The 57,671-nt window shown below is 64.3% G+C and carries 47 protein-coding genes and 2 pseudogenes (2 of these 49 cut by a window edge); 31 read left to right on the top strand and 18 right to left on the bottom strand.

All coding sequences use genetic code 11. From position 1 onward, the window contains the following. Positions 1–1,130, top strand: the 3' portion of a protein-coding gene (locus tag ACVWY3_RS38665) for a malonyl-CoA decarboxylase (RefSeq protein WP_456843137.1). Its footprint begins 223 nt before the window's first position; the window shows 1,130 of its 1,353 coding nt (coding positions 224–1,353); the start codon falls outside the window, past its left edge; the stop codon is at positions 1,128–1,130. A 126-nt stretch (positions 1,131–1,256) separates the two neighbouring features. Here ACVWY3_RS38665 and ACVWY3_RS38660 read toward each other — a convergent pair. From ACVWY3_RS38660 to ACVWY3_RS38640, 5 genes and pseudogenes are all read right to left on the bottom strand, one after another. Next, a pseudogene (locus tag ACVWY3_RS38660) lies at positions 1,257–1,379 on the bottom strand (mandelate racemase); the annotation flags it as partial. A 129-nt stretch (positions 1,380–1,508) separates the two neighbouring features. Then, complete coding sequence (locus ACVWY3_RS38655; protein ID WP_035730878.1) at positions 1,509–1,751, bottom strand: DUF3297 family protein; 243 nt, start codon at positions 1,749–1,751, stop codon at positions 1,509–1,511. A gap of 11 nt (positions 1,752–1,762) precedes the next feature. Then, positions 1,763–2,239: a glutathione peroxidase gene (locus tag ACVWY3_RS38650; RefSeq protein ID WP_456843136.1), complete on the bottom strand. Its 477-nt coding sequence runs from the start codon at positions 2,237–2,239 to the stop codon at positions 1,763–1,765. Between the two features lie 2 nt (positions 2,240–2,241). After that, on the bottom strand, positions 2,242–3,642 hold the full coding sequence (locus tag ACVWY3_RS38645) for an amidase family protein (protein WP_456843135.1): 1,401 nt from the start codon (positions 3,640–3,642) through the stop codon (positions 2,242–2,244). A gap of 80 nt (positions 3,643–3,722) precedes the next feature. Further along, positions 3,723–3,980 (bottom strand): DUF6894 family protein, encoded by a 258-nt coding sequence (locus tag ACVWY3_RS38640; RefSeq protein WP_456843562.1) that lies wholly within the window; start codon positions 3,978–3,980, stop codon positions 3,723–3,725. Between the two features lie 248 nt (positions 3,981–4,228). Between ACVWY3_RS38640 and pqqA the strand changes: the two genes are divergently transcribed. The 10 genes and pseudogenes from pqqA (at position 4,229) to ACVWY3_RS38590 (ending at position 14,595) form a co-directional block, all read left to right on the top strand. Continuing rightward, positions 4,229–4,309 (top strand): pyrroloquinoline quinone precursor peptide PqqA, encoded by an 81-nt coding sequence (pqqA, locus tag ACVWY3_RS38635; RefSeq protein ID WP_007595659.1) that lies wholly within the window; start codon positions 4,229–4,231, stop codon positions 4,307–4,309. Between the two features lie 118 nt (positions 4,310–4,427). Beyond that, positions 4,428–5,357: a pyrroloquinoline quinone biosynthesis protein PqqB gene (gene pqqB / locus ACVWY3_RS38630; protein WP_456843134.1), complete on the top strand. Its 930-nt coding sequence runs from the start codon at positions 4,428–4,430 to the stop codon at positions 5,355–5,357. A gap of 20 nt (positions 5,358–5,377) precedes the next feature. Further along, the gene (pqqC, locus tag ACVWY3_RS38625) at positions 5,378–6,133 is read left to right on the top strand and encodes a pyrroloquinoline-quinone synthase PqqC (RefSeq protein ID WP_456843561.1); all 756 of its coding nucleotides are present in this window, start codon (positions 5,378–5,380) and stop codon (positions 6,131–6,133) included. Between the two features lie 11 nt (positions 6,134–6,144). Further along, on the top strand, positions 6,145–6,456 hold the full coding sequence (gene pqqD / locus ACVWY3_RS38620; RefSeq protein WP_456843133.1) for a pyrroloquinoline quinone biosynthesis peptide chaperone PqqD: 312 nt from the start codon (positions 6,145–6,147) through the stop codon (positions 6,454–6,456). Next, on the top strand, positions 6,453–7,652 hold the full coding sequence (gene pqqE / locus ACVWY3_RS38615) for a pyrroloquinoline quinone biosynthesis protein PqqE (protein ID WP_456843132.1): 1,200 nt from the start codon (positions 6,453–6,455) through the stop codon (positions 7,650–7,652). The genes pqqD and pqqE overlap by 4 nt, the downstream gene beginning before the upstream one ends. Then, a complete protein-coding gene (gene pip, locus ACVWY3_RS38610) occupies positions 7,642–8,628 on the top strand; it encodes a prolyl aminopeptidase (protein ID WP_456843131.1) in 987 nt (328 codons plus the stop codon). The genes pqqE and pip overlap by 11 nt, the downstream gene beginning before the upstream one ends. A 155-nt stretch (positions 8,629–8,783) precedes the next feature. After that, positions 8,784–9,461: pseudogene (locus ACVWY3_RS38605) on the top strand (hypothetical protein). A gap of 238 nt (positions 9,462–9,699) precedes the next feature. Beyond that, positions 9,700–11,499 carry an FAD-dependent oxidoreductase gene (locus ACVWY3_RS38600; RefSeq protein WP_456843130.1) on the top strand — a complete coding sequence of 600 codons (1,800 nt, stop codon included), beginning with the start codon at positions 9,700–9,702 and terminating at the stop codon, positions 11,497–11,499. Beyond that, positions 11,469–13,316 carry a 2-oxoacid:acceptor oxidoreductase subunit alpha gene (locus tag ACVWY3_RS38595; RefSeq protein WP_456843129.1) on the top strand — a complete coding sequence of 616 codons (1,848 nt, stop codon included), beginning with the start codon at positions 11,469–11,471 and terminating at the stop codon, positions 13,314–13,316. The genes ACVWY3_RS38600 and ACVWY3_RS38595 overlap by 31 nt, the downstream gene beginning before the upstream one ends. Positions 13,317–13,539: 223 nt before the next feature. Further along, positions 13,540–14,595, top strand: coding sequence for a 2-oxoacid:ferredoxin oxidoreductase subunit beta (locus ACVWY3_RS38590; protein ID WP_456843128.1), 1,056 nt, complete (start codon positions 13,540–13,542; stop codon positions 14,593–14,595). Here the strand turns inward: ACVWY3_RS38590 and ACVWY3_RS38585 are convergent, their stop codons facing one another. The 3 genes from ACVWY3_RS38585 to ACVWY3_RS38575 all read right to left on the bottom strand — a co-directional run bounded on the left by ACVWY3_RS38585 (position 14,596) and on the right by ACVWY3_RS38575 (position 17,466). Next, positions 14,596–15,039 carry a DUF4399 domain-containing protein gene (locus ACVWY3_RS38585; RefSeq protein ID WP_456843127.1) on the bottom strand — a complete coding sequence of 148 codons (444 nt, stop codon included), beginning with the start codon at positions 15,037–15,039 and terminating at the stop codon, positions 14,596–14,598. 17 nt (positions 15,040–15,056) lie between these two features. Beyond that, positions 15,057–16,586, bottom strand: coding sequence for an SUMF1/EgtB/PvdO family nonheme iron enzyme (locus tag ACVWY3_RS38580; protein ID WP_456843126.1), 1,530 nt, complete (start codon positions 16,584–16,586; stop codon positions 15,057–15,059). Positions 16,587–16,893: 307 nt separating this feature from the next. Next, entirely contained in the window at positions 16,894–17,466 is a 573-nt protein-coding gene (locus ACVWY3_RS38575) for an STM3941 family protein (RefSeq protein ID WP_456843125.1), read from the bottom strand. Positions 17,467–17,668: 202 nt separating this feature from the next. Between ACVWY3_RS38575 and ACVWY3_RS38570 the strand changes: the two genes are divergently transcribed. The 6 genes from ACVWY3_RS38570 (at position 17,669) to ACVWY3_RS38545 (ending at position 20,339) form a co-directional block, all read left to right on the top strand. Beyond that, entirely contained in the window at positions 17,669–18,289 is a 621-nt protein-coding gene (locus ACVWY3_RS38570; protein WP_456843124.1) for a hypothetical protein, read from the top strand. A 41-nt stretch (positions 18,290–18,330) separates the two neighbouring features. Then, positions 18,331–18,780, top strand: coding sequence for a DsrE family protein (locus ACVWY3_RS38565; RefSeq protein ID WP_456843123.1), 450 nt, complete (start codon positions 18,331–18,333; stop codon positions 18,778–18,780). 119 nt (positions 18,781–18,899) lie between these two features. Continuing rightward, complete coding sequence (locus tag ACVWY3_RS38560) at positions 18,900–19,223, top strand: ArsR/SmtB family transcription factor (RefSeq protein ID WP_456843122.1); 324 nt, start codon at positions 18,900–18,902, stop codon at positions 19,221–19,223. Next, positions 19,220–19,639 (top strand): SRPBCC family protein, encoded by a 420-nt coding sequence (locus ACVWY3_RS38555; RefSeq protein ID WP_456843121.1) that lies wholly within the window; start codon positions 19,220–19,222, stop codon positions 19,637–19,639. Before ACVWY3_RS38560 ends, ACVWY3_RS38555 begins: the two co-directional genes overlap by 4 nt. 42 nt (positions 19,640–19,681) lie before the next feature. Then, positions 19,682–19,885 (top strand): hypothetical protein, encoded by a 204-nt coding sequence (locus tag ACVWY3_RS38550; RefSeq protein ID WP_456843120.1) that lies wholly within the window; start codon positions 19,682–19,684, stop codon positions 19,883–19,885. A gap of 13 nt (positions 19,886–19,898) precedes the next feature. Continuing rightward, on the top strand, positions 19,899–20,339 hold the full coding sequence (locus ACVWY3_RS38545) for a DUF1801 domain-containing protein (RefSeq protein WP_456843560.1): 441 nt from the start codon (positions 19,899–19,901) through the stop codon (positions 20,337–20,339). A gap of 230 nt (positions 20,340–20,569) precedes the next feature. Here ACVWY3_RS38545 and ACVWY3_RS38540 read toward each other — a convergent pair whose 3' ends face one another. The 4 genes from ACVWY3_RS38540 to ACVWY3_RS38525 form a co-directional block, all read right to left on the bottom strand. Then, complete coding sequence (locus ACVWY3_RS38540; protein ID WP_456843119.1) at positions 20,570–22,108, bottom strand: SpoVR family protein; 1,539 nt, start codon at positions 22,106–22,108, stop codon at positions 20,570–20,572. Beyond that, positions 22,105–23,382, bottom strand: coding sequence for a YeaH/YhbH family protein (locus ACVWY3_RS38535; protein WP_456843559.1), 1,278 nt, complete (start codon positions 23,380–23,382; stop codon positions 22,105–22,107). Before ACVWY3_RS38535 ends, ACVWY3_RS38540 begins: the two co-directional genes overlap by 4 nt. A 19-nt stretch (positions 23,383–23,401) precedes the next feature. After that, positions 23,402–25,345, bottom strand: a complete 1,944-nt coding sequence (locus ACVWY3_RS38530; RefSeq protein ID WP_456843118.1) for a PrkA family serine protein kinase — start codon at positions 25,343–25,345, stop codon at positions 23,402–23,404. A gap of 308 nt (positions 25,346–25,653) precedes the next feature. After that, complete coding sequence (locus ACVWY3_RS38525) at positions 25,654–25,824, bottom strand: hypothetical protein (RefSeq protein ID WP_456843117.1); 171 nt, start codon at positions 25,822–25,824, stop codon at positions 25,654–25,656. A gap of 488 nt (positions 25,825–26,312) precedes the next feature. Here ACVWY3_RS38525 and ACVWY3_RS38520 point away from each other — a divergent pair, with 488 nt between their 5' ends. Genes ACVWY3_RS38520 through ACVWY3_RS38495 form a run of 6 tightly spaced genes read left to right on the top strand, consistent with a single transcriptional unit; the run spans position 26,313 to position 33,835 of the window. After that, entirely contained in the window at positions 26,313–29,162 is a 2,850-nt protein-coding gene (locus tag ACVWY3_RS38520; RefSeq protein ID WP_456843116.1) for a bifunctional transaldolase/phosoglucose isomerase, read from the top strand. Between the two features lie 13 nt (positions 29,163–29,175). Continuing rightward, a complete protein-coding gene (gene gnd, locus ACVWY3_RS38515) occupies positions 29,176–30,174 on the top strand; it encodes a phosphogluconate dehydrogenase (NAD(+)-dependent, decarboxylating) (RefSeq protein ID WP_456843115.1) in 999 nt (332 codons plus the stop codon). Between the two features lie 53 nt (positions 30,175–30,227). Further along, positions 30,228–31,739: a glucose-6-phosphate dehydrogenase gene (gene zwf, locus ACVWY3_RS38510; protein WP_456843114.1), complete on the top strand. Its 1,512-nt coding sequence runs from the start codon at positions 30,228–30,230 to the stop codon at positions 31,737–31,739. Continuing rightward, on the top strand, positions 31,736–32,485 hold the full coding sequence (pgl, locus tag ACVWY3_RS38505; protein WP_456843113.1) for a 6-phosphogluconolactonase: 750 nt from the start codon (positions 31,736–31,738) through the stop codon (positions 32,483–32,485). Before zwf ends, pgl begins: the two co-directional genes overlap by 4 nt. Further along, entirely contained in the window at positions 32,472–33,008 is a 537-nt protein-coding gene (locus ACVWY3_RS38500; RefSeq protein ID WP_456843112.1) for a gluconokinase, read from the top strand. The genes pgl and ACVWY3_RS38500 overlap by 14 nt, the downstream gene beginning before the upstream one ends. Positions 33,009–33,022: 14 nt before the next feature. Beyond that, positions 33,023–33,835, top strand: a complete 813-nt coding sequence (locus ACVWY3_RS38495; RefSeq protein WP_456843111.1) for an HAD family hydrolase — start codon at positions 33,023–33,025, stop codon at positions 33,833–33,835. Between the two features lie 139 nt (positions 33,836–33,974). Here the strand turns inward: ACVWY3_RS38495 and ACVWY3_RS38490 are convergent, their stop codons facing one another. Beyond that, positions 33,975–35,774, bottom strand: coding sequence for a glycoside hydrolase family 15 protein (locus tag ACVWY3_RS38490; protein WP_456843110.1), 1,800 nt, complete (start codon positions 35,772–35,774; stop codon positions 33,975–33,977). A 30-nt stretch (positions 35,775–35,804) separates the two neighbouring features. After that, the gene (malQ, locus tag ACVWY3_RS38485; protein WP_456843109.1) at positions 35,805–37,763 is read right to left on the bottom strand and encodes a 4-alpha-glucanotransferase; all 1,959 of its coding nucleotides are present in this window, start codon (positions 37,761–37,763) and stop codon (positions 35,805–35,807) included. A 204-nt stretch (positions 37,764–37,967) separates the two neighbouring features. Between malQ and ACVWY3_RS38480 the strand changes: the two genes are divergently transcribed. From ACVWY3_RS38480 to treY, 6 genes are read left to right on the top strand one after another with little or no spacing between them, the layout of a single operon-like run. Beyond that, a complete protein-coding gene (locus tag ACVWY3_RS38480; protein WP_456843108.1) occupies positions 37,968–39,914 on the top strand; it encodes a maltotransferase domain-containing protein in 1,947 nt (648 codons plus the stop codon). A gap of 11 nt (positions 39,915–39,925) precedes the next feature. Then, positions 39,926–43,219, top strand: a complete 3,294-nt coding sequence (treS, locus tag ACVWY3_RS38475; protein WP_456843107.1) for a maltose alpha-D-glucosyltransferase — start codon at positions 39,926–39,928, stop codon at positions 43,217–43,219. Then, positions 43,212–45,350 carry a 1,4-alpha-glucan branching protein GlgB gene (glgB, locus tag ACVWY3_RS38470; protein WP_456843106.1) on the top strand — a complete coding sequence of 713 codons (2,139 nt, stop codon included), beginning with the start codon at positions 43,212–43,214 and terminating at the stop codon, positions 45,348–45,350. Before treS ends, glgB begins: the two co-directional genes overlap by 8 nt. Before the next feature lie 3 nt (positions 45,351–45,353). Beyond that, positions 45,354–47,432: a glycogen debranching protein GlgX gene (gene glgX, locus ACVWY3_RS38465; RefSeq protein ID WP_456843105.1), complete on the top strand. Its 2,079-nt coding sequence runs from the start codon at positions 45,354–45,356 to the stop codon at positions 47,430–47,432. After that, entirely contained in the window at positions 47,429–49,183 is a 1,755-nt protein-coding gene (gene treZ / locus ACVWY3_RS38460; protein WP_456843104.1) for a malto-oligosyltrehalose trehalohydrolase, read from the top strand. The genes glgX and treZ overlap by 4 nt, the downstream gene beginning before the upstream one ends. 1 nt (position 49,184) lies before the next feature. Beyond that, positions 49,185–51,971 carry a malto-oligosyltrehalose synthase gene (treY, locus tag ACVWY3_RS38455; protein WP_456843103.1) on the top strand — a complete coding sequence of 929 codons (2,787 nt, stop codon included), beginning with the start codon at positions 49,185–49,187 and terminating at the stop codon, positions 51,969–51,971. Positions 51,972–51,974: 3 nt separating this feature from the next. Here the strand turns inward: treY and ACVWY3_RS38450 are convergent, their stop codons facing one another. Continuing rightward, entirely contained in the window at positions 51,975–52,292 is a 318-nt protein-coding gene (locus tag ACVWY3_RS38450) for a polyhydroxyalkanoic acid system family protein (RefSeq protein WP_200498563.1), read from the bottom strand. Positions 52,293–52,474: 182 nt separating this feature from the next. Between ACVWY3_RS38450 and ACVWY3_RS38445 the strand changes: the two genes are divergently transcribed. After that, positions 52,475–52,639 carry a DUF3309 family protein gene (locus ACVWY3_RS38445; RefSeq protein WP_084298933.1) on the top strand — a complete coding sequence of 55 codons (165 nt, stop codon included), beginning with the start codon at positions 52,475–52,477 and terminating at the stop codon, positions 52,637–52,639. 115 nt (positions 52,640–52,754) lie between these two features. Here the strand turns inward: ACVWY3_RS38445 and ligD are convergent, their stop codons facing one another. Next, positions 52,755–55,430 carry a DNA ligase D gene (gene ligD / locus ACVWY3_RS38440; protein ID WP_456843558.1) on the bottom strand — a complete coding sequence of 892 codons (2,676 nt, stop codon included), beginning with the start codon at positions 55,428–55,430 and terminating at the stop codon, positions 52,755–52,757. Between the two features lie 118 nt (positions 55,431–55,548). Between ligD and ku the strand changes: the two genes are divergently transcribed. Next, positions 55,549–56,433: a non-homologous end joining protein Ku gene (ku, locus tag ACVWY3_RS38435; protein WP_456843102.1), complete on the top strand. Its 885-nt coding sequence runs from the start codon at positions 55,549–55,551 to the stop codon at positions 56,431–56,433. Between the two features lie 170 nt (positions 56,434–56,603). On the opposite strand, the gene ACVWY3_RS38430 is transcribed toward ku, so the two are convergent. Together ACVWY3_RS38430 and ACVWY3_RS38425 are read right to left on the bottom strand one after the other, a co-directional pair. Then, positions 56,604–57,293 carry a response regulator gene (locus tag ACVWY3_RS38430; RefSeq protein WP_456843101.1) on the bottom strand — a complete coding sequence of 230 codons (690 nt, stop codon included), beginning with the start codon at positions 57,291–57,293 and terminating at the stop codon, positions 56,604–56,606. Next, on the bottom strand, positions 57,290–57,671 hold the 3' end of the coding sequence (locus ACVWY3_RS38425) for a DUF4118 domain-containing protein (protein ID WP_456843100.1). Its footprint extends 2,342 nt past the window's final position; the window shows 382 of its 2,724 coding nt (coding positions 2,343–2,724); its start codon lies beyond the right edge, outside the window; its stop codon occupies positions 57,290–57,292. Before ACVWY3_RS38425 ends, ACVWY3_RS38430 begins: the two co-directional genes overlap by 4 nt.

The following is a 57,671-nucleotide window of genomic DNA, read 5'->3' as shown; positions in this document are numbered from 1 at the left end:
TCGAAGCGCTGGTGCGCGATTTCGGCCCGGACCGGGAGCGCCTCGCCAAGGCGATCGAGACATGGCGGGCCAAGCCGACCGACGAGGACGCAAGCAGCCTGCATTTCGCCTCCGAGCCGCGGCGGCAGGAGCTGATCCGCCGCCTGAACCGTGCGCCCGGTGGGACCGGCGATCTCGTCGCCATGCGCGCCGATCTGCTTGGCATGATGAACGGACACACCGACCTCGCCGCGCTCGATCGCGACATCTCGCATCTTCTTTCTTCGTGGTTCAACAGGGGGTTTCTCGTGCTGCGCAGGATTGACTGGTCGACCCCGGCCAACATCCTCGAAAAGATCATCCGTTACGAAGCCGTGCACGAGATCTCCGACTGGGACGATCTGCGCCGCCGCATCGATCCGGTCGACCGCCGCTGCTACGCCTTCTTCCATCCCGCTATGGTTGACGAGCCCTTGATCTTCGTCGAGGTGGCGCTGACCGAGACGATGCCGGGTGCCATTGCGCCGCTGCTCGCGGTCGACCGCCAGCATCTGCCGAGCGAGCGCGCGCGCACCGCCGTGTTCTACTCGATCTCCAACACCCAGCGCGGCCTTGGCGGCATCTCGTTCGGCAGCTTCCTGATCAAGCAGGTGGTCGAGGAACTGCGCCGCGAGCTGCCGAAGCTCGACACCTTCGTGACGTTGTCGCCGGTGCCGGGCTTCATGCAGTGGATCAAGCAGGACAGGGACCTGCCGCTGTCGGACGAGGACCGCGAGCTCATAAAGCGCCTCGACGATCCCAAATGGTTCGAGAACCCTGAGACGACGACGCAGCTTCGCGCCTTGATCGAGCCGCTCGCCGCGCATTATTTCCTGAAGGCGCGTACGCCGAAGGGCAAGCTGATCGACTCGGTCGCCCGCTTCCATCTCGGCAACGGCGCCCGGCTCGAACGCATCAACTGGCTCGGAGACCTCTCGCCCAAGGGCGTGCGCGAATCCGCCGGCGTGATGGTCAACTATCTCTACCGCCTCGACGACATCGAGAAGAACCACGAGGCCTACGCCAATGACGGCGAGGTCGTGGCGTCGAGCGCGGTGAAGAAGCTGCTGAAGGGCGAGGGGCGCAGGTTGCTCGATATGCGGCTGTCGTAGCGGACGCTCCCGCCACATGGTCGTTGCGCGAAGCGCAGCGACGAAGCAATCCAGGTTGCCTCCGCGGAAAGATTCTGGATTGCTTCGCTGCGCTCGCAATGACGGAGGATGTTGCGTCAGCGGGACCTACTCCGCCAGGGCCTTCATCTCCTTGCACAGATCTGATTTGCCCTCGAAGCCGATGCCCGGCAGATCGGGCATGGTGATGTGGCCGTTCTCGACGCGGACGCCGTCGGGGAAGCCCCCGTAGGACGATGCGGACGGACATGGGGTCAAGCTTCCTGTTGGCGTCATTCCGGGGCGATGCGCAGCATCCAACCCGGAATCTCGAGATTCCGGGTTCGCGCTATCGCGCGCCCCGGAATGACGGCTTCGCCGTCACTTCTTGTCCCTGAAATACGGTTCTACCGGCCCGTGCACCTTGATGGTCAGCGGGTTGCCGTAGCGGTCCTTGGCGTTCCCTGCGGTGACGCGGACCCAGCCTTCGCTGATACAGTACTCCTCGACATTGGTCTTCTCGATGCCCTTGAAGCGGATGCCGACGTCGCGCGCCAGAATGTCCGCGTTGTAATAGGGGCTGTTCGGATCGACCGACAGGCGGTCGGGAAATTCGTCGCTCATGATTGTCTCGCTCACAACAGTGTTTCGATTTGATTGCGCAGCGCTTCAGGCCGCGCGGTCGGCGCATAGCGGGCGATCACCTTGCCGGCACGGTCCACCAGGAATTTGGTGAAATTCCATTTGATGGAGGCCCCTAGCAGGCCGGATTGCTGGCGTTTCAGGTATTCGTACAACGGATGCGCCTTCGGTCCGTTGACGTCGATCTTCTCGAACAGCGGAAAGGTGACGTCGTAGTTGGTCGAGCAGAACGCCTGGATCTCGCTCGCCTCTCCCGGCTCCTGCGCGCCGAACTGGTTGCAGGGAAAGCCGAGCACGGAGAAGCCGCGCGGGGAGAGATCGCGGTAGAGATCCTCGAGGCCCCGATATTGCGGCGTGAAACCGCATTTGCTCGCGGTATTGACGATCAGCAGCACCTGCCCCTCGAAGCGGCGCATCGGCACTTCTTCCCCGGCGAGCGAATTGGCCTTGAAGTCGTAGATCGCGGACATCGCTAACCCACGGGGTCGATCGGCGACGGCGGCACGCCGCCCGCCTCGATCGCTTCGCCCGCAAGGAGGCAAAGATCCTCGCGATAGCGGCCGGAGACGATGTGCACGCCGACCGGCGCCTTGCCGACGAGGCCGGTGGAGACCACGAGGCCCGGCATTCCCATGAAGGGAATGGCGATCTGCGGCAGCTGCGCTTCCCAGACGCGCTTGAAGGAGGCGTCGTCCTTGCGGTCGAGATGATCGGGGAACGGCAGCTCGCCGGAGACCGGCGTCAGCAGCACGGCGTAGCGTTCGAAGAACAGCATCCACTCGCGCGTCAGCGTGGCTCTTCGGGTCAGCGCCTTGGCGTAATTGGCCTGGTCCATCGGCGTGACCCGGGCGCGGTTGCCGCGAAGGCACGCCAGCGCGCCGGGATCGCCCTCGCGCTCGGCCATCTCCAGCTGCGCCTCATAGCCGTCGCCGAGCCAGAGTTTGATTTGCCACTCGACCGCCTCGCGCATCGGCGGGGTGTCCTCGATCACGTCCACGGTCCAGCCGGCACGTTCGAGGCGCTTTCCGGCATCGCTCACCGCCGCCTTCACTTCCGGCGCAGTCGCAAGGCCGTTCGGGTTGAGGCAGAGCGCGGCGCGCTTCGGCCGTGCCGGGCCTTCCAGCGGCACCGGTGCGAACCAGGGGTCGCGGATGTCGCGGGCGGACATCGCTTCGAGCGAGATGCGCAAATCATGGATGGTGCGCGCCAGCGGACCCGATACCGCCATGATCTGCGGGCCGATCGGACGCTCCGGCAGCGCGGGATTGAAGGCGGGGATACGGCCCAAGGTCGGGCGCAGGCCGTGCACGCCGCAGGCATAGGCGGGATAGCGGATCGAGCCGGCGATGTCGGTGCCGTGGGCGATGTGGCCGATGCCGGCCGCGACCGCCGAGCCGGCGCCACCGGACGAGCCGCCCGGCGTCAGCGAGGCATCGCGGGGGTTCTTGGTGTCGCCATGGACGAGGTTGGTGGTGAACCAGCGATAGGAGAACGCCGGGCAATTGGTGCGACCAAGCAGAATGGCGCCTGATTTGCGGAAATTGGCGACCACCGGATTGTCCTCGCGCGCAATCAGGTCGCGCTGGAGTTTCAGGCCGTTGGTGGTGGCAAAGCCTTCCTGGTCGACATTGGCCTTGATGGTGATGGGCACGCCGGCGAGCACGCCGGGGTCCTCCCCGCGGGCGATGGTGGCATCGACGGCGTCGGCCTGCTTGAGCACGTCCTCGGGCCGGTGGTCGATCACGGCGTTGAGTTTTGGATTGACGGCATCCAGGCGGTCGAGACCGGCCTTGGCCGCCTCCTTGGCGGATACCTTCTTGGACCTGACGAGGGCGGCGAGGTCGGCGGCCGACAGGCGCCAGAGATCTTGCATGATTTGCTCCGTGTAACCGGCGTCTTTTAGCGCCGGGAACGCGGCAAAGCCATGCGGATTTCGCAGGGAGGAAGAGCGGGTTAGTGCCGCGTCGCCGACTGGTCCGGCATGTCCAGCAGGGCCTCGGTGAAGGGAAACTCCAGCACGATCTCGCCGTCGCCGTCGGTGACCTCGATGACGGCCTCGAGCAGCGCCGGCTGCGCCCCCTCGGATTTCACCACTTCCAGGATCATCTGGCGGGCGACCTCCCAGGCGCGATCGGGGTTGCGCAGGTCCTCTCCGTCAGGATCCACGATCAGTTCGTCGCCGATGCGCGTGTTGAAGAAGTATTTGGGCATCACGAGGTCCACTTGGGTCGCCTGTACCGGATTGACAGCTGCAGTGCGCTCACAACTGCTTTATCAGGACAGGGTTCACGACCGAATGCGCCAAGCGCAAGGCAGCGCCACCGGAAGTGATGTTCCATTACCGTTTTTCGCGGCGCAACATGCGCGCGCTCGGGAAAATTTCACTGGCGAACTTTTGCGCGCGCATTACCTTAATCCACGGGCGGACACGTCCGAATTTCGCGAAATGGAGAGCCAAAATGGCCTGGAAAGCCCCGAAGATCGTCGAAGTGCCCTGCGGCATGGAAATCAACATGTATGTGAGCGCCACCCGCAAGTAATCGGTTGGTGCATTTGCGTTCTGCGCAGGTGGGTCTCTTGGTCACGATCGGTGTCCGAATGACGGAAACCGTGTCGGCCTGAGATCCACTTCGCGAATTTGCCTCCAGGAGACGGATCATGCTTCGCGTCGTCGTCCTGGGCGCCGGGGCCGGCGGCGGAGTCCCGCAATGGAATTGCGGCTGTGAGGGCTGCCGGGCGGCCCGTGCGAACGGGCATGACCTCCAGAGAACCCAGGCCTCGGTCGCCTTCAGCGGCGATGGCGAGCACTGGTTCCTGATCAACGCCTCCCCCGACCTTCGCCAGCAATTGAATGCCACGCAGCAGCTGCATCCGAGGCCCGGCGCGCTGCGCCATACGCCTGTTGCAGGCGTGATCCTGACCAACGGCGAAGTGGACGCGGTGGCCGGCCTGCTCTCGATGCGCGAGGGCTCGCCCTTCACGGTCTATGCCCACGAGAAGGTGCTGGCGATCCTTGCCAGCAACAGCATCTTCAACGTGCTGAACGAGAAGAACGTCAAGCGCCAGCCGATCGGGATCGGCGAGCCGTTCGAGCCGCGGCTGACCGACGGCACACGCTCGGGGCTGGAGGTGCTGCCCTTCGCCGTGCCGGGCAAGTCGGCCTGGTACCTCGAAGGCAAGGCGCATCCCGGCGGCGAGACCGGCGACGGTGATACGCTGGGGCTGAAGATCACCGACAAGTCGACCGGCAAATGCTTCTACTTCATCGCCGCCTGCGCCGAGGTGACCGATGCACTCAAGGCCGAGATCGACGGCGCCGCTCTCGTATTCTTCGACGGCACGGTCTGGCAGGATGACGAGATGATCAGGGCCGGGCTCGGCCACAAGACCGGCAAGAGCATGGGCCACGTCGCGATGTCCGGGCACGATGGCGCGATCGCACGGCTGGCCGATCTCACTATCGACAGGAAGATGTTTCTGCATATCAACAACTCGAATCCGGCGTTGCTGCCCGGCTCAAGCGAGCGCAAGACTGCCGAACAGGCGGGCTGGCAGATACCCGCCGATGGAACGGAGATCGTGCTGTGAATGCCGCGTCCATGACGGGAATGACCGCGCTCTCGATCGGCAAGGACATCCGCCTCAACTCGGCGGAGGAGCTCGAGGCGACGCTGCGCCACATCGGCGCGACGCGCTATCACAGCCTGCATCCGTTCCATAAGCTGTTGCACGGCGGCAAGTTGAACAAGGGCCAGGTGCAGGCCTGGGCGCTGAACCGCTACTACTATCAGAGCACGATCCCGATCAAGGACGCGGTGGTGATCTCGCGCTTCCGCGACCGCGCCACGCGCCTCGAATGGCGCCACCGCATCGAAGACCATGACGGTGATGTCGGCTCCGAGGGCGGCATCGAGCGCTGGCTGAAGCTGACTGAAGGCCTCGGCCTCGACACCGCCTATGTGGAATCCACCGAAGGCATCTTGCCGGCGACGCGCTTCGCCGTCGAGGCCTATGTCCATTACTGCCGCGAGAAAACGCCGCTGGAGGCGATCGCCTCCTCGCTGACCGAGCTGTTCGCGCCGAACCTACACGAGGAGCGCATCTCCGGCATGCTGGAGCATTACGACTTCGTCAATCCCGACATCATGAGCTACTTCAAGCGACGCCTCGCGCAGGCGCCGCGCGACGCGGGCTTCGCGCTCGATTATGTCAAGGCGCATGCCACGACGCCGGAGCAGCGCGGGCTTGTGTGCAACGCGCTGATCTTCAAGACCAACGTGCTGTGGGTGCAGCTCGATGCGCTGTATCATGCCTATGTCGAGGGCCACATTCCGCCGGGCGCCTTCGTGCCCAAAGCGAGCTGAGGAACAGAGCAATGGCCGGGCCGCGGAACATCAGCGTCAACGAGGCAAGCCGCCCCGTGCTGCCGCGGCATGCCAAGCTGAGATATGACGAGACGCGCAAGGTCTGGGTGATCCTGGCGCCCGAGCGCGTGCTGGCGCCTGACGAGATCGCGGTCGAGGTGCTGCAGCTCTGCAATGGCGAGCGCAATGTCGGCGACGTCGCCGATCAGCTTGCCGCCAAATACGCAGCTCCACGCGAGGCGATCCTCACGGACGTCATCGCCATGCTGCAGGATCTCGCCGACAAGGGCTTTCTCACCGAGGCCCGGGAGAAGACGTCATGACCGACGTGCTCGGCAATCCCGCTATCCCGCCCGCGGCCAGCGACAGCCTCGCGGTACTGGAGAAGCAGCGCTCGACGGCGGAGACCTTTGGCATCCCGCTTGCGGTGCTGCTCGAGATCACCCACCGCTGCCCGCTGCAATGCCCCTATTGCTCCAACCCGGTCGAGCTCGACCGCTCGGCTAAGGAGCTGACCACCGAGGAATGGAAGAAGGTCTTGACCGAGCTCGCCGAGATCGGCGTGCTGCAGGTGCATTTCTCCGGCGGCGAGCCGACGGCGCGCAAGGACCTCGTCGAGCTGGTCAAGCACGCCAGCGATGCCGGCCTCTACACCAACCTCATCACCTCGGCCGTGCTGCTGACGCGCGAGAAGCTGAGCGATCTCGCGGATGCCGGCCTCTGCCATGTGCAGATCTCTTTCCAGGGCATCGAGGAAGGCCTTGCCGATCGCGTCGCCGGCTACAAGGGCGCACATCGCAAGAAGCTCGAGGTCGCAAAGTGGACGCGTGAGCTCGACCTGCCGCTCACCGTCAACGCGGTGATGCACCGGCAGAACCTGCATCAGCTCCCCGACATCATCCAGATGTCGCTCGATCTCGACGCCGACCGGCTCGAGGTCGCCAATGTGCAATATTACGGCTGGGCGCTGAAGAACCGCGCCGCCTTGATGCCGACGGTAGCGCAGCTCGAGGAGTGCACCCGCCTCGTCGAGGAGGCGCGCGCGCGGCTCAAGGGCCGGCTGACCATCGACTACGTCGTGCCCGACTATTACGCGCTGCGGCCGAAGAAGTGCATGGGCGGCTGGGGCCGGCAGTTCTTCAACATCTCGCCCGCCGGCAAGGTGCTGCCCTGCCATGCCGCCGAGAGCATCACCGGGCTCGACTTCGAATCCGTGCGCTCCAACCATTCGATCGCCTGGATCTGGCAGAACTCCGACGCCTTCAACCGCTATCGCGGCACCGGCTGGATGAAGGAGCCGTGCAAGTCCTGCGAATTCCGCGAGATCGATTTCGGCGGCTGCCGCTGCCAGGCCTTTGCGTTGACGGGCGATGCCGCCAACACCGACCCTGCTTGTGCGCTGTCGCCGCTGCACGAGACCATCTTCAAGCAGGCCGAGCGCGAGGCTGAGGGCGAGACCAACCGCTTCCTCTATCGCAATTTCGCCGGCGGCACTCTGGAATCCGAGAATGGTGCCTGACGCCGACGCGGCCGCATCCGCCAAACGCGCCGATCCCTTTGCCCCTCTGACCTCCGACATGCTCGACGTCGGCGACGGTCACGAGCTCTATGTCGAGAGCGTCGGCCGCCCCGACGGCATCCCCGCGATCTATCTGCATGGCGGTCCCGGCTCTGGCTGCCAGCCCGATCATCGCAAGCTGTTCGATCCCGAACGCTTCTGCGCCGTGCTGTTCGACCAGCGCGGCTGCGGCCGCAGCCGTCCCAAGGGATCGCGCGAACACAACACGACGGCGCATCTCGTCGCGGACATGGAGAAGATCCGCGAGAAGTTCGGGTTCGAACGCTGGATGCTGGTCGGCGGCTCCTGGGGCGCGACGCTGGCGCTGGCCTATGCAGAGGCGCATCCCGGGCGCGTCTCCGGCATCGCGCTGCGCGCGACGTTCCTCGGCACGCGGGGCGAGGTCGAGACCGCCTTCACCGCGCGCCTGTCGCAATTCTATCCCGCGCTCTACGAGGATTTCCTGGGCGTGCTGCCGCGCGAGGAGCGCAGCCGTCCCGTCGATGCCTATTGGCGCCGCATCCTCGATGCCGATCCGGCGGTGCACGGGCCGGCGGCGCGGGCCTGGCATGATACCGAGCGCACATTGTCCGAGCACAAGCCGGCCAAGACGCGGCTGGATCTCGCCTCGCTCAATATCTGGCGCACGCTGCCGGCGACGCCGTTCATGGAAGCGCATTATTTCGTCAACAATTCCTTCATGAGCGAAGGCCAGCTGTTGCGCAACGCTGAAAAGCTCGCGGGCATTCCCGGCATCATCGTCCAGGGACGCTACGATCTGTTGTGCCCGCCCGAGACGTCTCATGCGCTCGCGAAAGTCTGGCCCGGTTCGGAGATTCGGATCGTGGAAGAAGCCGGCCATTCGCTCTATGATGCCGGCGTGAGGGACGCGGTCATGAGGGCGATCGCAGACGTCGCGTCGAAGATCTCGCGATAAGGAGTCTATCCCCTCATCCTGAGGATGCGCGCCCTTGCGCGCGTCTCGAACGATGAAGGCCGAGATGCAACAGCGGGGGCCTTCATGGTTCGCCCGGCGATGCGCAGCATCGTCCGGAGCTCACCAAGAGGGTCAGGAAGAAGGACAACAAGAAAATGCCACTCGCCGGGAAGGGGATGCTGCTGACATCGATGAATGTCGACGCCGCCGATGAGGCCGATTTCAACCACTGGTACGATCGCGAGCACCTGGAAGAGCGCGTCGCGATCGAGGGTTTCCTGGAAGCGCGGCGCTATGTCGCGCATGCGGCCAATCCCAAATATCTCTGCCTGTACTCGACCGCGACGCTCGATGTGCTCGACAGCCCCGCCTACAAGGCGCGGCTCGCAAGCCCGACCGACTGGTCGCGGCAGACCATGGCGCGCTTCAAGGACATGCTGCGCGTGGTCGCGCGCATCACTATCAGCAACGGCACGGGGCGCGGAGCTGGGCTCGGCGTGGTGCGGCTGCGGCCGGATGCCGACAATGCCGCTGCATAGCGTGATGCACTGCGAGAAAGACTGGCGCCGGACACGCGCGAGGGCATCATCTCGATGCATCTGCTCGAAAGCGAGCCGGAATTGTCGGGCGCGACGGCGGGAATTCCGGCGGCGCGCAACGACGGCGCGCGCGACTGGTTCGTGCTGATCGACGGCACGCATGTCGGCGCGGTCTCGGTCGTGATCGCCGAGCGCTTCACCGGCCCTGCCGCATCGCCCTTCCCGCTGCCGGTCTCGGTCGGCACTTACTGCCTGATGTGGGATCTCGCAAAGAGCGACATCGCGCGCAGCTGAGGCGCTGACACGCACCGCAACATATTGCACCGCACGCAGATCGCACACAGCGTCAATGCCCTGCGCGCGCAGCTCCCATGAAAGACGGTGATCGCCCAAATTTGCCGTTGTACTTCGGAGCGGTTCTAATAAGCTAACCCAATGACGTCATTCAGAAACAAGATCGACGCGCGTTAAGCGTCCGCCAAGCTCAAGAAGAGGCCGCCGGGTCCTTTGAGCCTGCGCGGACAGGGTAGGAATGAAACCGACCGATATCGCGGCCCCCGACTACTTTCACAAAGTGGTCGATTGCCAGTGGGCCTGTCCTGCGCACACCCCGGTTCCCGAATACATCCGACTGATCGCACAAGGCCGCTACAGCGACGCCTATATGATCAATTGGAAATCGAACGTGTTTCCCGGCATCCTGGGACGCACCTGCGATCGTCCCTGCGAGCCGGCGTGCCGGCGCGGACGCGTCGAGGAAAATCCGGTCGCGATCTGCCGCCTCAAGCGCGTCGCCGCCGACTTCAAGGACGACATCAAGCAGCGCCTGCCGAAGCCCGCGCCGAAGAACGGCAAGCGGATTGCGCTGGTTGGCGGCGGCCCAGCCTCGCTGACCGTCGCGCGCGATCTCACCCCGCTCGGCTATCACTGCACGGTGTTCGATGCCGATCCGGAAGCCGGCGGCATGATGCGCACGCAGATCCCGAAATTCCGCCTGCCCAATTCCGTCATCGATGAGGAGACAGGCTACATCCTGGATCTCGGCGTCGAGTTCAAGGGCGGTCACCGCATCGAGAGCATGAAGGCGCTGCTCGCGGAGAAATATGACGCGATCTTCGTCGGCTCCGGCGCGCCGCGCGGCCGCGAGCTCGACATCCCCGGCCGGAAGGAGGCTGCCGCCAACATCCACATCGGCATCGAGTGGCTGGCCAACGTGTCGTTCGGCCATACCGACAGAATAGGCAAGCGCGTCATCGTGCTCGGCGGCGGCAACACCGCGATGGATTGCTGCCGCACCGCGCGCCGGCTCGGCGGCGAGAAAGTCACGGTGGTCGTGCGTTCCGGATTCGAGGAGATGAAGGCCTCGCCCTGGGAGAAGGAGGACGCGATCCACGAGGATATCCCGATCCTCAACTACATGGTGCCGGTGGCATTCAAGCACGTCGCCGGCAAGCTGATCGGCGTCACCTTCCAGCATGTCAAAGCCGAATACGACGCAAGAGGCCGCCGCAATCTGGTGCCTTCGGGCGATCCCGATCAGACCATTCCCTGCGACGACGTGCTGGTCGCCGTCGGCCAGGAGAACGCCTTCCCCTGGATCGAGCAGGATTGCGGCATCGAGTTCGACAAATGGCACATGCCCAAGGTCGATCCGAAGACGTTCGCCTCGACCAATCCGAAGGTGTTCTTCGGCGGCGACGCCGCGTTCGGGCCGAAGAACATCATCTGGGCGGTGGCGCACGGCCATGACGCCGCTTTGTCGATCCACAAGATGCTGTCGGGCGAGGACATTACCGAACGGCCGCTGCCGGAGGTGCACGTCTCATCGCAGAAAATGGGCATCCACGAATGGAGCTATGACAACGACATCTCCAACGACAAGCGCTTCAAGGTGCCGCATCGCGACAAGGTGATCGCGCTGAAGGACATCCGCGCCGAGGTCGAGCTCGGCTACGACGTCAAGCTGGCACTGGGCGAAGCCGAGCGCTGCCTGAACTGCGACGTCCAGACCGTGTTCTCGACCTCGCTCTGTATCGAATGCGATGCCTGCGCCGACATCTGCCCGATGGATTGCATCACCTTCACCAATAATGGCGAGGAGAGCGACCTGCGCCAGCGGCTGAAGGCGCCCTCCCTGCACCCGGACCAGGACCTCTACGTCTCGTCCGATCTCAAGACCGGGCGCGTGATGGTGAAGGACGAGGACGTCTGCCTGCATTGCGGGCTGTGCGCCGAGCGTTGCCCGACCGGCGCCTGGGACATGCAAAAATATTTCATCGAGATGACGCACGCAGGATCATCATGCCCGACAAAAAGCCGATCAGCAGCGTAAACGACTTCGTCGTCCGCTTCGCCAACGTCAACGGCTCGGGCTCGGCCAGCGCCAACGAGATGTTCGCCCGCGCGATCCTGCGTCATGGCGTGCCGGTGTCCCCGCGCAACATCTTCCCCTCCAACATCCAGGGCCTGCCGACCTGGTACGAGGTGCGGGTGACGGAAGACGGCCATCTCGGCGCCCGCGGCGGGGTCGACATGATGGTGGCGATGAACCCGCAGACCTGGGACAAGGACGTCGCGGGCATCGAGCCGGGCGGCTACCTGTTCTACGATTCTACCAAGCCGATGCCGTCGACCAAGTTCCGCGACGACATCACCGTGATCGGCGTGCCGCTCACCGCCATCACCAACTCGACCTATACCGATCCACGCCAGCGCCAGTTGTTCAAGAACATCATCTATCTCGGCAGCCTCTCGGCGCTGCTCGACATGGATCCGAAGCTGATCGAGCAGCTGATCGGCGAACAGTACAAGGGCAAGGAGAAGCTGCTCTCCTCCAACGTCCATGCGCTGCATCTTGGCCGCGACTGGGCGCTGCAGAACCTGAAATGCCCGATCGGCCTTAGGGTGAAGAAATCCGACAAGGTCGGCGACCGCATCTTCATCGAGGGTAACAGCGCTGCCGCGCTCGGCGCCGTCTATGGGGGCGCCACGGTGTGCGCGTGGTATCCGATCACGCCGTCTTCATCGGTGGCGGAGGCGTTCACCGCCCACTGCAAGAAGTACCGGCACGATCCGGAGACCGGCAAAGCGAAATACGCCATCGTGCAGGGCGAGGACGAGCTGGCCTCGATCGGCATCGTGATCGGCGCCTCCTGGAACGGCGCGCGCGCCTTCACCGCGACCTCAGGTCCCGGCATCTCGCTGATGACCGAGTTCATCGGCCTTTCCTATTTCGCCGAGATCCCGGCCGTGATCATGAACATCCAGCGGGCCGGGCCCTCGACGGGCATGCCGACCCGCACCCAGCAATGCGACATCATCGCCTGCGCCTATGCCTCGCATGGCGACACCAAGCATGTGCTGCTGTTTCCGGAAGATCCGGCCGAGGCTTTCGAGTTCGCGGCGGCCGCCTTCGATCTCGCCGAGCGGCTGCAGACCACGATCTTCCTGATGCTCGACCTCGACATCGGCATGAACCACCGGCTCTGCCGGCCGCTGAAGTGGGACGACGCAAGGCAATACGACCGCGGCAAGGTGATGACCACGGAGATGCTGGAAGAGGGGCGCGACTTCGGCCGCTATCTCGATGTCGACGGCGACGGCATCCCGTACCGCACCTATCCCGGCGCGCATCCGACCAAGGGCTCCTACTTCACCCGCGGCACCTCGCGCGATCGCTATGCGCGCTATTCCGAGGAAGGCCCTGTCTATGCCGACAACATGCAGCGCCTGGTGCGCAAGTTCGAGACCGCGCAAGACCTGGTGCCGCGGCCGCTGCAGGCCAATGCGGAACGGCCGACCAAATACGGCGTGATCTATTTCGGTTCGACCTCGCCGGCAATGGACGAGGCGATCGGCCTGTTGGAGGCACGCGGACATCAGCTCGATCGCCTGCGCATCCGCGCCTTCCCGTTCCATTCGAGCGTCGCGAGCTTCCTTGCCGAGCACGACTTCGTCTATGTGGTCGAGCAGAACCGCGACAGCCAGCTGCGCCAGCTCATCGTCAACGAGAACGGCATCGACCCGGTGCGGCTCGTGCCGATCGTGCATTACGACGGCACGCCCATCACCGCCCGTTTCATCGCAAAAGCCATTGGCGACCACCAGGATCACCTCAAGGTGACCCCGCTCCGCAAGGCCGTGTCATGATGCGCGCGTTGCTCTCTTCGGCCTCGTGCCGGGCATACTCATTCTTCCCCACGAAGTCATTCCGGGGCGATGCGAAGCATCGAACTATGGTGCGCAATTGCGCACCTGAGAATCTCGAGATTCCGGGTTCGCCCTTTGGGCGCCCCGGAATGACGGAAAAAGCTGGCGCGTGGATGGCCGGGTCAAGCCCCGCCATGACGGCCGTGGGATCGCGGGTGATCTGATGACCTACATCGCAAAACCGAAATTCCATCATCCTGGGCTGAAGAAGAATGAGCTCGGCTACACGCATCGCGACTACGAAGGCAAGATTTCGACGCTGTGCGCCGGCTGCGGCCATGATTCGATCACGGCCTCGATCATCGAGGCCTGCCACGAGCTCTCGATCGAGCCGCACCGGGTCGCGAAGATCTCCGGCATCGGCTGCTCGTCGAAGACGCCGGATTACTTCCTCGGCAATTCGCACGGCTTCAACTCCGTGCACGGCCGCATGCCCAGCGTGCTGACGGGCGCCAATCTCGCCAATCGCGACCTGATCTATCTCGGCGTCTCCGGCGACGGCGATTCCGCTTCGATCGGCTTCGGGCAGTTCGCGCACTCGATCCGGCGCGGCGTCAACATGACCTATATCGTCGAGAACAACGGCGTCTACGGCCTGACCAAGGGCCAGTTTTCGGCCACCGCCGATCGCGGCTCGAAGAGCAAGAAGGGCGTCACCAACACTGACAACGCCATCGACCTGGTCGCGATCGCGCTGCAACTTGGTGCCACCTTCGTGGCGCGCTCGTTCTCCGGCGACAAGGCCCAGCTGGTGCCGCTGATCGCGGCCGCGATCCGCCACAAGGGCGCGTCCTTCATCGACGTCATCAGTCCCTGTATCGCCTTCAACAATCATGCCGGCTCGACCAAAAGCTTCGACTATGTCCGGGAGCACAATGACGCGGTGAACCGGCTCGACGTGCTGGTTGGCCGCGATCCCATTGCCGTCGACTATGCGCCGGGCACGGTGCAGATGGTCGAGCAGCACGACGGCAGCAAGATCGCGCTGCGCAAGATCGACGCCGATTACGACCCGCACGATAGACTCGGCGCGCAGACCTTCCTTGCGAAGCACGCCGCCAAGGGCCAGATCGTCACCGGGCTCCTGTATGTCGATCCTGACGCGGAAGATCTGCACGAGCATCTCAACACGGTCGAGACGCCGCTCAACACGCTGGAAGCGGACGCGCTGTGCCCGGGCTCGGCGGTGCTGGACAAGATCAACGCCAGCCTGCGGTGATTACTTGCCGGAGACGGGCTGCCGGACACGTATCGTGATCTTGTCCGATACCACCGGCGGCTCGAACGGATAGTGCTTCGCATCGCCCAGCACCAGTTGCAGCGTGTGCGTGCCGGGCGGGAGTTCGAGCATGGTTTCGGTCTGCCCTGCGCCGAAATGCAAATGCGACTTGTCCTGGGGGATCGGCTCCTTGGGATCGATGGGGTCGTTGACGTCAACCAGCAGATGGTGATGACCCGCGTTCTGGTAATCGTCGCCGGCATGCGTCACGCCCATGTTGCGCAAGCCGAACCGGACCCAAAATCCACCGCGAACCTTCTGCCCATCACGCGGCGTGATGAAATAGAGCTTGGCATCCTTGGGCGCGGTCTTGCCCTGCGCATACGCCGCACCCGGGAGCAATGCGATCGCGGTCGCAAGTGCGACACAGGACAGGATCTTCATCAATTGTACTCCGGCAATCACGGACTGAGCGCGACGCGGAATCCGTGCGTTGGATAACGGACATTGGTGTCGTAGCCATCGCGGTTTGACGGCCGCACATATCTCGAATCGTTCTTCCAGGAGCCCGAGCGCAGGACGTGCGAGGAGCAGTCGCCGCCGGTCCATGCCGAGCCGTCGCCGGGCGCGCCCTGATAGCTTCTGTGCCAGCAATCCTCGACCCACTGGTCGATGGCGCCGCCCATGTCGTACAGCCCGAACGGATTGGGCTTGAAGCTGCCGACCTTCGCCGGCTGCTCGGCTGCGAGCTCGCCGCAATCCTTGCACCCGGCCATGCCCGGCTGGAGCTTGTCACCCCACCAATACTTGCTCGTTGTTCCGCCGCGCGCCGCATATTCCCATTCGGCTTCGCTCGGAAGCCGATAGGGCTTCTTCGTCGCCTGGGAGAGATAGGCCACATATTGCTGCGCATCGCTCCAGCTTACATTGCTGACCGGCGCATCGTCCTTACCGATCGCCGCGAAGGAGCACGCCTTCGCCGCGGCGCAGTCGTTCCACTGCTGCACGGTTACCGGATATTTGCCGATCGAGAACGGCTTGACCGTGACCTGGTGGACCGGACGTTCGGTCGGATCATCATTGCTTCCCATGGCGAAGCTGCCGCCGCGAATGGCGATCATTTCGGGTTCGCGGACGGGTATCGCCGATGGGCTGGGTACCGGTGAGGGCGGCGGAGGTGCCGAAGCCAATGAGGGAGACGGCTCCGGCGTTTGCGCCGCCGCTTCGCGTGGAGCGGGCTGCGCGCTTGGAGATGCGGCCGGCGCGACAGTCGGCGCGGCGGCCTGCTCGTTCCGCCTGCCAGCCGGCTGTGCCAGCAGATACCAAAGCACGCCGGCCGCGATGATCAGCACGCTGACGCCGAGGAAAAAGATCAAGGCATTCTCGCGCCGGCTTCGCGTGCTGCCGACCGCGTCTGCGTCCGGCAGCACGCGATAGACCCGCACCGGATCGGTGATGTTCTTGACCTTCCGGTCGCCAAGCGATTCATAGCCGCACACCACCTTGTGCTTGATCTGCTCGTAGATCGCGCCGGAGATGTAGACCTGGCCCGGCTCGGCAATGCCTTCGATGCGCGTGGCGATGTTGACGCCGTCGCCATAGATGTCGTCCGGCTCGACGATGACATCACCGAGATTGACGCCGATCCGGTATTCGATCCGCGAATGCTTCGGCTGCGAGGCGTTGCGGCCGACGAGATTTTGCTGGATGACGATGCTGCATCGAACAGCCTCGACCGGACTATCGAAAACCGCAATGAAGCCATCGCCCGTCGTCTTCACCAAGCTTCCATGGTGCTCGACGATGCTGGGCATGATGAGATCCCGCTCGATCCGCTTGACGCGGGCGTGCGTGCCCTCCTCGTCAGCCTGCATCAGGCGACTGTAGGAAGCGATATCGCCGACAATGATCGCTGCGAGACGCCGAGGCAGCGTCCCGCTCGGAGGCGGCTCACCCTGATTCCCGGACCTGAAGTTGCGAATCTCGCCCATCGCGGGGACTCCACGCACGACAAAAGGCGGCCCCACCCTAAAACTTCCGAAAGCAATCGTCTGTGAAGGCTATCACATTGACGAATTGGGACAATGTTGAAGGCTGCGCGGCATTGAGTTCCCCGGGAGCGAAGGCTTCGCTTCGATTGAACCTTCCCGGCCTGAGGTTCGACTAAGGCCGTGCATGGAACCGCACAGCCTCGCCCCGCATCGCGCGCGTATGGGCGTCGAACGCGTTGCGCGTGCGGCGACTGCCACCACGCAGTGCTTCGCGAAAGCGACGCGTCCGTCTCGGCTGCGGCGTGGACTAGCTGACCGGCTCGGGCTCGGCTGCGACGCGGCCCGAATAAGCGAGGCGGCCGGCCTTCCAATATTGCCTGCAGGTCTCGAACAGCGTTTCGCCGTCCATGGTCAGGCCGCTCGGATTGATCAGCACGCCCTCGGCGCCGACCGTCTTGTTTATCATCGAGATGATGCGCTTCAGAAAACCGACGTCGAAGCGGTCGGCGACAAGGGGATCAAGCTTGAGCACCACGATCTTCTGGTTGCGAAACTGCCAGACCGATATGTCGCGCACCGATCTCCAGGCGATGGTGTCATCGGCGATCCTGGTGTCGCGAATGCCGACGCGCGTGATGAAGACGACGGGCGCCCTGGAGAAGAGCAGCGTCCACAGCGTCCGCAAGGTGACAAGGCCGAACAGCGCGAGCCCGACATAGCAGACCGTGATCTGGAACGGCGTGAGGGTCTTGATCGGAAACCAGTTGAATGCGATCGCGGCACACAGCAGCGTCATCAGCACGCCGGCGGCCAATAGCTTCAGCAGCCGCACCAGGGAATAGCCGACCGCGAGATTGGGCAAGTTCTGACTTACGGACATTTTGACCGCCACCAGCCTTTGCAACAATCTGGGGATTTATCAGCGCCCCTCCTTCCAGACTGTTAAGCCTGGAACCTTGCGCGAGGCTGCCGGCGGGAAAGGGGGGCCCGGCACCGCTTGAACGCGCTCCGCGCCGCCCGCGACTAACCGCCAACCCGCCCACTCTCCCTGCCGGGCCACGGCTCACACATCTGGTGCGATCATGAAGCTTGCCCTCGTCCTTCCGCTTGTCCTTGCCGCCTTGGTCGGCGCCGCCCGCGCCGGGGAGGCTGACGACATCCGCGAGGCGAGCAAGGCCGAGGCCGAGAGCTTCAACGCGCGCATGTATGCGGGCGCACCCGGCAACAAGGCCTATGCCTGCTTCGTCCGCCGCTACGATGCCGAGCATCTGGCGCGGCATCCGAAGCAGAAGGTCGCCGCGATGAAGCTGCTGGTCTCGGCCGAATTGGACAGGGAGGACAAGGAGTTGCACAACTCCTTCCGCCTCGGCTTCCGGTACCGCCATCGCAGCGGCGATTTCGATTCCAGCGGCGACTGCCATCACGTCGTGTTCGTGAAAGACAGCAGCGAGATCCGCCTCGGCTGCGGCGTCGACTGCGAGGGCGGCGGCATCGGGGTCGCACTGTCGAAGGACGACAAATCCGCCGTCGTGCGCCTCGCGCGGGTCAGGGTCTGGCTGCACAACAAGCCGGACGACGAGGCCGAGCGATCGCTGGAGGCCGGCGCCGACGACGGAATCTTCCGTCTCGACCGCACCGACATCAGCGAATGCGCCTCATTGGTGACCGACCGCAAGGAACTCGCGGCACTGCGCCACAAGTGATATCTGTCCGGCAAAATCAGCTTAGTCGAAAGAAGATCATCATGAACCGCCGCAACATCTTGTGGAGCGCAGTTTCGGCTTTGGGCGCAGCGCTTGGCGCCTCGCGCGCACAGGCCGCGATGCAAGCTCCGCCGTCGACCAAGCTAAAGGTCGTCTATCACCTCAGCGACGCCGAGAAGGTCAATTTCGTGCTCGGCAACATCCAGAACCATATCGACGGCGTCGGCGGCCCCGACCACGTGACGATCGCGCTGGTGATCCACGGCCCCGCGCTGAAAGCGTTTCACGCGGCGCAGGCCAATCCCGACGTCAGCAAGCGCGTCATCGAATTCGCGAAGGGCGGCGTCGAGCTCGCCGCCTGCGCCAACACCATGAAGGCGCAGAACGTGACGCTCACGGAGCTGTTGCCGGGATTCGTCAGCGCTGAGAAGGGCGGCGTGGTTCGTTTGGCCGAGCTACAGTCGCAGGGGTATCTTTACTTGCGGCCGTAGGGCACCGGACCTTCCAGGCAATCGGTGCGCCCCATCCCAACTCATCTCTATCCGCACTTGACTTACCCATAACCCCACGGTTATGAATTAATCCATAACTTTTTGGTTATGGATTCCGCATGTCCGCTGCCCACGACCTCCTGTTCAGGATGCTCGCCGATCCGACCCGGCGGGCGATCTTCGAGCGGCTGTGCCGCGAGGGCGAGCAGACTGTCGGGGCACTGACGGCGCGATCTGGCGTTTCGCAGCCGGCGGTCTCGAAACATTTGGGTGCGCTGAAACAGGCCGGGCTCGTGCGCGACCGCCATGAAGGACGCCAGACCCATTACAGCGCGCAGCCCGGCGCGCTCAATCCGCTGATCGACTGGACCAGCCAGATGGCCGGCTTCTGGCAGAGCCGGCTCGATGCGCTCGATGACTTGCTGAAGAGGATGGATCAATGACTGAAACACGTTCTGTCGTCGTCGAACGCGAATTCGCCTTTCCGGCCGAGCGGCTCTGGCGCGCGCTGACGCAGCCGCATCTGATCGAGGAATGGCTGATGAAGAACGACTTCAAGCCGGTCGTGGGCCACAGATTCAATTTGCGCGGCGAATGGGGCGGTGTGCTGGACTGCGAGGTGCTCACCATCGAGCCGGAGAAGACCCTCGCCTACACCTGGAATTTCTCGCACGAGGACGCGGCGTTCGATCTCAAGAGCGTCGTCACCTTCACGCTGACGCCGACGGGCGCTGGTACGCACTTGCGCGTCGAGCAGGCGGGCTTCAGCCCGACGCAGAAGCAGGCCTATGGCGGCGCGCACGCCGGCTGGAAGCAGTTCTTCGCAAAACTGGACGAGTTGCTGGCGCGGGAAGCTTAGCCCGCCGGCCCCCATTCCAATCTTTTTCCAAAGGAGGTCCCAATGAGCACGCATATGTGGATTCGGCAGATTCATCGCTGGCTGTCGATGGCTTTCACGCTCATGGTCATCGCGAATATCGCCGCGATGACCATGCAGGTCCAAGCCGTCTGGATCGGCTTTCTCGCGCTCGTCCCCCTGATCCCCCTGCTCGCGACCGGGCTGTATCTGTTCGCATTACCCTATGTCAGCCGCGGCAACGCGTGAACGAGGCGAGATGATGAAGAAAGCCGAGCCCGCAAGGAAGAGCAGCACGAAGGACGTGGAAGGAGCTTCGCCCGCGAAACTCATCGACGGTAGGATCAAGGAGCTCGGCGACTGGCGCGGCGAGATGCTGGGGCGCATCCGCGGCCTGATCAAGGAGGCCGATCCCGGGGTTGTCGAGGAATGGAAATGGCGCGGCGTGCCGGTGTGGGAGCATGATGGCATCATCTGCACCGGCGAGACCTACAAGGAGGTGGTGAAGCTGACCTTTGCCAAAGGCGCGGCGCTGGATGATCCGGCCGGCCTGTTCAACTCGAGCCTCGACGGCAACGTACGGCGCGCGATCGATATTCGCGAGGGCGCACAGATCAACGAGAAGGCGCTCAAGGCGCTGATCCGCGCGGCGGTGGAGCTGAATGCGGGCAAGAAGAAGGTGGCGAAGAAGCGATCGGCTTAGAGCATGTCCGGTCGATGCAAATTCCTGGTCGCGACCTGAGCAAGCGGCCCATCCTTCGAGACGACCGCTTCGCGGTCTCCTCAGGATGAGGCTATGGGCAGCATCCCTATCTATCGAAAATGCTGCCGCACACTCCGTCCTCATCCTGAGGGCCCGCCGAAGGCGGGCGTCTCGAAGGATGGGCCGCGGGTGAGCTATCCGCTACGTCGATACTCTGGAGGCCAGCCGTCTCAGGCCACCGCGGCGGGAATCGGGCGCGGGCTCACGACGTATTCGCGCAGGACCTTGTCGTTGGCGTCGACCTCGATCAGGGAGACGTCGTAGGTCCAGAGATCGGCGAGATGCTGGAGCACTCGCTTGGCGTCGGTCTCGTTGAGCTGCGAGCCCTTGATGACGTGGTGATGCAGGATCAGCCGGCGGTCGCCGGAAAGATCGACGTCCACCACCTCGATATTGGCGTCGATGAAGCCGACGTCGTGCTGGCGCGCCAGCTCGCGGCGGACGCGGCGGAAGCCGCGCTCGTCGTGGATGGCGTCGACCCTTATGCCGGCGCGCTCCTCGGGATCGTCGTGCAGGTGGAACATGCGGAAGTGCCGCATCAATTTGGGGCTCAGGAACTGGCCGATGAAGCTCTCGTCGCGGTAATTGGCCCAGACGTCGCGCAGAACGCCCATCACGTCGCCCTTGCCGGCGATGTCGGGGAACCACTCGCGGTCCTCGTCCTCCGGCCTGGTGACGATGCGCTCGATGTCCTGCATCACGGCAAAGCCGAGCGCATAAGGATTGAAGCCGGAGAAGCGCGGGTCGTCGAATTCGGGCTGGAACACCACATTGGTGTGCGATCCCAAAAATTCGAGGAAGTTGCCGTCGGTGATGCGGCCCTGCTCGTGGAGCTTGGTCATGATGCGATAATGGACGTAGGTCGCCGTCCCCTCGTTCATCACCTTGGTCTGGCTCTGCGGATAGAAATATTGCGCGATGTGGCGGACGATGCGCAACAGCTCGCGCTGCCAGGGAGCGAGCCGCGGCGCGCTCTTCTCCAGGAAGTAGAGCAGGTTCTCCTGCGGCAGGCCGAGCAGCTTGCGGCGGCGCTCGATGCTGAGCGCCGAGCGGCTCTTGGCGGCTCCCTTCGGCACGGTGCGCCAGAGGTCGTTGAAGACCTCCTCCTCGTGCTGGCGGCGGCGCCCTGCCCGCTTCTCCTCGGCGCGCAAATCCAGCTTCTTCTTGCCGGGATAGCGGTCGATGCCGTGCGACATCAGCGCATGGGCGGCGTCCAGCGTGCGCTCGACCTCGACGCGGCCGTAGCGCTCCTCGCAGGTCGCGACATAGTTCTTGGCGAAGTCGAGATAGTCGAGGATGCCTTCGGCATCGGTCCACTGCTTGAACAGATAATTGTTCTTGAAGAAATGGTTGTGGCCGAAGGCGGCGTGCGCGATCACCAGCGTCTGCATCGTCGCCGTGTTCTCCTCCATGAGGTAGGAGATGCAGGGCGAGGAGTTGATCACGATCTCATAGGCGAGCCCCATCAGGCCCTTGCGGTAGGACGCCTCGTGAAACGCGAAATGCTTGCCGAACGACCAGTGCTTGTAGAACAGCGGCATGCCGACGGACGAATAGGCATCCAGCATCTGCTCGGCGGTGATGACCTCGATCTGGTTCGGATAGACGTCGAGGCCGAGATCCTTCAGCGCCACCTCCTCGCAGGCATCGGTGATGCGCTGCAGGGTGCGGAAATCCCAATCCGCGCCTTCGAACAAGCGTTCCGTCATGGAGCGGCTTTCTCCTGTGAAGTTTCGCGGCGCTGGAACAGATCGTGGAATACCGGAAAGATCTCGCTGCGCTCCGAGACCTTGCGCATCGAAAGCGGTGCGCCGCTGTTGCGCAGCCGGTCATAGAGGGTCCAGAGCGAGGAATCGGAAAGATCGAAGGCGCTGCCGCCTGACTCCCCGACCTCGAGATAGGCGAAGAACTGGCAGACCGGCAGGATCTTGTCGGTCAGCAGCATGCCGGTGAGTTCGCCGTCGGAATAGGAATTGTCGCCGTCGGAGGCTTGCGCTGCGTAGATGTTCCAGTCCGCCGGATTGAAGCGCTCGCGCACGATCTCATGCATCGCCTGCAGCGCGCTGGAGACCAGCGTGCCGCCCGAGGCCGGGCCATAGAAGAAGGTCTGCTCGTCGACCTCCTCGGCGCGGTCGGTATGGCGGATGAAGACGATCTCGACATGCTTGTAGCGCCGCTTCAGGAACACGTAGAGCAGCATGTAGAAGCGTTTGGCCAGATCCTTCATGTGCTCGGACATCGAGCCCGACACGTCCATCAGGCAGAACATCACCGCCTGCGCCACCGGCCGCGGCACCGTCTCGAAGCGGCGATAGCGGATGTCGAGCGGATCGATGAAGGGAATGCGCTTGGACTTCGCCTTGAGCTTGGCGAGCTTCTCGATCAGCTCGGCGCGCAGATCCTCGTCGGTGCAGGCGGCGATCTCGGCCTCCAGCTCCTCGATCTCGCCCTTGCGTGGACGGCGGAGCGCGATGCGGCGGGCGAGCGCGAGCTGCACGGTGCGGCTCACCGAGATGTTGGCCGGCGAGCCCGACGTGGTGTAGCCGGCGCGCTGGATGCCCTCGCTCTCGGTCTGCGCGATCTTGCGCTTGGCGAGATCCGGCAGCTCGAGATCGTCGAGGAAGAGATCGACGAACTCGTCCCGGGAGAGCACGAAGCGGAAGGCGTCCTCGCTGTCGCCCTCGCCCGGCCCCGAATCCTTGGCGCCGCCCTGACCGGAGCGCTGGAGATAGTCGCCCTCGATGAACTTCTTGTTGCCGGGCAGCACCATGTCGCGCGTTCCGCCTTCGCGGCGGAAACGCGGCTCGTGCATGCCGTCGAGCGGGATCGTGACCTCACCACCCTCCAGGACGTCCTTGATGTCGCGTTCCTGCGAGGTCTTCTTGACGGCGCCCTGCACCAGGGATTTTGCCCGACGCAAGAACCGCTGCCGGTTCTCAAGGCTCTTGCCGCCTGGATTCAGGCGCCTGTCAATAATATGAATGGCCACGTTCCCATCCGCCTCAACCGGCCTGCTTCACGCGCATGTACCATTCGACGAGACGGCGAACCTGACGCTCGGTGTAGCCGCGCTCCACCATGCGTGCGACGAACTCGCCGTGCTTCTTCTCCGTCTCGCCGTCCTTCTTCGACCCGAAGGAGATGACCGGAAGCAGGTCCTCGACCTGAGAGAATATCCGCTTTTCGATCACGTCGCGAATCTTCTCGTAGGAGGTCCAAGTCGGATTCTTGCCGCCGTTCTGGGCCCGGGAGCGTAACGAGAATTTGACGACCTCGTTCCGGAAATCCTTGGGGTTGGCGATGCCCGCCGGCTTCTCGATTTTGGTCAATTCCTGGTTCAACAATTCGCGATCCAGGAGCTGGCCGGTGTCGGGATCCTTGAAGTCCTGGTCCTCGATCCAGGCGTCGGCGTAGTCGACGTAGCGGTCGAACAGGTTCTGGCCGTAATCCGAGTAGGATTCGAGGTAAGCCTTCTGGATCTCGTTGCCGATGAACTCGGCATAGCGGGGCGCGAGCTCCGCCTTGATGAACTCGAGGTAGCGCTTCTCGACCTCCTCGGGCAGCTGCTCGCGGCGGATCGCCTGCTCCAGCGCGTACATCAGGTGCACGGCATCGGCGGCGACCTCCTGCGGATCGTGGTTGAAGGTGGCAGCCAGGATCTTGAAGGCAAAGCGGGTGGAGACGCCGTCCATGCCCTCGTCGACGCCGGCGGCGTCGCGATATTCCTGGACGCTGCGCGCCTTCGGATCGGATTCCTTCAGGCTCTCGCCGTCATAGACCCGCATCTTGCCGAACAGCGTCGAGTTCTCGTGCTTGCGCAGGCGCGACATCACCGAGAACCGCGCCAGCGTCTCGAGCGTCGAGGGCGCGCAAGGCGCGGCCGCGAGCTCGGAGCCCTGGATCAGCTTCTCGTAGATCTTCTGCTCCTCGGTGACGCGCAGGCAGTACGGCACCTTGATCACGCAGATGCGGTCGATGAAGGCCTCGTTGTTCTTGTTGGCCTTGAAGCTCGCCCACTCCGCTTCGTTGGAGTGCGCGAGGATGATGCCGGTGAACGGGATCGCGCCGATGTTCTCGGTGCCGATATAGTTGCCTTCCTGCGTTGCGGTCAGCAACGGGTGCAGCATCTTGATCGGCGCCTTGAACATCTCGACGAATTCGAGGATGCCCTGGTTGGCGCGGTTGAGGCCGCCGGAATAGCTATAGGCGTCCGGGTCGTTCTGCGCGTAGGTCTCGAGCTTGCGGATATCGACCTTGCCCACCAGCGAGGAGATGTCCTGGTTGTTCTCGTCACCGGGCTCGGTCTTGGCGATCGCGATCTGGCGCAGCCGCGACGGCTGGATTTTTGCGACTCGGAACTGAGAAATGTCGCCGCCGAAGGCTTCCAGGCGCTTGTAGCACCACGGGCTCATCAGGCCGGTGAGGCGCCGGCGCGGAATGCCGTACTTCTCTTCCAGCATCGGACCGAGTTGATCGGGATCGAACAGGCTGAGCGGACTCTCGAACACCGGCGAGAGTTCATCGCCGGCCTTGAGCACGTAGATCGGATGCACTTCCATCAGCGACTTGAGCCGCTCGGCGAGCGAGGATTTGCCGCCACCGACCGGGCCGAGCAGATAGAGAATCTGCTTGCGTTCCTCGAGGCCTTGCGCAGCGTGACGGAAGAAACCGACGATGCGCTCGATGGTTTCCTCCATGCCGTAGAAGCCGGCGAAGGCCGGATAGGTGCGGATGGTGCGATTCAAAAAAATACGGCCAAGGCGTGGGTCCTTGGCCGTGTCAATCGTCTGAGGCTCACCGATCGCCGCTAGGAGCCGTTCGGCCGAGTTCGCGTATTTCATGGGATCGCTTCGACACGATTCCAGGTATTCCGCCATCGACATGTCGTGCTGGCTTCTCGCCTCGAACGACCGAGCGAAAGCGTTGAATAGAGAATCGTTGTACATGATCCCTCTCCGCGTGAGTTCCGCTACAAGCTGAAACGAAAGCAGTTACCGGACCGTTCCTCAGGCCGTTTCGAATCAGCGTGAGCACATGACGATCATTGGACACCCTGGTGCCAACTCGACGCAACGCACAACGTAGGCACTCCATGAGTTACGAACAGGCACATGCCTGTAATTTGTGCGAATCTATGCCTATATTGGCTCATTTCCAGAAAATGTCACTTGGTCGCAACATCCGGGCTTTACCGGGGATGAGTCCATCCGGCGCCGCAGCATAGCGAACCGCGGGCGGCGATCTTATGACGCTTCTACGGCGAAGCCTTGGGGATCGTTTGCATCGCTCGTTCATCTTCCTGCTGCAATGCAGTGCGACCGTTGGCAGCATGATAGTCGCGACAAGCGCGCAGCAACGTATCAAAATCGGTCGCCAAGCCCTCCGGCTGGATGACGATCCGATCGCTCTGCGCCAGGCGGGCCAAGCCGCGGATGGCGCACAGCTACCGCCGCAAGGCCGGCGTCGGCGTCAGCGCGATCATCTTGTGCCCGCGGCTTTCCTCAGCCGCAGGCGTGTCGCGCATTGACTGATTGCGAGATCGCACGACGCCTCGACGCTAGCGGCCGGCGCGATCGATTGCTGGCTATTGGCAACGGCGAATGTAACGCCGTCAGTTGGTGTGTGCATGCAGTCCCCAGCATGACCATTCGCGACCGGCCTACGGCGATGTGGCCGACACTACCAACAAGACCTCGGCCGAAGCTTTCGGCGAGCGACCTTTTACACAACACGGCTACAGCCGCCTGGATCGCCATGATCGCGACGGAGTTACACTGAGAGGGGAGTTACACTGAGAGTATGACGCAGATACCCTTGATTGGTTCCCTCCCGGGAGCATGTAAGCTAGAGGATAGCGCGTCAGGACCGGCGCGGAAACCCCCTCGCCCGCAGGCTTGGAGATAAATAAGCACCATGAATCCCGTCAAAGAACTGGAAAAGCACGGACAAGCCGTCTGGCTGGACTTCCTCGCCCGTGGCTTCATCGCCAACGGCGACCTGAAGCGGCTGATCGAGACCGACGGCGTCAAGGGCGTCACCTCCAATCCCTCGATCTTCGAGAAGGCGATCGGCAGCTCGGACGAGTACGACGCCCCGATCGGCAAGGCGCTGAAGCGCGGCGACCGCACCGTGGCCGACCTGTTCGAGGCGGTCGCGGTCGAGGACATCCAGAACGCCGCCGACGTGCTGCGCCCGGTCTATGACCGCCTCAAGGGCGGCGACGGCTATGTCAGCCTGGAGGTCTCGCCTTATCTGGCGATGGACACCGCCGGCACTGTCGCCGAGGCGCGGCGGCTCTGGAAGGACGTCAGCCGCAAGAACCTGATGGTGAAGGTGCCGGCAACGCCCGAGGGCCTGCCGGCGATCGAGCAGCTGATCGGCGAAGGCATCAGCATCAACATCACCCTGCTGTTCTCCAAGGCGGTCTATCTCGAGGTGGCGGAGGCCTATCTCGCGGGCCTGGAGAAATACGTCGCCGGCGGCGGCGATCCGTCGCACGTGGCGAGCGTTGCCAGCTTCTTCGTCAGCCGCATCGACACCATGGTCGACAAGCAGCTGGACGAGAAGATCGCACGCGCCAATGATCCATCCGAGAAGGAACGGCTCGCCGCGCTCAAGGGCAAGGTCGCGATCGCCAACGCCAAGCTGGCCTATCAGGACTACAAGCGCCTGTTCTCGGGTCCGCGCTGGGAGAAGCTCGCGGCCAAGGGCGCCAAGCCGCAGCGCATGCTGTGGGCCTCGACCGGCACCAAGAACAAGGACTACAGCGACGTGCTCTATGTCGAGGAGCTGATCGGCCCCGACACCATCAACACCGTGCCGCCGGCGACGCTGGATGCGTTCCGCGATCACGGCAAGCCGCGCGACAGCCTGGAAGAAAATATCGACGACGCAAGGCGCGTGCTGGAAGAGCTGGAGCGCTCCGGCATCTCGCTCGACGCCATCACCGAGGAGCTGGTCAAGGACGGCGTCAAGCAGTTTGCGGACGCCGCCGACAAGCTCTATGGCGCGGTCGCCCACAAGCGCGCCACCGTGCTCGGACCCGCCATCGACCGTCAGCAGCTTTCGCTCGGCGAGGGACTGGGCAAGGCCGTGGCCAAGAGCACCGAGGAATGGCGCGCATCCGCCAAGATCCGCAGGCTGTGGCAGCGCGACAAATCGGTCTGGACCGGCACCGACGAGGACAAATGGCTCGGTTGGCTCGACAGCGCGGCGAAAGCCGACGTGGCTGACTACGAGGACTATGCGAGCCGGGTGAAGGGCCAAAAGTTCTCCGATGCCGTCGTGCTCGGCATGGGCGGATCGAGCCTCGGGCCTGAGGTGCTGGCCGAGACCTTTGGCAAGAAGCCGGGCTTCCCGAAGCTGCATGTGCTTGACTCCACCGATCCCGCGCAGGTGCGGGCGATGGAAGACAAGATCGACATCGCCAACACCGTGTTCATCGTGTCCAGCAAGTCCGGCGGCACCACCGAGCCGAACGCGATGAAGGATTACTTCCACGAGCGCGTCGCGCAGGCGGTCGGGCCAAAGGTGAAGACCGGCCACCGCTTCATCGCGGTGACCGATCCCGGCTCCTCGCTGGAGAAGGCGGCGAAGAAGCTGAACTACGCCCGCATCTTCCATGGTGAGCCCTCTATCGGCGGACGCTATTCGGTGCTCTCGCCGTTCGGTCTGGTGCCGGCGGCGACCGCCGGCATCGACGTCAAGACTTTCATCAAGCACGCGCTGGCGATGGCCCGCTCCTGCGGCCCGGACGTGCCGCCGAGCGAAAACCCGGGCGTGCAGCTCGGCCTCGCCATGGGGCTTGCCGGCCTCGAAGGCCGCGACAAGGTGACGATCCTCGCGTCGAAGAAGATCGCGGATTTCGGCGCCTGGGCCGAGCAGTTGATCGCGGAATCGACCGGCAAGGAAGGCAAGGGGCTGATCCCGATCGAGGGCGAGCCGCTGGGCGAGTCCGCCTCTTACGGCAACGATCGCTTCTTCATCGACATCCGCACCGAAGGCGAAGCGGACGCCGCACATGACTCCAAGCTTGCCGCGATCGAGGCGGCCGGCCATCCCGTGGTGCGCATCGTCCTGAAGTCGATCGACCATCTCGGCCAGGAGTTCTTCCGCTTCGAGATGGCAACCGCGGTGGCAGGCTCGATCCTCGGCATCAACCCGTTCGATCAGCCCGACGTGGAAGCGGCCAAGATCAAGACCCGCGAGCTTACCGCCGCATTCGAAAAGACCGGCGCTTTGCCGGCCGAGGAGCCCGTGGTCAGCACGGATGAAGCCGATCTCTACACCGATGAGGCCAACGCCACGGCGTTGCGCAGGGCCGGTGCCAATGGCGACCTCACCTCATGGCTGAAGGCGCATCTGTCCCGCTCGGGCGATGGCGACTACGTCGCCCTGCTCGGCTACATCGCGCGCGACAAGACGACGATCGACGCGCTCCAGGCCATGCGGCTCGAGGTGCGCGAGAAGCGGCATGTGGCGACCTGCGCCGAGTTCGGCCCGCGCTTCCTACACTCGACCGGGCAGGCCTACAAGGGTGGGCCCGACAGCGGCGTGTTCCTCCAGATCACCGCCGACGACGCCAAGGATCTGGCGGTGCCGGGCCAGAAGGCGAGCTTCGGCGTGATCAAGGCGGCGCAGGCGCGCGGCGATTTCGACGTGCTCACCGAGCGCGGCCGGCGCGCGCTTCGGGTGCACCTCAAAGGCCCGCTCAAGAAAGGTCTCGCGACGCTAAATGCGGCGCTCAACGACGCACTGAACTGAGGGAATCTCTCACATGCAACTCGGCATGATCGGCCTCGGCCGGATGGGCGGCAACATCGTTCGCCGCCTGATGCGCCACGGCCATACGACCGTGGTCTATGACAAGGACGCCAAGGCCGTCGCGGGCCTGGCCGCAGACGGCGCGGTGGGCTCGGCGACGCTGGAAGAGTTCATCTCGAAACTCGAGCGGCCCCGCACGGCCTGGGTGATGCTGCCAGCCGGCCACATCACCGAGACCACGATCGAGAGGATCGCGAAGGTGATGCAGGACGGCGATGTCATCATCGACGGCGGCAATACCTTCTGGCAGGACGACGTCCGCCGCGGCAAGGCGCTGAAGGCGCGCGGCATCCATTATGTCGACGTCGGCACCTCCGGCGGCGTCTGGGGCCTCGACCGCGGCTATTGCATGATGATCGGCGGCGAGAAGGCCGTGGTGGACCGGCTCGACCCGATCTTCGCCGCGCTCGCGCCCGGCGCCGGCGACATTCCGCGCACCGAAGGACGCGAGGGGCGCGATCCCCGCATCGAGCAGGGCTACATCCATGCAGGTCCCGTCGGCGCGGGGCACTTCGTCAAGATGATCCACAACGGCATCGAGTACGGCCTGATGCAGGCCTATGCCGAAGGCTTCGACATCCTCAAGAACGCCAACATCGAGGCCCTGCCGGCGGATCATCGCTACGATTTCGATCTTGCCGACATCGCCGAAGTGTGGCGCCGCGGCAGCGTGATCCCGTCCTGGCTGCTCGACCTCACCTCCACCGCGCTCGCCGACAGCCCGCTTCTGTCGGAATATTCCGGCTTCGTGGAGGATTCCGGCGAGGGCCGCTGGACCGTGAATGCAGCGATCGACGAGGCCGTGCCGGCCGAGGTGCTGACCGCGGCGCTCTACACACGTTTCCGTTCCCGCAAGGAACACACCTTCGCGGAGAAAATTCTCTCCGCGATGCGTGCGGGTTTCGGCGGCCACAAAGAGCCGAAGCCGCCGGGCGCTGCAAAGCCCAAATAAGAGCTGAAATAAAAAGCTCAGGTCAGAAGCAACAAAGCGAAGGCCAACAATTCGTGACAAAAGACCCGAAAGCCAAGCGCAAGCCGGAAAATTGCGCCTTCGTCATCTTCGGCGTCACCGGCGACCTCACCCATCGCCTGGTGATGCCGTCGCTCTACAATCTCGCCGCCGAGCACCTGCTGCCGGAAAAATTCTGTGTCGTCGGCGTGGCCCGCCGGGGCCAGTCGGATGACGAGCTGCGCGACAGCCTGCTGAAGGGCCTCCGGCAATTCGCGACGCGCCCTGTGGACGACGACATCGCCCGCAAGCTGCTGGAATGCGTGACCTTCGTCGAAGCCGATGCGAAGGACCCGCCCTCCTTCGACCGTTTGCGCGATCATCTGGATTCGCTGGAATGCGCGCAGGACACCGGCGGCAACCGGCTGTTCTATCTGGCGACCCCGCCGGCTGCGTTCGCACCGACCGCGCGCGAGCTTGGCCGCACCGGCATGATGACGGAGCACGGCGCCTGGCGGCGGCTCGTGATCGAGAAGCCGTTCGGCACCGACCTCGCCTCGGCACGCGCGCTGAACGCCGAGCTGCTCAAGATCATGGACGAGCACCAGATCTACCGGATCGATCACTATCTCGGCAAGGAGACGGTGCAGAACATCCTGGTGCTGCGCTTTGCCAACGGCATGTTCGAGCCGATCTGGAATCGCAACCATATCGATCACGTCCAGATCACGGTGGAAGAGAAGCTCGGCGTCGGCCATCGCGGCGGCTTCTACGACGCCACCGGCGCGCTTCGCGACATGGTGCCGAACCATCTGTTCCAGCTGATGTCGCTGGTGGCGATGGAGCCCCCCGCACGATTCGACGCGCATTCCGTGCGCTCGGAGAAGGCCGATGTGCTCACCGCGATCCAGCAGCCGAACGAGGAAGAGGCCTTGAGAAGCTCGGTGCGCGCGCAATATCTCGCGGGGCGCATCGGCGATGACGAGATTCCGGACTATCGCAAGACCGAGGACGTCAAGCCCGGCAGCACCACCGAGACTTTTGTCGCGCTGAAGCTGATGATCGACAATTGGCGCTGGGCCGGCGTGCCGTTCTACTTGCGCACCGGCAAGGCGCTGGGCCACAAGCGCACTGAGGTCGCGATCAAGTTCAAGCAGGCGCCGCTGTCGATGTTCTCAGGCACCGACGTCGACCGCCTGTCGCAGAACTTCCTCACCATCGGCATCGCGCCGACCGAGACCATCGAGTTGCAGTTCAACGCCAAGGTTCCGGGGCCGAGCATCACCATCGACGGCGTCGAGATGAAGTTCAAGTACGGCGACTATTTCCGCGCCGATCCCTCGACCGGTTACGAGACGCTGATCTACGACTGCATGATCGGCGACAACATCCTGTTTCAGCGCGCCGACGGCGTCGAGGCCGGATGGCAGGCGGTGCAGCCGTTCCTGGACGCCTGGAAAAATGCCGGCACCAATGGCATCGAAACCTATCAGGCCGGCAGCGACGGTCCGAAATGTGCCGACGAGCTGCTTCGCCGCGACGGGCGCAGCTGGCGGAAATTTTCGTGATGGCGGCCGGCCGGCCGGAGCTGATCGTCACGGCCGACGCCGAGGCCCTGGCGCAAGCCGCAGCCGAGCGAGTGATGGCGCGGATATCAGCCAATCCCTCGCGCATCGCGATCTGCCTGACCGGCGGGTCGAGCCCGAAGAAGCTGTATCAACTGCTCGGCAGCGAGGCATGGCGCGGCAGGATTCCGTGGGACCGCGTGCACTGGTTCATCGGCGACGAACGCTTCGTGCCCGAGAGCGATCCTCTCAACAACATGGCGGTGGCGCGGGCGACCTTTCTCGATCGCAACGCGCCGTCCGGACATATCCATCCGATCCCGACCGCGGCGGAAAATCCCGATGCGAGCGCCGCGGCCTATGCGCGCGAGCTGCAGGCCTTCTACGGCTCGGACCGGCTCGATCCGAAGCGGCCGCTGTTCGATCTCGTCCTGATGGGCGCGGGGCCGGACGGCCACACCGCCTCGCTGTTTCCCGGCTATCCCGAAATCGAAGAGACCACGCGCTGGGTCGTCGGCGTGCCCAGGGCCAATGTCGCCCCGTTCGTGCCGCGGGTGTCGCTCACCCTGCCCGCCTTGGCGTCGTGCCGCGAAATGCTGTTCGAGATTGCCGGGCACGACAAGCAGCCGATCTTGACGCGCCTCGTCAATGGCGAGAATCTGCCGGCCGTACGCGCGCGCTCGAATGGTGAGACCATCTGGCTGGTCGACAGGGCCGCGCTTCCGGAGGGGATTCGTGGCGGGCGTTGAAGCACCTTGTGCGTTGATCGTGATGGGCGTGTCGGGTTCAGGCAAGAGTACGGTTGCAGCCGCGCTCGGTGAGCGGCTCGGCTGGCGCTTCGAGGACGGCGACAGCTTTCACCCCGCCAGCAATGTCGAGAAGATGCGCGCCGGCCATCCGCTCACCGACGAGGACCGCTGGCCCTGGCTCAACGCCATCGCCGACGAGATCGCGCGAGTCTGCGGCAAGGGCGGGCACGTCATCATTGCCTGCTCGGCGCTGAAGCACGCCTATCGCGACGTGCTGCTGCGCGGACGCGACGACGTCCGCTTCGTGTTCCTGAGAGGCACGAAGGAGCTGATCGCCGAGCGGCTCGCGCGGCGCAAGGGCCATTTCATGCCGCCCGAATTGCTGACCAGTCAGTTCAACACGCTGGAGCCGCCGGAGGCTGGCGAGCACGTCATCACCGTCTCGATCGACGAGACGGTCGAGGCGATCGTGGACGGTATCGTGCGACAACTGAAACTGGGCGGCGCGACGCTGAGGTCATAACCCAAGGTCCTGCCATGACGAAAATCTCACTCGTGGTGTCCGACGTCGACGGCACGCTGCTGACCAAGGACAAGACGCTGACCGAGCGGGCGCGGAGCGCGGTGCAGCGGTTGCACAAGACCGGCATCGGCTTCACCATCACGTCCAGCCGGCCGGCGATCGGCATGCGCTTCCTGATCGAGCCACTGGCGCTGTGGCTGCCGGTCGGCCCGTTCAACGGCTCCTCGATCATCGATCCCGAGATGAGGCCGGTCGAGCAACACCTGATTCCGGCGAGTGCCGCCGAACGAACCTTGAAGATCTTGCGCGAATTCGGCGCCGACATCTGGGTCTTCACCGCCGACAAATGGCTGATCGACAATCCCAACGGCAGCTACGTCGCGCATGAGCAGCACACCATCCGTGCCGATCCGACCATCGTCACCGACTTCTTGCCGTACCTCGCCAGCGCCTGCAAGATCGTCGGCGCCAGCCCCGATGCTGCGCGCCTTGCCGCTTGCGAGAAGGTGATGCAGGAGGCGCTCGGCAGCGCCGCGACCGCGGTGCGCTCGCAGACCTATTATCTCGACATCACCCCGCCCGGCTTCAACAAGGGCACCTTCGTGCAGGCCATGGCCAAGCGGCTCGGCATCTCCACCGACGCAGTCGCCACCATCGGCGACATGCAGAACGATCTCGCCATGTTCGGCGTCAGCGGCACGTCGATCGCCATGGGCAACGCCGCCGACAACGTCAAGGACCAGGCCACCCACGTCACGGGCACCAACGAGCAGGACGGTTTTGCCGAGGCGATGGAGATGGTTTTGAAATGGAATGGGGTGGGGTGAGGCTTGACTTTTGGCCGCCGCCTCGGCGCACGCCTCGTCCTTAGACGCCCGCTTCGGCGGTCTCTGCGGGCGAGCTGTCCGCCACACTGCTTCATATGCGGCGGCCCTGCCCGCAGGAACGGAAAGAGTGCCGCCATCCTTACTTCGACCGCTGCATTGCCGGCTTCTCGCTCTTTTGCCTGGCCGCCGAAAGATTATGCGCGGTGTTGATCAACGCGATGTGGGTCAGGGCCTGCGGAAAATTGCCGGTCTGGCGATGCGCCACGGAATCGTATTCCTCGGCGAGTAGCCCAACGTCGTTCGCGATGCCGACCACACGGTCGAACAAGACTTGCGCCTTGTCGAGATCGCCCGAGAGCACATAGGCATCGGCGAGCCACAGGCTGCAGGCCAGGAACGCACCTTCGAGCGGCGGCTGGCCGGCGGAGAGCTCGCGCGGATCGTGCCGCAGCACGAAACCGTCGCGCATCAGGTGCTGTTCGACCGCCGCGATGGTGCCGCGGATTCGCGGGTCGTCCGCGGGCAGGAAGCCGACCCCCGGCAACAGCAGCACGCTGGCATCGAGCAGCTTCGAGCCATAGGACTCGACGAATGCGTTCTCCTCCGCGTCGAAACCCTTGTTGCAGACGTCGCGATGAATGGCCTCGCGCAGCATTTGCCAATGCAAGAGCGGCGCCTTGAAGCCGAAAGTCTCGGCGCTCTTGATGCCGCGGTCGAACGCGACCCAGGTCATCACCTTGGAGAAGACGTAATGCTTCGGCTGGCCGCGCCGCTCCCAGATGCCGTGATCGGGCTTGTCCCAGACCTCGGCGAGGTGATTGAGCACGTTGCATTCCAATGCCCAGCTCTCCTCGTCGAGCTTCAGCTTGGCCATGCGCGACTGGTGGAAGGCGTCGATCAACTCGCCATAGACGTCGAGCTGGAGCTGCGCATGCGCGGCATTGCCGACGCGCACCGGCTGGGCACCCTCATAGCCGGCGAGCCAGCTCGCCTCCCATTCCAGCAGACGCCGCTGGCCCCAGATGCCGTACATGATCTGCATATTCGCCGGCGCACCGGCGGCCGCGCGCAAGAGCCAGTTGTGCCAGGCCGAGGCTTCCTCGGTGTAGCCCGAGTTCATCAGCGCCAGCAGCGTGAAGGTGGCGTCGCGCAACCAGCAGAAGCGGTAATCCCAGTTCCTGCTGCCGCCGAGCTTCTCCGGCAGCGACGTGGTGGGCGCTGCGACGATGCCGCCGGTGGGCCCGAAGGTCAGCGCCTTCAGCGTGATCAGCGAGCGCAGGACGAGATCGTGATAGGGGCCGTCGCGGGTGCAATGGCTGCACCACTCCTTCCAGAACTCTTCCGTCTCTTGAAGCGCGCGCTCGGGGTCGATCGGCCCTGGCGGCTCGAGATGCGAGGGGCCGTAGGTCAGCACGAACGGCACGGTCTCGCCTTCTTTCACCTCGAAATCGGACACCGTGGTCAGATCCTCGCCGCGGGTTTCGGCGGGCGTGCGCAGCACCGTCATGTCCTGGCCGCAGATCGCGAGCAGCGAATGATCGATCCGCCGCACCCAGGGAATGTCGGCGCCGAAGCCGAAGCGGATCACGAGCTGCATCCGCATCTTCACCGTGCCGCTGACGCCGCGCACCAGCCGGACGATGTCCGAGGCCTTGCCGCGCGGCGGCATGAAGTCGACCAGCGCGACGGTGCCGGTCTTGGTCTCAAAGCGTGTTTCGAGGATGAGGGTGTTGCCGAGATAACGACGCGACGTTGCGGTCACGTCTTCGCTCGGCGCGATCAGCCAGCGGCCGTTCCTGTTTGTCCCGAGGATTGCAGCAAAACAGGCGTCGGAATCGAAGGCGGGCCAGCACAGCCAGTCGATCGAGCCGTTGCGCCCGACCAGCGCAGCGGTCTCGCAATCGCCGATTAGCGCATAGTCCTCGATCCTCTGAGACAATGTCGTTCGAGCCTGGGGAACCCCGGCTGGTTAACGCCCGCCGGGCAATGAACGTTCCCGCGTCGCAGCCTTCAAAGCCGCGAGATCGATCTTCGCGGCGATCTGGTCGAGCGCAACGGGTAAGCGCTGGCGCCAGTTCGGATGCTCGTCGATCGTGCCGGGAATGTTGGGCTGGTCGATGACGCCGAGCAGGTCCTCCAGCGACACCGCGAGCAGCCGCGACGGCGTACGCGACAGGAAGGCAAGCACCGAATAGAGGTCGTTGGCATTGATGCCGTTCTGCCGCAGGATCTCGTCGAGCGCGCCGAGCGCGTCCCAGCGCGCCTGGTCGTCCTCGCCGGGATCGAGCCCGAGCGAGCGCTTCATCTTGAGGTCACTGAACGAGCGCCAGCCGGCATAGGTGCAGAGATCATGCGTGTTCAGCGTCACCAGCGCATTCGGCCGGTAATGGTCGATGTTGCGGAAATGACCGGAATCGTCACGCTCGAACATCATGACGAGATAGGACCAGATGCCGAAATCCTGCATGGTCTCGCGGAAACCTTCCGGCACCGTGCCGAGGTCCTCGCCGATCACGATGCATTTGTGGGCTGCGCTCTCGCGCACCACCGCGCCGAGCAGCGCCTCGAACGGCATCTGCACATAGGCGCCGTTGTCGGGCTTGAAGCCGCGCGGCACCAGATAAAGCCGCTTCAGGCCTAGGACGTGGTCGAGCCTGATGGCACCGGCATGGCGCATCGAGGCCGCCAGCATGTCGGCGAACGGCACGAAGGATTGGGCCTCCAAGCCTCCGGCGTTGAAGCCGGCAAGGCCCCAGTCCTGGCCGACGGTGTTGAGCACGTCGGGCGGCGCCCCGACGGCGAGATGGCGCGAGATCGCCATCTGCTCGTTCCAGGCATCGAAGCCGTTGGACTGCACGCCGACGGCGACGTCGAGATAGAGCCCGACACGCATGCCGAGCTGGTTCGCCAGCTCCCTGGCGGCACGCAATTGGCTGTCGGCGGTCCATTGCACGAATTCGACGAACTCGACCTCACGCTTGTCCGGCCCATTGCGCAAGCCAGCGCATTTCGCCTCATCCGGCTGCTGCCATTCCGCCGGCCATTCCCACCACGGCCCCGTGAAGCGATGGCGCAGCACCTCGAAACAGGCAAAGCGCGACAACAGCGGCGCGCGGTCGGCGCGGAAGGCGTCGAACGCTTTCCGGCGGGCCTCGCTCGCGCTGGTCACGAAGCTGTTGAATGCGGCACGCAAGGCCAGCCATTTCAATGCCGCTATATCGGCATAGGGTACGCGATCGCCTTCGCGGAGCCGCGCAGCGGTCGCAGCCGCGTCGGGCACGAGATCGGCGGAAAATTCCGGGATCGCCTCGACGTCGATGTAGAGCGGATTGAGGAACAGCCGGCTGTTCGGCGAATACGGGCTGCAATCTGAGGGATGATCGTCGAACAGCACGTGCAGCGGGTTGAGGCCGACGCCGTCCGCCCCGAGCTGCTTTGCCAGCCGGAGAAGTCCGGCCAGATCGGTGAAATCGCCGATGCCCCAATTGCGGTCCGAGCGGACGCTGTAGAGCTGCACGGCGAGCAACCAGCCACGATCGAAATCGCCGCCGAAGGCGCGCTCCGGCGCCACGATCATCGGCACCTCTTCGCTCACGCCGTCGGCATCGGTAAGCGTCAGCCGGTGATAGCCGAGCGGCAGGCCCGCGGGCCAGGCGATCACGGGCTCGCGCGTTTCGCCTTGCGCGATGATCTTGTCCTTGCCGATTTTCCATGCGAGCGGCGCCGCGCCGATCGCGGTCAATTCGGTGCGCGGATGGCCCAGGGCACGGACCACGACCGGCCCACTGACGAAGCGATAGACCCGCTTCTCCGGCAGGGCGTCGAGGATGGATTTGAGTGCCACGGGATCAGTGACCCGCGGCTTGCCTAGGGCGTCGATGAATTCGGATTGAACGCCCTTGATCCGGGCTTGAGCTAAAAGATCCATTCGGCACGCAGCTTGCAGGCCATTGTTTGGCCGGTGGCATCGATTTTAACGAGGTCGCGGAAGAGGTTAGTCAGGGGTAACTCGCAAACTGCGCTTGCCGTTCCCAAGGGAACCAATGACACACAAGCGGCTTTCTATAGTGGTACCAAGCGTAGGTTCCCGACAAGGGAAACGGGCTCCTGCTTTCTTGTCAATGGCATCACCGTGAACAAGACAATTCAAACTGTCGAGAGTGCCGCTGCCGGCAGCGCTTTCCTCATCGAAGACGTCTATCCTTCGGTCGACGGCGGCCGTTTCGCCGTGAAGCGGATCGCGGGCGAACGGGTCGAGGTGTGGGCCGACATCTACCGCGACGGCGATGCCGTGAGATCAGCCGCGCTGATCTGGCGAGGAGAGCAGGACCGCGAATGGCAGAGCGAGCCGATGATCCATCACGGCAATGACCGCTGGTCCGGCGCGTTCACGCCCAAAGAGCCCGGCCAATATGTCTACGCGATCGAGGCCTGGACCGACGAATTTGCGACCTGGTCAAACGGTGTCGCGCGAAAACAGCGCATCGGCGCCGATGTCAGCCTCGACGCGGTCGAGGGCGCCGGCCTGCTGACCAAGGCGCATGGCGCAGGACAGGACGCCGCAGCTGTCATCATCAGGCAGTGCGAGGACTATCTTCAGACCGGCAATGTCGCCCCATTGCTTGCGGCCGAGCTCGGCAAGGCCATGGCCGAAAGCCAGTCGCGACCCGACCTGACCCGCTCGCCGAACTTCCCGCTTGTTATCGACCGCAACAAGGCGCGCTTTGGCGCCTGGTATCAGATGATGCCGCGCAGCCAGAGCCGGGTTCCCGGCCGGCACGGCACGCTCCGCGACTGCATAGCCCGGGTGCCCGATATCGCCGGGATGGGCTTCGACGTGCTCTACCTCACGCCGATCCACCCGATCGGCCGCACCAGCCGCAAGGGCCGCAACAATGCGCCGGTGGCGACCGAAGGCGAGCCCGGCTCGCCCTATGCGATCGGCTCCGCCGAGGGCGGACACGATGCCGTGCATCCCGAGCTCGGGACCATCGAGGATTTCCGCGCACTGGTCGCCACTTGCCTCGAATACGGCCTCGAGCTCGCGCTCGACTTCGCCGTGCAATGCTCGCCCGACCATCCCTGGCTGACGCAGCATCCCGAATGGTTCAAATGGCGGCCGGACCGCTCGGTGCGGACGGCCGATAGTCCCTACTCGGACATCGTCATCCCCGATTTCGCCTCGGTCGATCGGGTCGGGCTGTGGAACGCCTTCCGCGACGCCATGCTGTTCTGGATCGACCATGGCGTCACCATCTTCGCCATCGACAACCACGACACCGCGCCGCTGCCGTTCTGGGACTGGCTGATCGGCGACATCCGCCGCCGGCACCCCGAGGTGATCCTGTTCTCGAAGACCTTTACAAAGCCGAAGCTGATGAAGGGCCTCGCCAAGCTCGGCTTCGCGCAGTCCTTCACCTATTTCCCATGGCGCACTTTGAGGTGGGAGCTGGAACAATATCTCGGTGAGCTGACGCGCTATCCCGAGCGGGACTTCTATCGGCCGAACTTGTTCGTGAACACGCCTGACCTCCTGCCCTTTCATCTCCAGAGCGGCGAGACCTGGGTCTTCAAATCGCGCGTCGCGCTGGCAGCGACGCTGTCGGGCAGCTTCGGCATCTACAGCGGTTTCGAGCTGCTCGAACACGAGGCCGTGCCCGGCCGCGAAGAGTATCAGGATTCCGAGAAGTACCAGATCAAGCAGCGCGAGTGGGACAAGCCGGGCAATATCAAGGCCTACATCGCCGCGCTCAACCGCATCCGCAACGAGAACGCGGCGCTTCAGCAGACGGCGAACCTGCGCTTCCTCGGCGTCGAGGACGGCGAGACGATCGCCTTTGCCAAGGAGGCGACTGACCCGGCCAACACGGTGATCGCGGTCATCGCTCTCTCGCGCCATCCGCGCGAATTCTGGCTGCCGCTCGGCGATCTCGCCATCGCGGCCGGCGGCGAACGCCGCCACGTCACCGCACTCGAAAATCTCCTCACCGGCGAACAATCCCGCATCGAATGGGGTGGGCTCAAATTGCGTATCGACCCCGACCACGATCCGGCACTCTTGTTTCGCTGCCTGGCGTAAGGGGCCACGCCATGAATGTTTTGTCTTCCGTCGATGCCAAGAAGGCTGAGTCTGCCGAGATCGTGGACGAGCTCTGGTACAAGGATGCCATCATCTACCAACTCCACGTCAAGGCCTTTGCCGACAGCAACAATGACGGCATCGGCGACTTCGTGGGACTGACCGAGAAGCTGCCCTATCTCCAGGATCTCGGCGTCACCGCGCTGTGGCTGCTGCCGTTCTATCCCTCGCCCGGCCGCGACGACGGCTACGACATCGCCGACTACGGCTCGGTCAATCCCGATTTCGGGACGATGAAGGATTTCAAGCGCTTCATCCAGGAAGCGCAGAAGCGCGGCCTGCGCGTCATCACCGAGCTCGTCGTCAACCACACCTCCGACCAGCACAAATGGTTCAAGCGCGCGCGCCGCAGCCATCCGGGCTCGAGCGCCCGCAACTGGTATGTCTGGAGCGACACCGACCAGAAATACCAGGGCACGCGCATCATCTTCACCGACACCGAGAAGTCGAACTGGACCTGGGATCCGGAGGCCGGCGCGTTCTACTGGCACCGCTTCTTCTCGCACCAGCCGGACCTCAATTTCGACAATCCGCGCGTCGTCAGCGCCATCATCCAGGTTATGAAGCGCTGGCTCGACGCCGGGGTCGACGGCTTCCGGCTCGACGCCATTCCCTATCTCTGCGAGCGTGAGGGCACCTCGAACGAGAACCTCCCGGAGACGCATGCGATCATCAAGCGCCTGCGCCAGGAGCTCGATGCGTACTCCAAGGGCAAGCTGCTGCTGGCGGAGGCCAACCAATGGCCGGAGGACGTGCAGGAATATTTCGGCCGTGGTGACGAGTGCCACATGGCCTATCACTTCCCGCTGATGCCGCGCATCTACATGGCGATCGCGCAGGAGGACCGCTTCCCGATCACCGACATCTTGCGCCAGACGCCGGACATCCCGGCGAACTGCCAATGGGCTCTGTTCCTGCGCAATCACGACGAATTGACGCTGGAGATGGTCACCGACGTCGAGCGCGACTATCTCTGGACCACCTATGCCAACGATCCGCGCGCGCGCATCAACGTCGGTATCCGCCGGCGCCTGGCGCCGCTGATGGACAACGACCGGCGCAAGATCGAGCTAATGAACTCGCTGCTGCTGTCCTTCCCCGGCACGCCGATCATCTATTACGGCGATGAGATCGGGATGGGCGACAACATCTATCTCGGCGATCGCAACGGCGTGCGCACGCCGATGCAATGGAGCCCGGACCGCAATGGCGGCTTCTCGCGTTGCGATCCGGCCCGGCTCTACGCGCCGCTGATCATGGACCCCGTCTACGGCTACGAATCGGTGAACGTGGAGGCGCAGTCGCGCAGCTTGTCCTCGCTGCTCAGCGCGACCAAGCGCCTGATCTCGGTGCGCAAATCGACGCTCGCGTTCGGCCGCGGCAGCATGACCTTCATCCGCCCGGCCAATCGCGCCGTGCTGGCCTATGTCCGGCAATATCGCGACGAGGTCATCCTCTGCGTCGCCAACCTGTCGCGCGCGGCCCAGGCGACCGAGCTCGATCTGTCGCCGTGGAAGGACCGCATCCCGCAGGAGATGCTGGGACGCACGCGTTTCCCGGCGATCGGCGAATTGCCGTACATGATCACGCTGGGGCCCTACGGCTTCTACTGGTTCCAGCTTCAGGAGCGCGACAAGTCCGAGCCGGTGACGCCACGCGCGGTGCCGGAGTTCGAGACGCTGGTCGTGCCGGTGAATTCGAACTGGGTTTCCCTCGCCCGCGAGCGCGGGGTGTTCGAGCGCGACGTGCTGCCGGGATTCCTGGCACGGACGCGGTGGTATCCCGACCATAATCCCAAGCACATCAAGACCGCGCTGACGTCGGCGGTGCCGTTCTGCGACATCGGCGACAACCGGCCCTGGATCGCGTTCTTCGAGAGCAAGCATGGAGAAGCGGTGACGCGCTACGTGCTGCCGTTGCAGATCGAGTGGGTACGCTTCGACCGCGAGCGCTTCAACCCCAAGGCGCTCGCCGCCGTGCGCCAGGGCGCACGCGAGGGCACGCTGCTCGATGTCGCGACGGAGCAGATTTTCATCGGCCTGTTCCTGCGCAATCTGTCGCAGAATCTCGTGGTGGAAGAGAACAATCTGCGGCTGGAGTTCAAGCCTACAAGCCGCTTCGCCGACTACATCATCAAGGAGCCCGAGCGCATCCGCGCCATCGAGCAGTCGAACAGCAGTGCGCTGGTCGACAACCAATATGTCGCCAAGATCTACCGCCGACTCCAAAGCGGGATCAGTCCCGAGATCGAGATCGGCCACTACCTCACGGAAGTAGCCCGCTTTGCCAATACGCCGGCACTGCTCGGCAGCGTCGAGCTGGTCGAGGGCGATCACCGCAGCGCGATCGGCGTGCTGCATGCCTATGTCGAGAACCAGGGCGACGGCTGGACCGTGACCACGGGCTATCTCGATCGCTATATCGACGAGCAGCGCGTCCTGCCGCCGGGCGAGATGCGCCGCGAGACCCAGGGGCAGGCCCCCTATCTGCATTTCATGGCGCAGATCGGCCGAAGGCTCGGCGAGCTGCATGTGGCACTGGCCGCGGCAAAGACCGACGATCTTGCTCCTGAGCCGATCGGCTCCGCACACATCGAGCGCTGGGTCTCCGACCTCAAGGTGCGGGCCGAGCGGGTGTTCGAGCGTCTCGCTGAAAGCCGCGATGGCCTGCGGGAGGCGAACCAGCCGCTGGTCGACAGGCTTGGGGCGGCGCGTAGCGCCCTGCCCGACCGGCTGAATGCACTATTGCGTTCCGGGATCGGCGGGTTGAACATCCGTCATCATGGCGACTTCCGCCTCGGGCAAACTCTGATCGTGAAGGATGACATCTTCATCATCGATTTCGACGGCGATCCGCGTCTGCCGCTGGCCGACAAGCGGCGCAAGCTGCCTGCGGCGCGCGACGTCGCCGGTCTGATCCGCTCGATCGACCTTTCGGTTAACGCCGCCCTTGGCCGCGCGCTGACCGGCGCATCCGACGAGCAGGATCGGCTCGCCGCTGCGCTCGACGAATGGCGCGAGCGTGCGACCGCAACGTTCCTCAACGCCTATCGCGAAGCCATGACGGATCGCCGGCTCTGGCCCGACGACGCGCAAGCCGCGGACCACCTGTTAAGGTTCTTCCTGCTTGATCAAGCCTTCGACGAAGTAGAGTACGAGCTGTCCCACCGGCCTGAGGGGCTCCATGCGCCGCTGACCGGACTGCTTCGCATTCTGTCCAGTACCGAGAGCGAAGCCCATGCCTAAACTGCCTGCCGAAGCCTACGCCATCATCGAGGGCCGTCACTCGGATCCCTTCCGCTATCTCGGGCTGCATCCCGAGGGCGGCAGAAGCGTGGTGCGGGCGTTCGTGCCCGAAGCCTCCGATGTCGAGGCGGTCGGCGAGCATGGCGAGGTTGCGCCGCTCGACCGTGTCCACGATGCCGGCCTGTTCATCGGCGCGCTGCCCAATGGCTCGAAGCATTATCAGCTGCGCGCAAAATTCGGCGACAACGTCGTCGAGTTCGAGGACGCCTACCGCTTTCCGCCGATCCTGACCGATTTCGATCTGTACCTACTCGGCGAAGGCACCCATCAGCGCCTCTACGACAAGCTCGGCGCGCATCCGATGCGGCTCGAGGGCATCGACGGCGTCGGCTTCGTGGTGCTGGCGCCGAATGCGCGGCGCGTATCCGTGGTCGGCGATTTCAATTTCTGGGACGGGCGACGCCATCCGATGCGGGTGCGCGGGGCCGGCTATTGGGAATTGTTCATTCCCCACGCCAAGGCCGGCGATCACTACAAGTTCGAGATCATCGGGCCGCATGGCCATCTGCTGCCGCTGAAATCCGATCCGCTGGCGTTTGCGAGCGAACTCCGTCCGAAGACGGCTTCAATCGTATTCGACGAGGCGCGTCTGCCGCGGCCACGCCCGGCGCCCGACGGCATCAACGCGCTGTCGGCGCCGATCTCGATCTACGAGGTCCATCTCGGTTCGTGGCGGCGCAAGAACGGCAATGAATGGCTGACCTATCGCGAGCTCGCCGAGCAGTTGCCGGCCTATGCCCGCGACATGGGCTTCACCCATCTCGAATTCCTCCCCGTCAGCGAGCATCCGTTCGACGGCTCCTGGGGCTATCAGCCGACCGGCCTCTATGCGCCGACCAGCCGCTTCGGCTCGCCGGACGATTTCGCCGCCCTCGTCGATGCCTGCCACCGCGAGGGCATCGGCGTGCTGCTCGACTGGGTGCCCGGCCACTTCCCGGACGATCCGCACGGGCTCGGTCATTTCGACGGCACCTCGCTCTATGAGCACGCCAATCCGCTCCAGGGCCGCCATCTCGACTGGGGCACGCTGATCTACAATTACGGCCGCACCGAAGTGACGAACTTTCTGGTGTCGAACGCGCTGTTCTGGCTGGAGCGCTACGCGATCGACGGCCTGCGCGTCGACGCCGTCGCCTCCATGCTCTATCTCGACTACAGCCGCCCGCCCGGCGCCTGGATCCCGAACCAGTATGGCGGGCGCGAGAACATCGAGGCGATCAACTTCCTGCGCCGCTTCAACACCGAGCTGTTCGCACGCTTTCCGCAGGCGACCACGGCGGCGGAAGAGTCCACCGCATGGCCGCAGGTCTCGCGCCCGGTCGAGTTCGGCGGGCTGGGCTTCGGCTACAAGTGGAACATGGGCTGGATGCACGACACGCTGAGCTACATCAGCAAGGACCCGATCTATCGCAAGCACCATCACGGCGAGATCCTGTTCGGCCTGCACTACGCCTTCTCGGAGAATTTCATCTTGCCGCTGTCGCATGACGAGGTCGTGCACGGCAAGCGCTCGATTCTCGGTCGCATGCCCGGTGACGAATGGCAGCGCTTTGCGAATTTGCGCGCCTATTACAGCTTCATGTTCGGCCATCCCGGCAAGAAGCTGCTGTTCATGGGCGCCGAGATCGCGCAGAGCCGCGAATGGAATCACGACCAGTCGCTCGACTGGCACCTGCTCGAATACAAGTACCATTCGGGCATCCAGGCGCTGATCCGCGACCTCAACCGGCTCTATCGCGCCGTGCCGGCGCTGCACCAGATGGATTGCGACCAGGCCGGCTTCGAATGGCTGATCACCGACGACGCCAACCGCAACGTGTTCGCCTGGCTGCGCAAGGGCTTTGACGAGCATGCGCGGTGTCTCGTCATCGTCAACTTCTCTCCCAACGTCTATCGTAACTATCCCGTGCGCGTGCCCTTTGCCGGCAAGTGGAAAGAAGTGTTCAATTCGGACTCCGCCCATTATGGCGGCAGCAATGTCGGGAACATCGGCGAGGTACAGGCGGTTGACGGCGAGCTTCGCCTCACCGTTCCGCCGCTGGGCGCGATCTTCCTCGTTCCGGAAAGCTGACCCATGCGCCTGACCGCCGGATCGCCCGCACGCCTCGGCGCAAGCTGGGACGGACGCGGCACCAATTTCGCGCTGTTCTCCGCCAACGCCCAGAAGGTCGAGCTCTGTCTGTTCGACACGCAGGGGCGGCGCGAACTCGAGCGCATCGAATTGCCCGAACGCACCGAGGACGTTTGGCACGGCTATCTCAATGATGTCTCGCCGGGGCAGCTCTACGGCTACCGCGTGCACGGCCCCTACGAGCCCGAGCACGGCCATAGATTCAATGCCAACAAGCTGCTGCTCGATCCCTATGCCAAGCGGCTTGCGGGACGGCTGGTCTGGAGCGACGCGCATTTCGCCTACCGCACCGGCTCGCCGCGCGAGGACCTCTCCTTTGACCGGCGCGACAACGCGCGCGGCATGCCCAAGGCCGTCGTGGTCGATGAGACCTTCAACTGGGGCCGCCGCGAGATCCGCCCCCACATCCCCTGGGAGGACACCATCATCTACGAGGCCCACGTCAAGGGCCTGACGCAGAAGCGCGATGATGTGCCGCCGAATTTGCGCGGCACCTATGGCGGACTGTCCTCGCCCGCCATGATCGAGCACCTGAAGAAGCTCGGCGTCACCACCATCGAGCTCTTGCCGATCCACAGCTTCGTCGATGACCGTATATTGGTCGAGAAGAAGCTTGCCAACTACTGGGGCTACAACACGCTGTCGTTCTTCGCGCCGGAGCCGCGCTACGCCCAGGACAACGCGCTCGATTCGTTCCGCACCACGGTGGCGCGGCTACACGATGCTGGCATCGAGGTGATGCTCGACGTCGTCTACAATCACACCGCCGAGGGCAATCATCTCGGCCCGACGCTGTGCTATCGCGGCATCGACAATGCCTCCTATTACTGGCTGAACCGCGAGAACCCGCGCTATTACGACGACTTCACCGGCTGCGGCTCGTCGGTGAACCTCACCCATCCGCGCGTGCTGCAAATGGTGATGGATTCGCTGCGCTACTGGGTCGAGGTGTGCCATGTCGACGGCTTCCGCTTCGATCTCGCCACCACGCTCGCGCGCGGGCCGAACGGCTACGACCGCGGCAGCTCGTTCCTGACCGCGGTCCGGCAGGATCCGGTGCTGGCGAACGTGAAGCTGGTCGCCGAGCCCTGGGACCTCGGCCTCGGCGGCTATCAGGTGGGCGCCTTCCCGTCGCAATGGTCGGAGTGGAATGATCGCTATCGCAGCGCCATGCGCCGCTACTGGAGCGGCGAAGGCAGCCTGATCGGCGACATCTCCAGCCGCATGACGGCGTCATCCGACCTGTTCAACCATGACGGCCGGCGGCCGCGCGCCAGCATCAACCACATCACCGTGCATGACGGCTTCACGCTCGCCGACCTCTTCAGCTACAACGAGAAGCACAACGAGGCCAATGGCGAGGACAATCGCGACGGCTCCAACGACAACCACAGCAACAATTGCGGTGTCGAGGGCCCGACCGATGATCCGCAAATCCTCAGCCTGCGGCGGCAGCTGCGCAAGAACGTGCTGGCCTGCCTGATGCTCGCGCAGGGCGTTCCGCTGCTGCTGGCCGGCGACGAGGTCGGCAATTCGCAATCCGGCAACAACAACGCCTATTGCCAGGACAACGAGGTGGGCTGGGTCGGCTGGGGCAATCTCGGCAAGGATGGCGAGGACATGGTCGATTTCGTCGGCCAGCTCGCCGACATCCGCCGCCGCTTCTCGCAGCTTCGCAGCCATCGCTGGCTCGACGGACGTCTTGCCGACGGCGCCTCCTACGGCGCACTGTGGCTGACGCCGGCCGGCGACGAGATGACGGAAAGCGACTGGAAGTTTCCGGAAGGGCGGTTCCTCTCTTATGTGGTGGGTCCGGTGGAACCGGGCGAGGCTGCGATCTTTATCGTTCTGAACGCCGCCCCCGAAGAGATCGCATTCAAATTGCCCGAGATCGACGAATACAAGAGCTGGCAGCAGATCCTGAACACGACGGATGCCAAGCTGAACAGCATTGATTTCCTGCCCGGTAGCGACAGCAAGGCGCCGCCGCGCTCCGTGCTCGCCTTCGCGGGGGCGCCATGAGGCCATCGTTCGGGGCGAGGCCGACGAAAGACGGCGTGTCGTTCCGCCTGTGGGCGCCCGGTGCGCGCCGCGTCGATCTGCTGCTCGAGCGACGGCACGCGATGCAGCGGCGGCAGGACGGCTGGTATGTCGCCGACATTGACGGTCTTGCCGTCGGCACTCCCTACAAGTTCAGGATCGACGATGAGATCGACGTGCCCGATCCGGCTTCAGCCTTCCAGCCTGAGGATGTGTTCGGCCCGAGCGAGGTGATCGACCACGAGGCCTTCACCTGGCGCGCGCGCGACTGGCGCGGCCGCCCCTGGGAAGAGACGGTGCTGATCGAGACCCATGTCGGCACCTTCACGGTGGAAGGCACCTACCGCGCCATGATCGACAAGCTCGATCATCTCGTCGCCACCGGCATCACCGCGATCGAGCTGATGCCGCTCGCCGATTTCGCCGGCCGTCGCGGCTGGGGCTATGACGGCGTGCTCTGGTACGCACCGGACAGCGCCTATGGCCGGCCCGAGGATCTGAAGGCGCTGATCGACGAGGCGCATCTGCGCGGGCTGATGGTGTTCCTCGACGTCGTCTACAATCATTTCGGCCCAGAGGGGAATTACCTCGGCCGCTATGCGCCCGCCTTCTTCACCGACGCGCATACGCCCTGGGGCAGCACGATCGACTATCGCGTGCCCCAGGTGCGCGCATTCGCGGTCGAGAACGCGCTGTCCTGGCTCAGCGACTACCGGTTCGACGGCTTGCGGCTGGATGCTGCCAATCACATCATGGCGGTGCCCGGCGAGCAGTCGATGCTGCAGGACCTCAGCGCCGCCGCCGGCGAGCTCGCCAAGGCCACCGGGCGGCACATCCACCTCGTGCTGGAGAACGGCGACAATCGCGCCAGCCTGCTCGATGCCGCGCAGGAGCCGCCGAACGGCAAGTATCGCGCGCAGTGGAACGACGATTATCACCACGTCTGGCACGTGATGCTGACCGGCGAGCTCAACGGCTATTACGGCGACTACCAGACGCCGCGCATGGACCTCGCGCGCGCGCTGGCGTCGGGCTTCGTCTATCAGGGCGAGATCTCGGAATTCTGGGGCAAGAAGCCGCGCGGCGAGCCGAGCGGCGAGCTGCCGCCCGCAACCTTCGTCAACTTCCTGCAGAACCACGACCAGATCGGCAACCGTCCGTTCGGCGACCGGCTCGAGAGCCTGGCCTCGCCGCAGCAGATCGAAGCCGCGCTCGCAGTGACCTTGCTGGCGCCGATGGTGCCGATGCTGTTCCAGGGCGAGGAATGGGGCTCGACCGTGCCGTTCCCGTTCTTCTGCGACTTCAATGGCGGCCTCGCCGACGCCGTGCGCAAGGGCCGCAAGCAGGAATATGCCTGGGCTTACGAGAAATACGGCGACGAGGTGCCCGACCCGCTCGATCCGGCCACACTGCAATCGGCTGTGCTCGACTGGACAGGCCGCACGCCGGAGCAGGACAAGCGGCTCGCGCTGGTCCGCGACTTGCTCATGCTCCGCCGCAAGGAGATCGCGCCGCGGCTGAAGGGGGCGCGCTTCGGCGATGCAGAGGCTGCCGACAACGGCCTGCTCACCGCGCATTGGCGGATGGGCGACGGCACGACGCTGCGTCTCATCGCCAATCTCTCGGACAAGGACATCACGCACTCTGACAGCAATGCCGGCACGCCGATCTGGGGCAATGCTGCCGGCGAGCGGCTCCCGCCCTGGTCGGTGGTCTGGCGCATCGGAGGTTGACATGCCTCCCGCCGTTCCGCTCGCGACCTATCGGCTTCAGCTCACCGCGGATTTCGACTTCGACAAGGCTGCCGCAGTGGTGCCATATCTCAAGGCGCTGGGGATCACGCATCTCTACGCTTCGCCGGTGATGAAGGCGCGCAAGGGCTCGACCCATGGCTACGACACCGTCGATCACAGCCAGTTCAATCCCGAGCTTGGGGGCGAAGCCGGTTTTGCGCGGCTGAGCGATGCGCTGAAGCAGCACGACCTCGGCCTCATCATCGATTTCGTGCCGAACCATGTCGGCGTGCACTTTGCCGACAATCCCTGGTGGCTGGACGTGCTGGAATGGGGCCAGGCTTCGCCGCACGCGGTGTCCTTCGACATCGACTGGGATCAATTGGCCTACCGTGCCCGCGGCGGCGTGCTGCTGCCGATCCTCGGCGCGTCCTACGGCGAGGCGCTGGAGCGCGGCGAGATCGAGCTGCGCTACGATCCGGACGAGGGCAGTTTTTCCGCCTGGTATTTCGAGCATCGTCTGCCGATCGCGCCGGAGCGCTATGGCGAAATGCTGCGCGTGATCGTAAAGGAGGCGGACGCCGCCGATACCGTAGCCGGCAAGCGTCTCCTCTCGCTCGCCGCGCGCTACACGGGCTTGCGTCGTCCGAATCGCAAGGAAGCTCCTGGCTTCAAGGCGGAGCTGAGAGATATCGCAGGCGCCGCCGACATCATCACCCACGGCCTCGCGGCCTATCGCGCGGCAAAAGATCGCCCGGCGCAGACGCTGGCGCTGCATCATCTTTTGGAGCGCCAGCATTACAAGCTCGGGCACTGGCGGCTCGCCTCCAGCGACATCAACTATCGCCGCTTCTTCGACGTCAACGGGCTCGCGGGCCTGCGCGTCGAAGACCCCGGGACCTTCGCCGCCGCGCACCGGCTGGTGAAGCAGCTCGTTGCCGGGGGCGGGCTGCAAGGCATCCGGCTCGATCACATCGATGGCCTGCGCGATCCCGCGCAATATTGCCAGCGGCTGCGCCGGCTGGTGCGCGACGCACAGGGCAACACAAAGCCGTTCTACACCGTGATCGAGAAAATCCTGTGCGAGCACGAGAAGCTGCCGCACTTCGCCGGCGTGCAGGGTACGACCGGCTATGAGTGGATGAATGCGATCACGCACGTCCTCGTCGATGCCAAGGGGCTGGAGGCGCTGGACGAGACCTGGCGGCAGATCAGCAACCGGCCGCCGCGGCTTGCGCCTTACGTCAAGGATGCCAAGCGGCGCGTCCTGGAGACGCTGCTGACCTCCGAATTCACCGTGCTGACGCGCCTGCTCGCGCGCATCGCCAACGGCCATTACTCGACCCGCGATTTTTCCGCCGACAGCCTGCGGCAGGCGCTCGAGCTCTATGTGCTGCATTTCCCCGTCTACCGTACCTATCTCACACACAGCGGCCCGACCGCACTCGACCGCAAGCTGATCGACGAAACCATCGCGCGCGCCCGCGGCGAATGGTTCGCCGCCGACGAGGGCATTTTCGACTTCCTGCGCGATGCCCTGACCATGGACCTGCTCAAGCCCGGGCGCCCGCCGCACAGCGCCCCGCGCGTGCGCCGCTTCGCGCTGAAGGTGCAGCAGTTCACCGGGCCGATGATGGCGAAGTCGCTGGAGGACACCGCGTTCTACCAGTTCCACCGGCTGCTCGCGCTGAACGAAGTCGGCGGCGATCCCGCGAGCACTGGTCTCACCATTGCCGCCTTCCACGAGGCGATGAAGGCGCGCGCCAGGGAGTGGCCGCAGGGGATGACGGCAACCGCGACCCACGACACCAAGCGTGGCGAGGATGCCCGGGCGCGGATCGCGGCGCTCAGCGAGATCCCGGGCGAATGGACCAGCGCGGTGTCGCGCTGGAAGGTGCTCAACGCGCCACATCTTGCGCTCCACGGCAATCTGCGCGCGCCGTCGGCGACGTTCGAATACATGCTCTACCAGACCCTGCTCGGAGCCTGGCCGCTTCAAGAGCCGCTTGATGCCGGCTTCATCGAGCGCATCCAGGCTTACGCGCTGAAGGCGGCACGCGAGGGCAAGGAGGAGACCAGCTGGCTCAATCCGCATGAGGCCTATGAGAACGGCATCCAAAGCTTCATCGCAAAGATCCTCGATCCCGCGCTGTCGGGCGAATTCCTGGAGGCGCTGCAGACCCTCGCCCGCCGCGTCGCGCTGCTCGGCGCGTTGAACGGGCTGAGCCAGCTCACGCTGAAGGCGACGCTGCCCGGTGTGCCCGATTTCTACCAGGGCACCGAATTCTGGGACCTTTCGCTGGTCGATCCCGACAACCGCCGCCCCGTGGATTTTTCCGCGCGGCATGCCGCGCTGGGCGATCTCGACAATCCGGATTGGCGCGGCCTGATCAAGAGCTGGCCGGACGGCCGGCTCAAGCTGGCCTGGACGCGACATCTGCTCAAGCTGCGCAACGAGTTCGCCGAGGCCTTCGTGCAGGGCGACTACCAGCCGCTGGAGGTGCGCGGCGCGCACGCAGATCATGTCATCGCGTTCGCCCGACGATACGGCCGGGCCGCGATGATCGTCGTGGTTGGACGACAGTTCGCCGCTTTCACGCGGGCCGGCCGGGAGTGGCCCGCATTCGAAACGCTTGACGCAACCGTGGACCTCGACGGCTACACCGTGCCCGGTTTTGCCGGCCATGAATTGCCGCTTGCGCAGCCTTTCAGCGACTTCCCCGCATCGGTCGTCGTGGCCAGCGCAGCGAGCACCATCAGGCCCGCACGACAGCGCATGCGCGCCTGAAACTCACTTCCCGCCATCCTTGGTCAGCAGCAGTTGGCCGCGCTTCTTGATCGTCGCCTGCGCCATCTCGGCGAAGCGCTGCAGCAGCCAGGGCAGCACCACCTCGACCTTGACGTGATCATCGGCAACATCGACCTGTCCGGTTGCGATCTGCCCGAGCGCGCGGATGCGGAAGGCCAGAGTGTCGCCGCTCCAGCGCTCCTCCTCGACCTGCATCACGGGAATGCTGGCGGCCGCGCGGCCGAGGCCGCTCTTGAGCCGGCGTACCGCCTCCTCCCGGCCGAGACGATGCGGAATGGAAACGACGAGCGGTGCTGACATGGCCGTGCCCTGTGCTGACTGGTCTCACTTAGTCATGCCGGCCGAACCAACAAAGGTTCCATGCAAGATGGTGGTTCGGCCGTGTTTCAATGTGGGAACTATAAAACCTGCGGCAAGTTGCCATTCGCATAACGGGACAGGTTGCAAACGACCCTTTCAGTAAAGGGCTGGAGGAGATTCGCATGTCTATCGGGACGATCATTCTGATCATTCTTGTCATCGCCCTGCTCGGCGGCTTCAGCGGCATCGGCGGCGGCCCGTTCTACGGCACCGGCTATTACGGCGGCGGCGGCCTCGGGCTCGTCATTATCATCCTGCTGATCCTGCTCCTGATGGGGCGGATCTAGCGACACAGCCGTCATTCCGGGGCCCGCGCAAGCGCGAACCCGGAATCTTGCGCCACAAACCTCTGGATTCCGGGTCTGTGCTTCGCGCAGCCCGGAATGACGTCCTTGAAAGGACCTACTTCACCTTCGCCGCCAGCTTCTTCATCGCGGACTTGATCGACGCCGCCGCATCGTCATAACCCTCCCACGCCTTCGAGCGCGGCAGCAGGCCGGGCACGCTGCGCAACGTATATTTCTTCGGATCGAGATCGCTCTTCACCTGCGACCAGCTCAGCGGCATCGACACCGTGGCACCGGCGCGGGCACGCGGCGACAGCGGGGCGACCGCCGTCGACATCCGGTCGTTGCGCAGATAATCGAGGAAGATCTTTCCCTTGCGCAGCTTCTTCGACATGTTGAGCAGATAGCGCTCGGGATCGTCGTCGGCCATCCACCGGCAGACGCCTTGCGCAAACGCCTTGGCTTCCTTCCAGCTCACCTTGTCGCGCGCGCCGTGGAGCAGCGGCACCACCACATGCAGGCCCTTGCCGCCGGTGGTCTTGCAGAAGCTGTCCATGCCGATGTCGATCAGCCGCTGCCGCATCTCCTTGGCAGCCTCGACGACGTCGGCGAAATCGACGTCCGGTGCCGGATCGAGATCGAACACCAGCCGGCCCGGCGTGTCATAGGCATAGGGCGCGCAATTCCAGGGATGCAGCTCGACGCCGCCGATCTGCGCCACGGCCGCGAGCCCCTCGATGCGATCGATCTGCAAGTATGGCTTGCGGTCCCCCGAGACGCGCGCGAGCTCCAGCAGGTTCGACGTCCCCTGCATGGCGTGGCGCTGGAAGAAACACTCGCCCCTGATACCGTCGGGGGCGCGGATCAGCGAGCAGGGTCGGCCCTTGAGATGCACGATCATCCACTCGCCGACCGCTTCGAGATAGCGCGCGAGATCCAGCTTGGTGACGGGCTCGCCCTCGCCATCGTCCGGCCACAGCTCCTTGTCGGGTTTGGAGATGACGACACCCATGACCTCCGCAGTGCCGGCGTCCTTCTTTCTGGACGTCGGCGTGGCGCGCTTTCTCGCCGAAGGCTTTGCCAGCTCGGTGTCGACGGGCGTTTCCGCCTCGACCTCCTCGGCCGGCTTGTCCTGGCGCAGCCCCTTGAACGCGGCCTGGCGGATGTTACCGTCAGCGGTGAAGCCGGCAAACTCGATCTCGGCGACGAGCTCGGGCTTCAGCCAGTGCACGTCGCGCGTCTTCTTCGGCGCGTTCTTGCCGCCGAACGGACTCTCCTTGGCCTCCATTGCCTTCAGCGACGGCATGATGCGCTTGACCTTGTCGGCGCCGAACCCGGTGCCGACCATGCCGACGAAAGCGAGATGATCGCCGCGATGCACGCCGGCCATCAACGAGCGGAACTTGCCGTCGGTGGTCTTGTAGCCGCCGATCACGACCTCGTGGCCGGCGCGGCATTTGGCCTTGGTCCAGCTCTCGGTGCGTCCCGAGCGATAGGGCGCGTCGAGCTTCTTCGAGACCACACCTTCGAGCTCGAGCTTGCAGGCCGATTGCAGCACGGCATCACCGCCGCTCTCGAAATGCTCGACATAGCGGATCTGGCTCGACTTCCGCTTGCGCGCTTCCAGCAGCTCTTTCAGTCGGGCCTTGCGCTCGCTGAGCGGCAGGCGGCGATAGTCCTGGTTCTCCGCGAAGAGGAGATCGAAGGCGAAGAAGATCAGATCTTCGGTCTTGCCGTCCGACAGCGCGGCCTGGAGCGAGGAAAAATTCGGCGCGCCGTTATGGTCGAGGGCGATGATTTCGCCATCGATCATGACGTCCGGCAGCACGCCTGCCTCCTTCGCGATCGAGGCAAACTTGTCGGTCCAGTCCAGGCCCTTGCGCGTCTTCAGCGTCGCCGTGCCGTCCTCGACCCGGAGCTGCACGCGATAGCCGTCGAACTTGATCTCGTGGCACCAGCCGTCGCCGGCCGGCGGACGCTCGACTGAGGTGCAGAGCTGCGGCGGGACGAAATCCGGCATCTCCGCGACCTCCCTGGCGTTCGTCGCGGTTGTGGCTTTTTTCTTCGCGGTCTTTGCAGTCTTGCCCATTTGCAACGCGGCGCGCGGCGCGGGCTTGATCGTCTTCCCCTTCGTCTCCTCGGCGCGGTTGGACTGCCAGACCGCATTGGCCTTGCCCCTGGCGCCCTTCGCCAGCATGAACGGCTTTGGCGCGCGGCCCTTGCCTTCGGCGATCTGGTCCATCGTGCGACCGGAGGCGACTGATCTGTCCTGATCGAGAATGTCGTTATCCGCGCCCTCTCGGACATATTCGTCGCGATGCTTGATCAGGAGCCAGTTGGTGCGCTTTTCACCGCCGCGATTGCGCATGCGCACCAGCACCCAGCTGCCATGCAGCTTGTCGCCATGCAGGGTGAATTTGAGATCGCCCTTCCTAAAGCCGGCGTCCGGATCGTCCGATTCCCATGTGCCGCGGTCCCACAGCATCACCGTCCCGCCGCCATACTGGCCTTCCGGAATCGTGCCTTCGAAATCGCCATAGTCGAGCGGATGGTCCTCGACCTCGACCGCCAGCCGCTTGTCGTGAGGATCGAGCGATGGCCCTTTGGTCACCGCCCAGGACTTGAAGACGCCGTCGAACTCGAGCCTGAGATCGTAGTGCAGCCGTGTTGCGTCATGCTTCTGGATCACGAAACGTCGCTGTTCGGACGGCGCCACAGCGGTCTTGCCCGAGGGCTCCGGCGTCTTTCCGAAATCTCGCTTTTTCCGGTAAGTGGAGAGTTTTTGCAGCACGACCGGTCCCGCTTCTCTTGTCAGAGTCAAAGTCTATCACGGCGAAAGTCCTGCCCGGAACCAAAACCCTGGCGGACGGTTGGGGTTCCAAAACGCCTTGGAATCGCTGGAGAATGGAATGGCCCCACGCGCCTATTGGAAGGGAACGTTGAAGCTGTCGCTGGTCAGCTGCCCGGTCGTGCTCTACCCCGCGACAACAGCCGCCGAGAAGACGCGGTTTCACATGATCAATCGCGAGACCGGCAACCGGCTCAAGCAGCAGATGATTGATTCCGAGACCGGTGAGGTCGTCGAGAGCGACCAGAAGGCCCGCGGCTACGAGCTGCGCAAGGGCAAATATGTCGAGATCGAACCGGAGGAGCTCGAAGCCGTCCAGATCGAGAGCAACCACACCATCGACATCGACAGTTTCGTGCCGCGCGAGGAGATCGATCAGCGCTATCTCAACCATCCCTATTACATCGCGCCCGACGGCAAGGCGGCGGTCGACGCCTTTGCCGTGATCCGCGATGCCATGAAGGACCAGGAGCGCGTCGCGCTCGCCAAGATCGTGCTCACCAACCGCGAGCACATCATGGCGATCGAGCCGCTCGGCAAGGGCCTGCTCGGCACCACGCTGCGCTTCCCTTACGAGCTGCGCGACGAGGGCGAGTTCTTTGGCGACATCAAGAGCCCGAAGGTCACCAAGGACATGGTTGAGCTCGCCGGGCACATCCTCCACACCAAGGCGGCGCATTTCGATCCCAGTGAGTTCAAGGACGAGTACGAGACCGCATTGAAGGCGCTGGTCAAGCGCAAGGCGAGCGGCAAGAAGATCGAGCTGCCGGAGCCCGAGGAACGGCCGAGCAACGTCATCAGCCTGATGGATGCGCTGAAACAGAGCCTGAAGGGGCGCGGCGGGAAGAAGACGGCGGCGAAGTCGCACCCACGGCGGGCGACCGGGCGGCAACGCAGCGCACGGAAGACGCATCGGACGACGGCAAGGCACCGGAAGGCGGGCTGATTTGCTCCGTCATTGCGGAAGCAGGCGCGCGCCACAAGCTCCGCCGTCATGCCAGGGCTTGACCCGGGCATCCACGCGCGTCCTCGCATGCCGATAGACGTGGATGGCCGGGACGAGCCCGGCCATGACGAGTTTGCCTCAAACCAGCACTCGATGCCGCCGAGCTACGCTTAATCCCCCGCCTTGAGCCGATACCCGATCCCCGTCTCGGTCAACACATATTGCGGGCGCTCCGGATCGGCTTCGATCTTTTGGCGGAGCTGACGGACATAGACGCGCAGATATTGCGCATCGGTCAGCTCGTCCCAGAGCTCCTTGAGCAGGAAACGGTGGGTCAGCACCTTGCCCGCGTGCTGGACCAGCACCCGCAGGAGATCATATTCCTTCGGCGACAGCTTCACGTCACGCTCGCCGACCTTGACGATGCGGCGGACGAGATCGACGGAGAGATCGCCGGTGCGGAAGATTGGGCGCTCGCCCTGCGCCTGGAGCTGATGCCGCAGCGCGGCGCGCAGGCGCGCCAGCAGCTCGTCCATGCCGAAGGGCTTCGTGAGGTAATCGTCGGCGCCGAGATCGAGCGCCTGCACCTTGCCGGCCTCGTCGCCCCGGCTCGACAGCACCACGATCGGCACGGCCTCGCTGCGGGCGCGGATGGTGCGCAAGAGCTCGTGGCCCTGGATGTCGGGCAGGCCGAGATCGAGGATGATCAGCGCCGGCTCCTCCGTGAGCTTCTCCAGCGCCATCTTGCCGTTCGTGGCTTCCAGGATCTCATAGCCCTGCGTCGCGAGGCCCATCCGCAGCAATTTGCGGATCGGCGGCTCGTCGTCGATGACCAGGACCTTGATCGGGGCGGCGCTCATGCGGCGGTATCCAATGCGCGGGTCTGTGCCGGGACAGGCAAGTGGATGGTGAGCACGGCGCCGCTGCGATCGCTGCGGTTGGCGGCCGAGATCGTGCCGCGCATCGCCTCGACGAAGCCGCGGGAGATGGCAAGGCCAAGCCCTGTGCCGGGCCGAACATGATCACCCTTCTGCACGCGATAAAACTTGTCGAACACACTCTCGAGCTCGCCGGGCGGGATGCCACCGCCCTCGTCGGCGACCTCCAACACCACTTGATCATGCTCGCGCCGGCTCTTGATCGAGATTGTGGTTTCCGGCGGCGAATATTTGGCGGCATTATCGAGCAAATTGAACAACACTTGCTCAAACAGCACGGCATCCAGCTCGAGCATGGGC

It is taken from the genome of Bradyrhizobium sp. USDA 4486, from assembly GCF_054057995.1.
Note: the sequence above shows the minus strand (reverse complement) of the source record. Positions and strands in the feature narration are given on the sequence as shown.

Excerpts from the sequence above, each read along its gene's own strand:
- ACVWY3_RS38655 (WP_035730878.1), bottom strand. The coding sequence starts at position 1,751 with ATGAGCGACGAATTTCCCGACCGCCTGTCGGTCGATCCGAACAGCCCC.
- ACVWY3_RS38445 (WP_084298933.1), top strand. The coding sequence starts at position 52,475 with ATGTCTATCGGGACGATCATTCTGATCATTCTTGTCATCGCCCTGCTC.
- ACVWY3_RS38600 (WP_456843130.1), top strand. The coding sequence starts at position 9,700 with ATGAAACCGACCGATATCGCGGCCCCCGACTACTTTCACAAAGTGGTC.
- ACVWY3_RS38645 (WP_456843135.1), bottom strand. The coding sequence starts at position 3,642 with ATGCAAGATCTCTGGCGCCTGTCGGCCGCCGACCTCGCCGCCCTCGTC.
- pqqC (WP_456843561.1), top strand. The coding sequence starts at position 5,378 with ATGACCGCGCTCTCGATCGGCAAGGACATCCGCCTCAACTCGGCGGAG.
- ACVWY3_RS38530 (WP_456843118.1), bottom strand. The coding sequence starts at position 25,345 with ATGTACAACGATTCTCTATTCAACGCTTTCGCTCGGTCGTTCGAGGCG.
- ACVWY3_RS38650 (WP_456843136.1), bottom strand. The coding sequence starts at position 2,239 with ATGTCCGCGATCTACGACTTCAAGGCCAATTCGCTCGCCGGGGAAGAA.
- ACVWY3_RS38430 (WP_456843101.1), bottom strand. The coding sequence starts at position 57,293 with ATGAGCGCCGCCCCGATCAAGGTCCTGGTCATCGACGACGAGCCGCCG.
- pqqB (WP_456843134.1), top strand. The coding sequence starts at position 4,428 with ATGCTTCGCGTCGTCGTCCTGGGCGCCGGGGCCGGCGGCGGAGTCCCG.
- pqqD (WP_456843133.1), top strand. The coding sequence starts at position 6,145 with ATGGCCGGGCCGCGGAACATCAGCGTCAACGAGGCAAGCCGCCCCGTG.
- pip (WP_456843131.1), top strand. The coding sequence starts at position 7,642 with ATGGTGCCTGACGCCGACGCGGCCGCATCCGCCAAACGCGCCGATCCC.
- ACVWY3_RS38585 (WP_456843127.1), bottom strand. The coding sequence starts at position 15,039 with ATGAAGATCCTGTCCTGTGTCGCACTTGCGACCGCGATCGCATTGCTC.
- ACVWY3_RS38495 (WP_456843111.1), top strand. The coding sequence starts at position 33,023 with ATGACGAAAATCTCACTCGTGGTGTCCGACGTCGACGGCACGCTGCTG.
- ACVWY3_RS38570 (WP_456843124.1), top strand. The coding sequence starts at position 17,669 with ATGAAGCTTGCCCTCGTCCTTCCGCTTGTCCTTGCCGCCTTGGTCGGC.
- malQ (WP_456843109.1), bottom strand. The coding sequence starts at position 37,763 with ATGGATCTTTTAGCTCAAGCCCGGATCAAGGGCGTTCAATCCGAATTC.
- ACVWY3_RS38640 (WP_456843562.1), bottom strand. The coding sequence starts at position 3,980 with ATGCCCAAATACTTCTTCAACACGCGCATCGGCGACGAACTGATCGTG.
- treS (WP_456843107.1), top strand. The coding sequence starts at position 39,926 with ATGAATGTTTTGTCTTCCGTCGATGCCAAGAAGGCTGAGTCTGCCGAG.
- glgX (WP_456843105.1), top strand. The coding sequence starts at position 45,354 with ATGCGCCTGACCGCCGGATCGCCCGCACGCCTCGGCGCAAGCTGGGAC.
- ACVWY3_RS38450 (WP_200498563.1), bottom strand. The coding sequence starts at position 52,292 with ATGTCAGCACCGCTCGTCGTTTCCATTCCGCATCGTCTCGGCCGGGAG.
- ACVWY3_RS38590 (WP_456843128.1), top strand. The coding sequence starts at position 13,540 with ATGACCTACATCGCAAAACCGAAATTCCATCATCCTGGGCTGAAGAAG.
- ACVWY3_RS38595 (WP_456843129.1), top strand. The coding sequence starts at position 11,469 with ATGCCCGACAAAAAGCCGATCAGCAGCGTAAACGACTTCGTCGTCCGC.
- glgB (WP_456843106.1), top strand. The coding sequence starts at position 43,212 with ATGCCTAAACTGCCTGCCGAAGCCTACGCCATCATCGAGGGCCGTCAC.
- pqqE (WP_456843132.1), top strand. The coding sequence starts at position 6,453 with ATGACCGACGTGCTCGGCAATCCCGCTATCCCGCCCGCGGCCAGCGAC.
- ACVWY3_RS38545 (WP_456843560.1), top strand. The coding sequence starts at position 19,899 with ATGAAGAAAGCCGAGCCCGCAAGGAAGAGCAGCACGAAGGACGTGGAA.
- ACVWY3_RS38520 (WP_456843116.1), top strand. The coding sequence starts at position 26,313 with ATGAATCCCGTCAAAGAACTGGAAAAGCACGGACAAGCCGTCTGGCTG.
- ACVWY3_RS38540 (WP_456843119.1), bottom strand. The coding sequence starts at position 22,108 with ATGACGGAACGCTTGTTCGAAGGCGCGGATTGGGATTTCCGCACCCTG.
- ACVWY3_RS38560 (WP_456843122.1), top strand. The coding sequence starts at position 18,900 with ATGTCCGCTGCCCACGACCTCCTGTTCAGGATGCTCGCCGATCCGACC.
- ACVWY3_RS38580 (WP_456843126.1), bottom strand. The coding sequence starts at position 16,586 with ATGGGCGAGATTCGCAACTTCAGGTCCGGGAATCAGGGTGAGCCGCCT.
- ACVWY3_RS38565 (WP_456843123.1), top strand. The coding sequence starts at position 18,331 with ATGAACCGCCGCAACATCTTGTGGAGCGCAGTTTCGGCTTTGGGCGCA.
- ACVWY3_RS38575 (WP_456843125.1), bottom strand. The coding sequence starts at position 17,466 with ATGTCCGTAAGTCAGAACTTGCCCAATCTCGCGGTCGGCTATTCCCTG.
- gnd (WP_456843115.1), top strand. The coding sequence starts at position 29,176 with ATGCAACTCGGCATGATCGGCCTCGGCCGGATGGGCGGCAACATCGTT.
- ku (WP_456843102.1), top strand. The coding sequence starts at position 55,549 with ATGGCCCCACGCGCCTATTGGAAGGGAACGTTGAAGCTGTCGCTGGTC.
- treY (WP_456843103.1), top strand. The coding sequence starts at position 49,185 with ATGCCTCCCGCCGTTCCGCTCGCGACCTATCGGCTTCAGCTCACCGCG.
- treZ (WP_456843104.1), top strand. The coding sequence starts at position 47,429 with ATGAGGCCATCGTTCGGGGCGAGGCCGACGAAAGACGGCGTGTCGTTC.
- ACVWY3_RS38550 (WP_456843120.1), top strand. The coding sequence starts at position 19,682 with ATGAGCACGCATATGTGGATTCGGCAGATTCATCGCTGGCTGTCGATG.
- pqqA (WP_007595659.1), top strand. The coding sequence starts at position 4,229 with ATGGCCTGGAAAGCCCCGAAGATCGTCGAAGTGCCCTGCGGCATGGAA.
- ACVWY3_RS38555 (WP_456843121.1), top strand. The coding sequence starts at position 19,220 with ATGACTGAAACACGTTCTGTCGTCGTCGAACGCGAATTCGCCTTTCCG.